At 69.5% G+C, this 54123-nt stretch carries 60 protein-coding genes and 1 tRNA gene (2 of these 61 only partly in view); 39 read left to right on the forward strand and 22 right to left on the reverse strand.

Going from position 1 to position 54123, the window contains the following annotated elements; all coding sequences use genetic code 11:
• The 4 genes in view from tdh to FEF15_RS05915 are tightly spaced (at most 36 nt apart) and all read left to right on the forward strand, a layout consistent with a single transcriptional unit that may run on beyond the window.
• Positions 1 to 394: the final stretch of an L-threonine 3-dehydrogenase gene (gene tdh, locus FEF15_RS05900; protein WP_163558230.1), read on the forward strand. Its footprint begins 632 nt before the window's first position; the window shows 394 of its 1026 coding nt (coding positions 633-1026); its start codon lies off the left edge, out of view; the stop codon is at positions 392 to 394.
• Between the two features lie 4 nt (positions 395 to 398).
• Entirely contained in the window at positions 399 to 1589 is a 1191-nt protein-coding gene (gene kbl, locus FEF15_RS05905; protein ID WP_163558231.1) for a glycine C-acetyltransferase, read from the forward strand.
• Between the two features lie 36 nt (positions 1590 to 1625).
• Entirely contained in the window at positions 1626 to 2126 is a 501-nt protein-coding gene (locus tag FEF15_RS05910) for an NfeD family protein (RefSeq protein WP_163558232.1), read from the forward strand.
• A 2-nt stretch (positions 2127 to 2128) separates the two neighbouring features.
• Entirely contained in the window at positions 2129 to 3184 is a 1056-nt protein-coding gene (locus tag FEF15_RS05915) for an SPFH domain-containing protein (protein ID WP_163558233.1), read from the forward strand.
• Between the two features lie 55 nt (positions 3185 to 3239).
• Here the strand turns inward: FEF15_RS05915 and astB are convergent, their stop codons facing one another.
• From astB to fabV, 8 genes are all read right to left on the reverse strand, one after another.
• Positions 3240 to 4601, reverse strand: coding sequence for an N-succinylarginine dihydrolase (astB, locus tag FEF15_RS05920; RefSeq protein ID WP_163558356.1), 1362 nt, complete (start codon positions 4599 to 4601; stop codon positions 3240 to 3242).
• Positions 4602 to 4609: 8 nt separating this feature from the next.
• Positions 4610 to 6079, reverse strand: coding sequence for a succinylglutamate-semialdehyde dehydrogenase (gene astD / locus FEF15_RS05925; protein ID WP_163558234.1), 1470 nt, complete (start codon positions 6077 to 6079; stop codon positions 4610 to 4612).
• The gene (gene astA / locus FEF15_RS05930) at positions 6076 to 7125 is read right to left on the reverse strand and encodes an arginine N-succinyltransferase (protein ID WP_163558235.1); all 1050 of its coding nucleotides are present in this window, start codon (positions 7123 to 7125) and stop codon (positions 6076 to 6078) included. Before astA ends, astD begins: the two co-directional genes overlap by 4 nt.
• Positions 7125 to 8198, reverse strand: coding sequence for an arginine N-succinyltransferase (locus FEF15_RS05935; RefSeq protein WP_163558236.1), 1074 nt, complete (start codon positions 8196 to 8198; stop codon positions 7125 to 7127). The genes astA and FEF15_RS05935 overlap by 1 nt, the downstream gene beginning before the upstream one ends.
• A 52-nt stretch (positions 8199 to 8250) precedes the next feature.
• Positions 8251 to 9465, reverse strand: coding sequence for an aspartate aminotransferase family protein (locus FEF15_RS05940; RefSeq protein WP_163558237.1), 1215 nt, complete (start codon positions 9463 to 9465; stop codon positions 8251 to 8253).
• A gap of 116 nt (positions 9466 to 9581) precedes the next feature.
• The gene (locus FEF15_RS05945; RefSeq protein ID WP_163558238.1) at positions 9582 to 10556 is read right to left on the reverse strand and encodes a GlxA family transcriptional regulator; all 975 of its coding nucleotides are present in this window, start codon (positions 10554 to 10556) and stop codon (positions 9582 to 9584) included.
• A 122-nt stretch (positions 10557 to 10678) separates the two neighbouring features.
• On the reverse strand, positions 10679 to 10879 hold the full coding sequence (locus FEF15_RS05950) for a hypothetical protein (RefSeq protein ID WP_163558239.1): 201 nt from the start codon (positions 10877 to 10879) through the stop codon (positions 10679 to 10681).
• 57 nt (positions 10880 to 10936) lie between these two features.
• Positions 10937 to 12133, reverse strand: coding sequence for an enoyl-ACP reductase FabV (gene fabV, locus FEF15_RS05955; RefSeq protein ID WP_163558240.1), 1197 nt, complete (start codon positions 12131 to 12133; stop codon positions 10937 to 10939).
• Positions 12134 to 12330: 197 nt separating this feature from the next.
• On the opposite strand from fabV, the gene FEF15_RS05960 reads away from it, so the two are divergent.
• On the forward strand, positions 12331 to 12720 hold the full coding sequence (locus FEF15_RS05960; RefSeq protein ID WP_163558241.1) for a hypothetical protein: 390 nt from the start codon (positions 12331 to 12333) through the stop codon (positions 12718 to 12720).
• Positions 12721 to 12723: 3 nt separating this feature from the next.
• On the opposite strand, the gene FEF15_RS05965 is transcribed toward FEF15_RS05960, so the two are convergent.
• Positions 12724 to 13209 carry a glutathione peroxidase gene (locus FEF15_RS05965; protein ID WP_163558242.1) on the reverse strand — a complete coding sequence of 162 codons (486 nt, stop codon included), beginning with the start codon at positions 13207 to 13209 and terminating at the stop codon, positions 12724 to 12726.
• 134 nt (positions 13210 to 13343) lie between these two features.
• Here FEF15_RS05965 and FEF15_RS05970 point away from each other — a divergent pair, with 134 nt between their 5' ends.
• Positions 13344 to 14996: an acyl-CoA dehydrogenase family protein gene (locus FEF15_RS05970; RefSeq protein WP_163558243.1), complete on the forward strand. Its 1653-nt coding sequence runs from the start codon at positions 13344 to 13346 to the stop codon at positions 14994 to 14996.
• Here the strand turns inward: FEF15_RS05970 and FEF15_RS05975 are convergent.
• From FEF15_RS05975 to rnk, 3 genes are all read right to left on the reverse strand, one after another.
• Entirely contained in the window at positions 14936 to 16165 is a 1230-nt protein-coding gene (locus FEF15_RS05975; RefSeq protein ID WP_163558244.1) for an EAL domain-containing response regulator, read from the reverse strand. The two genes, FEF15_RS05970 and FEF15_RS05975, sit on opposite strands and share 61 nt — an antisense overlap.
• 93 nt (positions 16166 to 16258) lie before the next feature.
• Positions 16259 to 16876: a LysE family transporter gene (locus FEF15_RS05980; RefSeq protein ID WP_163558245.1), complete on the reverse strand. Its 618-nt coding sequence runs from the start codon at positions 16874 to 16876 to the stop codon at positions 16259 to 16261.
• A gap of 35 nt (positions 16877 to 16911) precedes the next feature.
• On the reverse strand, positions 16912 to 17322 hold the full coding sequence (gene rnk, locus FEF15_RS05985; protein WP_163558246.1) for a nucleoside diphosphate kinase regulator: 411 nt from the start codon (positions 17320 to 17322) through the stop codon (positions 16912 to 16914).
• Between the two features lie 386 nt (positions 17323 to 17708).
• On the opposite strand from rnk, the gene gdhA reads away from it, so the two are divergent.
• From gdhA to FEF15_RS19380, 6 genes are all read left to right on the forward strand, one after another.
• Positions 17709 to 19061 carry an NADP-specific glutamate dehydrogenase gene (gene gdhA, locus FEF15_RS05990; RefSeq protein ID WP_163558247.1) on the forward strand — a complete coding sequence of 451 codons (1353 nt, stop codon included), beginning with the start codon at positions 17709 to 17711 and terminating at the stop codon, positions 19059 to 19061.
• Positions 19062 to 19285: 224 nt separating this feature from the next.
• Complete coding sequence (locus tag FEF15_RS05995; RefSeq protein WP_163558248.1) at positions 19286 to 19501, forward strand: hypothetical protein; 216 nt, start codon at positions 19286 to 19288, stop codon at positions 19499 to 19501.
• Between the two features lie 54 nt (positions 19502 to 19555).
• Positions 19556 to 19717, forward strand: coding sequence for a hypothetical protein (locus FEF15_RS06000; RefSeq protein ID WP_163558249.1), 162 nt, complete (start codon positions 19556 to 19558; stop codon positions 19715 to 19717).
• The gene (locus tag FEF15_RS06005) at positions 19707 to 20333 is read left to right on the forward strand and encodes an exopolysaccharide biosynthesis protein (protein ID WP_163558250.1); all 627 of its coding nucleotides are present in this window, start codon (positions 19707 to 19709) and stop codon (positions 20331 to 20333) included. The genes FEF15_RS06000 and FEF15_RS06005 overlap by 11 nt, the downstream gene beginning before the upstream one ends.
• A 36-nt stretch (positions 20334 to 20369) precedes the next feature.
• On the forward strand, positions 20370 to 20978 hold the full coding sequence (locus FEF15_RS06010; protein WP_240454083.1) for a DUF1206 domain-containing protein: 609 nt from the start codon (positions 20370 to 20372) through the stop codon (positions 20976 to 20978).
• Positions 20979 to 20983: 5 nt separating this feature from the next.
• Positions 20984 to 21181: a DUF1206 domain-containing protein gene (locus FEF15_RS19380; RefSeq protein ID WP_240454084.1), complete on the forward strand. Its 198-nt coding sequence runs from the start codon at positions 20984 to 20986 to the stop codon at positions 21179 to 21181.
• A 21-nt stretch (positions 21182 to 21202) separates the two neighbouring features.
• Here FEF15_RS19380 and FEF15_RS06015 read toward each other — a convergent pair whose 3' ends face one another.
• The 3 genes from FEF15_RS06015 to FEF15_RS06025 all read right to left on the reverse strand — a co-directional run bounded on the left by FEF15_RS06015 (position 21203) and on the right by FEF15_RS06025 (position 22062).
• Positions 21203 to 21508: an addiction module antidote protein gene (locus tag FEF15_RS06015; protein WP_163558251.1), complete on the reverse strand. Its 306-nt coding sequence runs from the start codon at positions 21506 to 21508 to the stop codon at positions 21203 to 21205.
• Entirely contained in the window at positions 21505 to 21780 is a 276-nt protein-coding gene (locus FEF15_RS06020; protein ID WP_276208201.1) for a type II toxin-antitoxin system RelE/ParE family toxin, read from the reverse strand. The genes FEF15_RS06015 and FEF15_RS06020 overlap by 4 nt, the downstream gene beginning before the upstream one ends.
• A gap of 195 nt (positions 21781 to 21975) precedes the next feature.
• Positions 21976 to 22062 (reverse strand) — tRNA-Leu (locus tag FEF15_RS06025).
• Between the two features lie 142 nt (positions 22063 to 22204).
• On the opposite strand from FEF15_RS06025, the gene queA reads away from it, so the two are divergent.
• From queA to secF, 5 genes are all read left to right on the forward strand, one after another.
• Positions 22205 to 23251, forward strand: coding sequence for a tRNA preQ1(34) S-adenosylmethionine ribosyltransferase-isomerase QueA (gene queA, locus FEF15_RS06030; protein WP_163558252.1), 1047 nt, complete (start codon positions 22205 to 22207; stop codon positions 23249 to 23251).
• A gap of 32 nt (positions 23252 to 23283) precedes the next feature.
• Positions 23284 to 24402: a tRNA guanosine(34) transglycosylase Tgt gene (gene tgt / locus FEF15_RS06035; RefSeq protein WP_205598486.1), complete on the forward strand. Its 1119-nt coding sequence runs from the start codon at positions 23284 to 23286 to the stop codon at positions 24400 to 24402.
• Positions 24403 to 24492: 90 nt separating this feature from the next.
• Positions 24493 to 24819 (forward strand): preprotein translocase subunit YajC, encoded by a 327-nt coding sequence (gene yajC, locus FEF15_RS06040; RefSeq protein WP_163558254.1) that lies wholly within the window; start codon positions 24493 to 24495, stop codon positions 24817 to 24819.
• 152 nt (positions 24820 to 24971) lie between these two features.
• Positions 24972 to 26822, forward strand: a complete 1851-nt coding sequence (gene secD / locus FEF15_RS06045) for a protein translocase subunit SecD (protein ID WP_163558255.1) — start codon at positions 24972 to 24974, stop codon at positions 26820 to 26822.
• Between the two features lie 9 nt (positions 26823 to 26831).
• On the forward strand, positions 26832 to 27758 hold the full coding sequence (gene secF / locus FEF15_RS06050; RefSeq protein WP_163558256.1) for a protein translocase subunit SecF: 927 nt from the start codon (positions 26832 to 26834) through the stop codon (positions 27756 to 27758).
• A 98-nt stretch (positions 27759 to 27856) separates the two neighbouring features.
• Here secF and FEF15_RS06055 read toward each other — a convergent pair whose 3' ends face one another.
• Entirely contained in the window at positions 27857 to 28651 is a 795-nt protein-coding gene (locus FEF15_RS06055; protein ID WP_163558257.1) for an inositol monophosphatase family protein, read from the reverse strand.
• A 182-nt stretch (positions 28652 to 28833) separates the two neighbouring features.
• On the opposite strand from FEF15_RS06055, the gene trmJ reads away from it, so the two are divergent.
• The 15 genes from trmJ to FEF15_RS06130 all read left to right on the forward strand — a co-directional run bounded on the left by trmJ (position 28834) and on the right by FEF15_RS06130 (position 43016).
• Positions 28834 to 29598, forward strand: coding sequence for a tRNA (cytosine(32)/uridine(32)-2'-O)-methyltransferase TrmJ (trmJ, locus tag FEF15_RS06060; RefSeq protein ID WP_163558258.1), 765 nt, complete (start codon positions 28834 to 28836; stop codon positions 29596 to 29598).
• 40 nt (positions 29599 to 29638) lie between these two features.
• Positions 29639 to 30583, forward strand: coding sequence for a serine O-acetyltransferase (cysE, locus tag FEF15_RS06065; protein WP_276208196.1), 945 nt, complete (start codon positions 29639 to 29641; stop codon positions 30581 to 30583).
• 86 nt (positions 30584 to 30669) lie between these two features.
• A complete protein-coding gene (iscR, locus tag FEF15_RS06070; RefSeq protein WP_163558259.1) occupies positions 30670 to 31140 on the forward strand; it encodes a Fe-S cluster assembly transcriptional regulator IscR in 471 nt (156 codons plus the stop codon).
• A 45-nt stretch (positions 31141 to 31185) separates the two neighbouring features.
• Entirely contained in the window at positions 31186 to 32334 is a 1149-nt protein-coding gene (locus tag FEF15_RS06075; RefSeq protein ID WP_163558260.1) for an aminotransferase class V-fold PLP-dependent enzyme, read from the forward strand.
• A gap of 31 nt (positions 32335 to 32365) precedes the next feature.
• On the forward strand, positions 32366 to 32692 hold the full coding sequence (locus tag FEF15_RS06080) for an iron-sulfur cluster assembly accessory protein (protein WP_163558261.1): 327 nt from the start codon (positions 32366 to 32368) through the stop codon (positions 32690 to 32692).
• 208 nt (positions 32693 to 32900) lie between these two features.
• The gene (gene ndk / locus FEF15_RS06085; protein ID WP_163558262.1) at positions 32901 to 33329 is read left to right on the forward strand and encodes a nucleoside-diphosphate kinase; all 429 of its coding nucleotides are present in this window, start codon (positions 32901 to 32903) and stop codon (positions 33327 to 33329) included.
• Positions 33330 to 33401: 72 nt separating this feature from the next.
• Positions 33402 to 34529, forward strand: a complete 1128-nt coding sequence (gene rlmN, locus FEF15_RS06090; protein WP_163558263.1) for a 23S rRNA (adenine(2503)-C(2))-methyltransferase RlmN — start codon at positions 33402 to 33404, stop codon at positions 34527 to 34529.
• Positions 34530 to 34660: 131 nt separating this feature from the next.
• On the forward strand, positions 34661 to 35374 hold the full coding sequence (pilW, locus tag FEF15_RS06095) for a type IV pilus biogenesis/stability protein PilW (RefSeq protein WP_163558264.1): 714 nt from the start codon (positions 34661 to 34663) through the stop codon (positions 35372 to 35374).
• Positions 35375 to 35403: 29 nt separating this feature from the next.
• Positions 35404 to 36483 carry a RodZ domain-containing protein gene (locus FEF15_RS06100; protein WP_163558265.1) on the forward strand — a complete coding sequence of 360 codons (1080 nt, stop codon included), beginning with the start codon at positions 35404 to 35406 and terminating at the stop codon, positions 36481 to 36483.
• Positions 36484 to 36493: 10 nt separating this feature from the next.
• A complete protein-coding gene (gene ispG, locus FEF15_RS06105; protein WP_163558266.1) occupies positions 36494 to 37609 on the forward strand; it encodes a flavodoxin-dependent (E)-4-hydroxy-3-methylbut-2-enyl-diphosphate synthase in 1116 nt (371 codons plus the stop codon).
• 25 nt (positions 37610 to 37634) lie between these two features.
• Entirely contained in the window at positions 37635 to 38957 is a 1323-nt protein-coding gene (gene hisS, locus FEF15_RS06110) for a histidine--tRNA ligase (protein WP_276208197.1), read from the forward strand.
• A 67-nt stretch (positions 38958 to 39024) separates the two neighbouring features.
• Positions 39025 to 39684, forward strand: a complete 660-nt coding sequence (locus tag FEF15_RS06115) for a tetratricopeptide repeat protein (RefSeq protein ID WP_163558267.1) — start codon at positions 39025 to 39027, stop codon at positions 39682 to 39684.
• Positions 39681 to 40838 carry an outer membrane protein assembly factor BamB gene (bamB, locus tag FEF15_RS06120; RefSeq protein ID WP_163558268.1) on the forward strand — a complete coding sequence of 386 codons (1158 nt, stop codon included), beginning with the start codon at positions 39681 to 39683 and terminating at the stop codon, positions 40836 to 40838. Before FEF15_RS06115 ends, bamB begins: the two co-directional genes overlap by 4 nt.
• Positions 40835 to 42238: a ribosome biogenesis GTPase Der gene (gene der / locus FEF15_RS06125; RefSeq protein WP_163558269.1), complete on the forward strand. Its 1404-nt coding sequence runs from the start codon at positions 40835 to 40837 to the stop codon at positions 42236 to 42238. Before bamB ends, der begins: the two co-directional genes overlap by 4 nt.
• 160 nt (positions 42239 to 42398) lie before the next feature.
• Positions 42399 to 43016 (forward strand): hypothetical protein, encoded by a 618-nt coding sequence (locus FEF15_RS06130; RefSeq protein ID WP_163558270.1) that lies wholly within the window; start codon positions 42399 to 42401, stop codon positions 43014 to 43016.
• Here FEF15_RS06130 and FEF15_RS06135 read toward each other — a convergent pair whose 3' ends face one another.
• The gene (locus tag FEF15_RS06135) at positions 43017 to 43886 is read right to left on the reverse strand and encodes an ATP-binding protein (RefSeq protein ID WP_163558271.1); all 870 of its coding nucleotides are present in this window, start codon (positions 43884 to 43886) and stop codon (positions 43017 to 43019) included.
• Between the two features lie 128 nt (positions 43887 to 44014).
• On the opposite strand from FEF15_RS06135, the gene FEF15_RS06140 reads away from it, so the two are divergent.
• Both FEF15_RS06140 and FEF15_RS06145 read left to right on the forward strand, forming a co-directional pair.
• On the forward strand, positions 44015 to 44815 hold the full coding sequence (locus tag FEF15_RS06140; RefSeq protein WP_163558272.1) for a M48 family metallopeptidase: 801 nt from the start codon (positions 44015 to 44017) through the stop codon (positions 44813 to 44815).
• A gap of 30 nt (positions 44816 to 44845) precedes the next feature.
• Positions 44846 to 45106, forward strand: a complete 261-nt coding sequence (locus tag FEF15_RS06145) for a hypothetical protein (RefSeq protein ID WP_163558273.1) — start codon at positions 44846 to 44848, stop codon at positions 45104 to 45106.
• Here FEF15_RS06145 and aroE read toward each other — a convergent pair.
• From aroE to FEF15_RS06170, 5 genes are all read right to left on the reverse strand, one after another.
• Positions 45093 to 45914 carry a shikimate dehydrogenase gene (gene aroE / locus FEF15_RS06150; RefSeq protein ID WP_163558274.1) on the reverse strand — a complete coding sequence of 274 codons (822 nt, stop codon included), beginning with the start codon at positions 45912 to 45914 and terminating at the stop codon, positions 45093 to 45095. The two genes, FEF15_RS06145 and aroE, sit on opposite strands and share 14 nt — an antisense overlap.
• A 2-nt stretch (positions 45915 to 45916) precedes the next feature.
• Positions 45917 to 46840, reverse strand: coding sequence for an oxygen-dependent coproporphyrinogen oxidase (gene hemF, locus FEF15_RS06155; protein WP_163558275.1), 924 nt, complete (start codon positions 46838 to 46840; stop codon positions 45917 to 45919).
• Between the two features lie 22 nt (positions 46841 to 46862).
• A complete protein-coding gene (locus FEF15_RS06160) occupies positions 46863 to 47420 on the reverse strand; it encodes a Sua5/YciO/YrdC/YwlC family protein (RefSeq protein WP_163558276.1) in 558 nt (185 codons plus the stop codon).
• A gap of 64 nt (positions 47421 to 47484) precedes the next feature.
• Positions 47485 to 48597 (reverse strand): DNA-processing protein DprA, encoded by a 1113-nt coding sequence (gene dprA / locus FEF15_RS06165; protein ID WP_163558358.1) that lies wholly within the window; start codon positions 48595 to 48597, stop codon positions 47485 to 47487.
• 77 nt (positions 48598 to 48674) lie between these two features.
• Positions 48675 to 49760 (reverse strand): LysM domain-containing protein, encoded by a 1086-nt coding sequence (locus tag FEF15_RS06170; protein WP_240454087.1) that lies wholly within the window; start codon positions 49758 to 49760, stop codon positions 48675 to 48677.
• Positions 49761 to 49951: 191 nt separating this feature from the next.
• On the opposite strand from FEF15_RS06170, the gene def reads away from it, so the two are divergent.
• The 5 genes from def to trkA all read left to right on the forward strand — a co-directional run.
• Positions 49952 to 50464 carry a peptide deformylase gene (def, locus tag FEF15_RS06175; RefSeq protein ID WP_163558277.1) on the forward strand — a complete coding sequence of 171 codons (513 nt, stop codon included), beginning with the start codon at positions 49952 to 49954 and terminating at the stop codon, positions 50462 to 50464.
• Positions 50465 to 50567: 103 nt separating this feature from the next.
• Positions 50568 to 51557 carry a methionyl-tRNA formyltransferase gene (fmt, locus tag FEF15_RS06180; protein WP_163558278.1) on the forward strand — a complete coding sequence of 330 codons (990 nt, stop codon included), beginning with the start codon at positions 50568 to 50570 and terminating at the stop codon, positions 51555 to 51557.
• A complete protein-coding gene (rsmB, locus tag FEF15_RS06185; protein WP_163558279.1) occupies positions 51554 to 52915 on the forward strand; it encodes a 16S rRNA (cytosine(967)-C(5))-methyltransferase RsmB in 1362 nt (453 codons plus the stop codon). The genes fmt and rsmB overlap by 4 nt, the downstream gene beginning before the upstream one ends.
• A gap of 32 nt (positions 52916 to 52947) precedes the next feature.
• On the forward strand, positions 52948 to 53154 hold the full coding sequence (locus tag FEF15_RS06190; protein WP_163558280.1) for a dodecin: 207 nt from the start codon (positions 52948 to 52950) through the stop codon (positions 53152 to 53154).
• 124 nt (positions 53155 to 53278) lie between these two features.
• Positions 53279 to 54123: the 5' portion of a Trk system potassium transporter TrkA gene (gene trkA / locus FEF15_RS06195; protein WP_163558281.1), read on the forward strand. Its footprint extends 529 nt past the window's final position; the window shows 845 of its 1374 coding nt (coding positions 1-845); the start codon lies at positions 53279 to 53281; its stop codon lies beyond the right edge, outside the window.

Below are 54123 nucleotides of genomic sequence, written 5' to 3' on the forward strand. Positions count from 1 at the left end.
CACGGTGGACGTGCGCCACGAGAACCTGGCCGAGGTACAGCGCGAACTGGGCCTGGCCGAAGGCTTCGACGTGGGCCTGGAGATGTCCGGCAGCCCCGCTGCCTTCCGCGACATGCTCGCCAACCTGTGCCACGGCGGCAAGGTGGCCATGCTCGGCATCCCCACCGAGGCGATGCCCATCGACTGGCACACGGTGATCTTCAACATGCTGACGATCAAGGGCATCTACGGTCGCGAGATGTACGAGACCTGGTACAAGATGTCGGTGATGGTCGACTCCGGCCTCGACATCGCACCGGTGATCACCCACCGGCTACCCTACACCGAGTTCCAGCGGGGCTTCGACGCCATGCTGGCGGGCGAGGCCTGCAAGGTGGTCCTGAACTGGGAGTGACGACATGTACGGAGCCTTTCGACAGCACCTGCGCCACGAGCTCGACGCCATCGAGTCGGCCGGGCTGACCAAGCACGAACGCATCCTCACCACGGCGCAGGGCGCCCACGTCGGCCTGCCCGAGGGGCGCGAGGTGCTCAACCTCTGCGCCAACAACTACCTGGGGCTGGCGCAGCACCCCGATGTCGCCGCCGCGGCCCGCGAAGGCCTCGACCACTGGGGCTACGGCATGGCCTCGGTGCGCTTCATCTGCGGCACCCAGTCCCAGCACAAGCGCCTCGAGCAGGCCCTCAGCGACTTCCTGGGCACCGAGGACACCATCCTCTACCCCTCCTGCTTCGACGCCAACGGCGGGCTCTTCGAGACCCTGCTCGGCCCCGAGGACGCGGTGATCTCCGATGCGCTCAACCACGCCAGCATCATCGACGGCATCCGGCTCAGCAAGGCCAAGCGCTACCGCTATCGCAACCGCGACCTGGCCGACCTGGAGGCGCAGCTCAAGGCCGCCGACCGCGACGGCGCGCGCTTCAAGCTGATCACCAGCGACGGCGTCTTCTCCATGGACGGCTACATCGCCCCGCTCGACGCCATCTGCGACCTGGCCGAGCGCTACGGGGCACTGGTGCATTTCGACGATTGCCACGCCACCGGCTTTCTCGGCGCGGGCGGGCGCGGTACCCACGAGCACCGGGGCTGCATGGACCGGGTGGACATCACCACCGGCACCCTGGGCAAGGCACTGGGCGGGGCCAGCGGCGGCTACACCAGCGGCAAGCGCGAGATCATCGAGTTGTTGCGCCAGCGCTCGCGGCCGTACCTGTTCTCCAACACCGTGGCCCCGCCGGTGGTCGCCGGAGCGCTCAAGGCGGTGAAGCTTGCCGCCGAGTCGCACGAGCTACGCGACCGGCTTCACGACAACACTGTTTTCTTCCGCGAGGGGCTCGAGCGCCTGGGCTTCGAACTGCTGCCCGGCGAACACCCCATCGTGCCGGTGATGCTGCACGACGCCGCCCTGGCCAGCCGCTTCGCCGACGCCATGCTCGAGGAGGGCGTCTACGTGATCGCCTTCTCCTACCCGGTGGTGCCCAAGGGCCAGGCGCGCATCCGTACCCAGATGTCCGCCGCCTTCACTCGCGACGACCTGGAAGCGGCGCTGGCCGCCTTCGCGCGGGTCAAGGAAAAGCTGGGGGTGTGATAGGCTCGAGACCGACCTGATGAATGGAGCCTCTCCATGGAATGGACCCCTGCCCTGATCTGGCTGGCCCTCGCCCTGCTGCTGGGCCTCGCCGAGCTCACCTCCGGCGCCCTGGTGCTGCTAGCGCTGGCCATCGCCGCCACGCTCACCGCCGCCGTGGCGACCCTGGAGCTGTCGCTGGCCGGGCAGCTGCTGGCCATGGGAGCCTTCTCCGGCGTGCTGGTACCGCTCGCCGTGTGGAAGATCCGCCCCTGGTTCTCGCCACGCGGCGTGGCCTACGGCACCACCGGCAGCGGGGTTGAGAAGGGTCGGCGCTACACCACGCTGACGCGCGACTTCGACGGCGCCACGGGTATCAAGATCAACGGTGATTTCTACCGCCTGCGCGTGGCCGCCGACTCTGATGAAAAAAGCGGCGAGACCGTGCTGCCGGCAGGTACCCCAGTCATCTTCGAACGCTTCGACGGCACCACCGCCGTCGTCCGGCTTTCCCAGCCCGCGTCTCACCAGGACGCACCCCACGACAAGGAACAGTGACCATGAATGCGGACCTTCCCGTCAGCCCCGGGCTGATTCTCGCCCTGATCGTCGTCGTCATCGGCATCCTGATCATCGCCAAGGGCCTGGTGATCGTACGCCAGTCGGAGGTGATGGTGGTCGAACGCCTGGGGTCGTTCAATCGGCTGCTCGAGAGCGGCATCAACATCGTCATCCCCTTCATCGAGCAGCCCCGCGCCATCACCATGATCCGTTACCGCAAGATGGGCGATGACTATCACGCAATCACCAGCGACGAGATCCGCATCGACCGACGCGAGACGGTGATGGACTTCCCCGGCCAGCCGGTGGTGACCACGGACAACGTCACCGTGACCATCAACGGCGCCCTTTACTACCAGATCATCGATCCCAAGCGCGCCGTCTACGAAGTGGAGAACATGAGCCAGGCGGTGGAGGTGCTGGCCAAGACCACCCTGCGCTCGGTGGTCGGCAAGATGGAGCTCGACAAGCTGTTCGAGTCGCGCGCCGACGTCAACAACGAGATCCAGGCGGCCATGGAGGAGCCGGCCTCCAAGTGGGGGGTGAAGATCTCGCGGGTCGAGGTCCAGGACATCGCCATGCCCGGTGAGGTGGAGGAGGCGATGCGGCTGCAGATGGCCGCCGAGCGCAAGCGCCGCGCCACCGTCACCGAAGCCGAGGGCGAGAAGGCCGCCGCCATCGCCAAGGCCCAGGGCCAGCGCGAGTCGGCGATCCTCAACGCCCAGGGCGACAAGGAGTCCGCCATCCTGCGTGCCCAGGGCGAGCAGGAGTCGATCAAGCTGGTGCTCAACGCCATCGGCGACAGCGAAGAGAACAAGCGCACCGTGGTGGGCTACCTGCTGGGCCAGAGCTACATCAAGGCGCTGCCGACCCTGGCCCAGGAGGGCGAGCGCATCTTCGTGCCCTACGAGTCCTCGGCGCTGCTCGGCTCCATGGGCATGTTCCGCGAGCTGGCCGGCTCGCCGGAGGACCTGGTGGCGCAGCACCTGCGGCCGGATACCAACCGCAGCGGCCTGCGCGGTGGCGTGGTGGGCAGTGCGGCCAACGGCGGCTGACCAGGCCGCAAGCCGTCAGGCCGACTCCGCCCGCATTTCCCCGTTCTGGGGCCCCTCAGGCGCCGGCCATCTGAAACGGATAGACCGAGCCGATCTCGAGCAGCCGGCTGAGTTCGTCCAGGGCCGCCAGGCTCTCCGCGGCGAGCTGCGGGTCGGCGAGATCCTCCGGCGCCAGGCGGTCGCGGTAGTGGCGCTCCACCCAGGCGACGAGCTCGGCGTAGAGGGCGTCGTCGAGCAGCGCGTGGCCGGCGAGCGCGGCGCGCTCCCCACTTGAGAGCACCACGCGCAGGCGCAGGCAGGCGGGTCCGCCGCCGTTGCGCATGCTCTGCTTGACGTCCTGGACCACCACGTCGCCGATGGGGTTGTGACCCGCCAGCAGGTGATCCTGGAGGGTGCGCCACACGCTCTCGTTCTCCTGACACTCCCCCGGCACTACCAGGGTCATGCTGCCATCGGGGTTGGAGAGCAGCTGCGAGTTGAAGAGATAGGAGCTTACGGCATCGGCGAGGCTCACCGCCTCGGCGGGCACGCGCACCGGGATCAGCGGCGCGGTGAGCTTGTTGCGCAACTCGTCGAGGGTGCCCGGCTCGTCGAGGAAGGCCAGCTCGTGGTAGAGCAGCACCGGGCCATTGCCCACGGCGATGACGTCATTGTGGAAGACCCCGGCGTCGATGGCGTCCGGGTGCTGCTGGGCGAACACCGTCTGCAGCTCGCCAAGGCCGTGCTGGCGCGCCACCGCCTGGCTCGCCTCCAGGGTCTGGCGCGCCGGGTAGCGCTTCGGCGCCACGCTCGCCTCGCTCTCCCAGCCGAAGGCCTGGCGGCCGTAGACGTAGAGGTGTACCCCCGGTTCGCCATGGTCGGCGCACAGGCGGGTGTGGTTGGCCGCCCCCTCATCGGAGAAGGCCGGCGTAGCGGGCAGCGCCGGATGGTGTGCGAAGTGTGCCGGATCGCGAAAGATCGCCGCCAGCACCCGCGCCGTGGTGGCCGGCTCCAGGAAGCGGTGAAAGCTCGACTGCAGGTTGGCCGGCGTGACATGCAGGCGACGATCCGAGGCGTCACGGCTCGGCGTCAGCGTGGCGGCATTGGCCGTCCACATGCTCGAGGCGGAGCACACCGCGCGCAGGATCTGGGGCGCCTCGCCGGCGGCGCGCGCCAGCACCCGCTCGTCGCTGCCGGCAAAGCCCAGTGCGCGCAAGGCGCCGAGGTCCGGACGCTGCTGGGGCGGCAACACGCCCTGAGGGTAGCCCGCCTCCATCAGCGCCTTCATCTTGGCCAGCCCCTGCAAAGCTGCTTCCCTTGGGTTGGCGACCAGACCGCCATGGCTCATGGAAGCCACGTTGCCCAGCGCCAGGCCGGCGTAGTTGTGGGTCGGCCCCACCAGGCCGTCGAAGTTGACCTCGCGATAGTCGGTCTTCATGGGCTCGCTCACAGCCTGACTCCCGGCGGTAATTGATCGGGCAGATGGAGCACCTCGCTCTCCATGGAGGCGACCGGATAGGCGCAGTAGTCTGCCGCGTAATAGGCGCTGGGCCGGTGGTTGCCGCTTTCGCCCACCCCGCCGAAGGGGGCGTCGCCGGAGGCGCCGGTGGTCTGGCGGTTCCAGTTGACGATCCCGGCACGGATGCGCAGCAGGAAGTCGTCCCAGTCGGCCCGCTCCCCGCCGATCAGCCCGGCGGAGAGCCCGTAGCGGGTGTCGTTGGCCAGGCGCAGCGCCTCGTCCCAGTCGCGGTAGCGGTGCACCTTGAGCAGCGGGCCGAAGTGCTCCTCGTCGGGCACCGCCAGGCCGGTGACGTCGATCAGCGCCGGCAAGAGCAGGCTGGTGCCTTCCGCCAGGCGCTCCATGCGGGTGAGCACCGTGCCGCCCAGCGCCTCGAGGTCGTCCTGGGCGGCAAGCAGGCCATCGGCGGCCGTGGCGCTGACCAGCCCCGCGTAGAAGGGGGCGGGCTCCGCGAACTGGCCGGCCACGCGCAGCCCGGCGATGGCGTCGCTCAGGGCGTCGAGCAGGTGGTCACCCACCTGGCCCTCGGGCACGATCAGCCGACGGGCACAGGTGCAGCGCTGCCCGCCGGAGAGGAAGGCCGACTGCAGGATGGTCAGTACGGCCGCCGCCTGGTCGGGCACGTCCTTGACCACCAGGGGGTTGTTGCCGCCCATCTCCAGCGCCAGGATCTTGTCGAGCTGGCCAGCGAACTGGCGATGCAGCAGCCCGCCCACCTTGGCGCTGCCGGTGAACAGCAACCCATCGATGCCCGGGTCGGCAGAGAGCGCCTGGCCCACCGGCGCGGCCCCCTGCACCAGGTTGATCACCCCGTTCGGCAGCCCCGCCGCCTGCCAGCACTGCAGGGTCAGGTCGGCGGTCAGCGGCGTCTGCTCGCTGGGCTTGAACACCGCCGTGTTACCGGCGAGCAGCGCCGGGACGATATGCCCGTTGGGCAGGTGGCCGGGGAAGTTGTAGGGGCCGAACACCGCCATCACCCCGTGGGGGCAGTGGCGCAGGACCGCCGTCGCCTCGCCCAGGTCGCGCTGGCGCTCGCCGGTGCGCTCCTGGTAGGCGCGAATCGAGATCGCCACCTTGCCGATCATCGCCCCCACCTCGGTGCGCGCTTCCCACAGCGGCTTGCCGGTCTCCTGGGCAATGGCCGTGGCCAGCGTCTCCCGGCGGCTCTCCAGCACCTCGCGGAAGCGCTCCACCAGGGCCTGGCGCTCGGCGAAGGGCGTCCGCGCCCAGGCCGGGAAGGCGCCGCGGGCCGCCGCCACCGCCGCGTTCACCTGGGCCTCGCCGGCAGCCCCTCCCTGCCACAGCGTCTCGCCGGAGACGGGGTCGCGCTTGTCGAGAGCCGCTCCGTCGCCCGGCTGCCAGGTGCCGTCGATGAACAACTGCTGCATGGCCTTCATGCTGCCTCCTTGGTGTCCAGAATGCGCAGGGCGTCGCCCGGGGCGACCTCGAGGCGTGCCGCCTCCGTCTCGCTCAGGGTGAGTACATCGTCGGCGTCGGGGCCGCGACTTACCCAGGCGGCGCGAAAACGGGCCATGTCGGTGGTGGCCGCCAGCCAGCGCGGGCGCTCGGAGGCCGTCGAGGCGGTATTCGAGGTGACCTCCACGCGCACCCGCCGCGAGGCGCGCACCGCGCGCACGTCGTCGATGTAGGCTTCCACGGTGGGGCCGCCGTCGAAGATGTCGATGTAGCCCTCCCAACGCAGCCCCTCCTGCTTGAGCATGGCCAGTGCCGGGCGGGTCTGCTCGTGCACCTGGCCGATGCAGGCGCGCGCCGCCTCGGAGAGAAAGGGCGTGTAGATGGGAAACTTGGGCATCAGCTCGCCGATGAAGCTCTTCTGTCCCAGGCCGGTGAGCCGGTCGGCCTCATCGAAGTCGAGCGGAAAGAAGTGGCTGCCCAGGCACTCCCAGAAGGGACTCTTGCCGCGTTCGTCGAACAGTCCGCGCATCTCGGCGAGCACCTTGTCGGGGAAGCGGTCGCGGAACTCGGCCATGAACAGCCAGCGCACCTGGGAGAGCAGCGCGCCGTTGCGCTCGTGGCGGCGCTCGCCGCCGCGGTACTGGGGGCGCAGGAACAGCGAGGCCACCTCGGCGTCGCCGGTGTGATCGGAGCTCAGGAAGAGGGTGTCGATGGTGCGATGCAGGTCGAGCTGCACCGAGGAGTGGGCGAGCGTGCCCAGGCGGTAGTGGTAGAAGGGCACCTCGCGCCCCACCTGGCCCTCGATGGCGCAGCAGCCGGCCAGGGCACCGGTGTCTTCGTCCTCGAGCACGAAGAAGTAGTTGCGCCGGTCGACCGGGCGGTGCTCGGCGAAGGCGTCTTCCGTGGCGGCGATCTTGTCGGCGAGGAAGTCGCGGTTGTCGGGCAGCGAGGTGAAGCCCACGCCGGTCTCGCGGGCCAGCGCCTGCAGTTCGGCCAGGTCGCCCTGGGCAATGGGTCGAATGCGCATCACAGCTCCCCTTCATCGTAGCCCGGGTCGGGCTCATCGGTGCCCGGCAGCGCCAGCGGCGCGGCGAGCACCGCGCGACCCTCCTCCACGCCGAGCACGTCGGCGTGTTCCGGCGACAGCATCAGCTGCCCGGTGGGCGAACGGGCGTAGCGGGCCACCACGCAGCGGAAGTCGCTCAGCTGCTGGTTGGCGACCATGGCCGGCTCGGCATCGGGCAGGGTGTGGGCGGGGCGGATGCGCACCGGGTGCCAGGCCGCGCGCTGGAAGCTCGCCAGGCGCTCGAGCTCGCCCTTGATGATCGGGCCGGCATCGAAGAGGTCGACGTGCCGCGAGCGCAGAAAGCCCTCGGCGAGCATCTCGGCCAGGGCGCCTTCATGATCGGGATGCTCCCGGCCGATGGCGGCGCGGGCCTGGGGCGTGAGCAGCGCCAGGTAGAGGGGGAACTGCGGCATCACCTCGGCAATGAAACTCTTCGAACGCACCCCGGCCAGGTAGTTGATCTCGTGGTAGTCGCGGGCGAAGAAGTGGCGCCCCACGCTGTCCCAGAAGGGCGAGGCGCCCGCCTCGTCCAGGTAGCCGGGGAAGGCCATGGCGAGCAGCTCGGCGAAGCGCTCCGGGTACTGGGCGATGAACATCAGTCGCGCCCGGCGCAGCAGGCTCTCGGCGCTGGAGCCCTTGTAGCGGGCGTCCAGCGACAGCGCGCACAGCAGGCTCGCCTCCGACACCTCGTGGGAGAGCGCCAGGGTCTGCACCTCGCGGCGCACGTTGAGCTGCTGCGAGGCGTGGATCAGTGTCTCCTGACGATAGGTGTAGTAGGCCTCCTGGGCGCCGGCCTGGGCGCGCACGGTGGCGGTGCCCACCGCCTCGCCGCGCTCGCGGTCCTCGAGCACGAAGGTGTAGTGCTCGTCGCCAGGGAAATCGACCTCGCCGGCAAACGCCTGGCGCGAGCGGGCGATGCGCTCCTCGAGGCGGTCGCGGTGCGCCGGCAGGTTGGTGAGCCGCGGCGTGGCATTGCCGGCCAGGCGCTCCAGGGCCGGCAGGTCGGCCGGCCGGACAGGACGAACCACCATCATGGCAGGGTCTCCGAGGGGTGGCGGCGGGGCATCCGTCATGGCGCGGCGGCCCTCACTGCGCATCGACCAGCCGCGCCACGGCGCGCTCAAGGCGCGCCATGCCCGCGTCGATGTCCGCCTCGGGGATCACCAGCGAGGGCGCCAGGCGCAGTACGTTGGGCCCGGCGATCAGCGCCATCACACCCTCCTCGATGGCCAGCGGCAGGATGTCCTTGGCACGCCCCTCGTACTCGGGGGCCATCTCGGCACCGATCAGCAGCCCCATGCCGCGGATCTCGCGGAATACGCCGAACCGGGCATTGATGCGCTCCAGGTGCTCACGGAAGCGAGCATGGCGCCGCTTGACCCCGTCCAGCACCTCGGGCGTGTCGATATGCTCGATGGCGGCCAGCGCCACGGCCGAGGCCAGGGCGTTGCCGCCGTAAGTGGAGCCGTGGGTACCGAAGCCGAAGGCCGGGGCGACGCGGTCGGTGGTGAGCATGGCGCCCACCGGAAAGCCGCCGCCCAGCGCCTTGGCGCTGGTGAGGATGTCCGGGGTGACGCCGTACTGCTCGTGGGCGAAAAGCGTGCCGGTACGCCCCACGCCGGTCTGCACCTCGTCGAAGATCAGCAGGGCGTCGTGGGCATCGCACAGCGCGCGCAGCCCCTGGAGGAACGCCTGGGTGGCCGGCACGATGCCGCCCTCCCCCTGCATGGGCTCGACCACCACCGCGCAGGTGTCGTCATCGATCAGGTCGCGCACGCTGTCGAGGTCGTTGAACTCGCCATGGACGATGCCGCCGGGCACCGGCCCGAAGCCCTGGGCGTACTTGGGCTGGCCGCCGACGCTCACGGTGAACAGGGTACGGCCGTGGAAGGACTGCGAGAAGGAGACGATGCGATGCTTGTGCTCGCTGACGGTGTCGTGGGCCCAGCGCCGCGCCAGCTTCAGGGCCGCCTCGTTGGCCTCGCCGCCGGAGGAGCACAGGTAGACCTTGTCGGCGAAGCTGCGCTCGACCAGCGCACGCGCCAGCTTGAGTGCCGGCTCGTTGGTGTAGATGTTGGAGAGGTGCCACAGCCGGTTCGCCTGGGCGGTGAGCGCCTCGACCAGCACCGGGTGGCAGTGCCCCAGGGCGTTGACCGCGATGCCGCCGGCGAAATCGATGTACTCGCGCCCCTCCTGGTCCCACAGGCGGCTGCCCTCGCCGCGCACCGGTATGACCTGCTGCGGGGCATAGTTGGGCACCATGTAGCGATCGAAATCGGCGCGGGTCGGGGTCTGGCTCATGTCGGTCTCCACTCCATCGGCAAAGGGTCAAGGTAGAGACTCGAGTATAGGGACCCGCCAGGCACATGGCTTTCAGCAATGGGACGGCGACTTGTAGAAAAGGCTGGCGGAACGGCTTACAGGCGCTCTTCCCGCGGCGTGGCCCCGAAGTGGTTGCGGTAGGCGGTGGAGAAGTGCGCCGGCGACGAGAAGCCGGTCTTCATGGCGATCTCGCCGACGGGCAGGTCGCTGTCGCGCAGCAGGCGGCGCGCCGCCTGCAGACGCAGGTCGAGGTAGTAGCGCCCCGGCACCGCCTGCAGGTGCTTCTTGAACAGCCGCTCGAGCTGGCGGCGCGAGATGCCCAGGTGGGCGGCCAGCTCGTGGGTGGTCAACGGCTCCTCGATGTTGGCCTCCATCAGCTGCACGGCGTCGCGCAGGGCAGCCGGGGCATTGTCCCGCTGCGAGCGCAGGGGGAGCGGCGCCGGGTCGTCGGCCATGCGGATGCGCTCGAGCACGAAGTGCTCGGAGACGCGCTCGGCCAGCGCGCTGCCGTGATGGGCGGCGATCAGCGTCATCATCATGTCCATGGCCGCCGTGCCACCCCCGCAGGTGAGCCGACTGCGATCGATCTCGAACAGCTGGCGCGACAGGCGCACCCGGGGATGGTCGCGGGCGACCTCGGCGAAGCACTGCCAGGGCAGGGTGGCGCGATAGCCGTCCAGCACGCCGGCCCGCGCCAGCAGCTCCGCCCCGCCGCCCACGCCCACCAGCGTCACCCCGCGGCTGGCCAGACGCTCCGCGCAAGCCGTCACCACCGGCTCGTGGCCGACCGGCAGCGGCGTGGGGGCGCAGAGCACCAGCAGATCGAGGGTGTCGGGCAGGTCGGCGAGCGGGGCGTCGGGTGCCAGACAGAGCGCAGCCTGGCTGGCCACCGCCTCGCCGGAAGGCGTGAAGACATCGACCCGATAGAGGCGGCGCCCGGCCAGCTGGTTGGCCACCATCAGCGGTTCGATGGCGCACGCCTGGGCCAGCAGCGAGAAACCCGGCAGGGTGACCACGCCGACCCAGCGGGTCGGTGCGGTGAAACGGGAGGCGTGGGGAGACTCGGGCATTCAGCACGGCGCCTGGCACAACGGGCCTGTGATCTTACTCGATCGAGCCCGTCGCGCCGAGTGGGCGCCGCGCCTGCCCGTGGTTCAGGGCGCGGCGACGCGACCGTCGCCCCGCCGTCCGGTCAGGGCCAGACGAGGGTGAAGAGCAGGATGGCGCCGGCCAGCAGGGCCGCACCGAGCAGAATCCAGTGCAGCCCGTGCGGCGACTGGCGAGCCTCCGGCTGCTCTTCGTCCGGCTCGGGGTGCTCGAAATCTTCCGGCTGACGCACCGACTTGAGGTGCTCCCGTTCCTCTTCCTGGGTCTTGCTTTCGCGGGTGTCCATCGCCTACCTCCATTGCCTGCGATGCCCCGGCGACGGACAGGGTCACCTCACCGGGGGCTATACCGTGACGACATCGAAAGTCACGTCCGGGTTCACATCGGCACCATAGTCCACGTCGTCCCGCCCGAACCCGAAGAGTTTCAGGAAGTCGTGCTTGTACCCAGCATAGTCGGTGATCTCGAAGAGGTTCTCGGTGGTCACCTTGGGCCACAGCGCCTTGCATGCGTCCTGGACTTCGTCGCGCAGCTCCCAGTCGTCGAGGCGCAGGCGGCCGACCTCGTCGGTGGCGCAGCCCGTGCCGTAGAGGCATTCCCCGAACAGGCGGTTGAGCTGGTCGATGGGCTCCTCGTGCAGCCCCTTCTCCTTCATCACCTGGTAGACCATGGAAATATAGAGCGGCATCACCGGGATGGCCGCGCTGGCCTGGGTCACTACCGACTTGAGCACCGCCACGTTGGCGCCACCGCCGCTCGCCTTGAGCGCCTTGTCGATCTCGCCGGCGGCGCGATCCAGGTCCTCCTTGGCGCGGCCCAGCGCGCCGTGCCAGTAGATGGGCCAGGTGATTTCGGTGCCGATGTAGCTGAAGGCGACGCTGCGCGCGCCGGGGGCGAGCACGCCCGCCTTGTCCAGGGCGTCGAGCCACAGTTCCCAGTCCTCGCCGCCCATCACCGCCACGGTATCCTCGATCTCCTGCTCGGTGGCCGGTTCCACCTCGGCCTCGATGATGGTGTCCTTGTTGGTGTCGATGGCGGTGGCGCGATAGGGCTCGCCGATCGGCTTGAGCGCCGAGCGCTTGAGCTCGCCGGAGTCGGGGAGTTTGCGAACCGGCGAAGCGAGCGAGTAGACCACCAGATCCACCTGGCCCAGGTCCTGCTTGATCAGCTCGATGGCCTTGTCGCGCACCTCATGGGAGAAGGCATCGCCGTTGATCGACTTGCTGTAGCGCCCCTCGGCCTTGGCGTACTTGTCGAAGGCGGCGGCGTTGTACCAGCCGGCGGTGCCGGGCTTCTTCTCGCTGCTGGGCTTCTCGAAGAACACGCCCAGGGTGTCGGCGCCGTAGCCGAAGGCCGCCGTGATACGCGCCGCCAGGCCGTAGCCGCTGGACGCACCGACCACCAGCACCTTCTTGGGTCCCTGCGCCGGGTCGAGGCGGCGCGCCCGGGTCGCCTCGATCTGTTCGAGAACGTTCTTCTCGCAGCCCACGGGGTGGGTGGTGGTACAGATGAAACCGCGAACCTTGGGTTTGATGATCACGTCATACCTCTACTGTCCATGGCCGGGAGTCTCCTGCCTCGCCGGCCGAATGAGCCGTCGCCGCCTGGCCGCGCCAGGGGCGTCGTGCGAACCGTGGCAACATTCTAGCGGTCGCGTCCGTCCCTGTCCGCCCTTGAGCGCGGGGCGGCACTGGGGCAGGATGCCCTTCCCGGGGCACAACCTGGCAGGAGGATAGGATGGATGCACAGACGCTGGTCGACCAGCGCGGCGACCTATGGCTGGCGCTGGCCCCGCTGTGGCTGGACCGCGAGCCGAGCGAGCGCGACTACACGCGCATGGTGGCGGTCATCGAAGAGCACGGTCTCACGCTCGAGGAGCTCGAGTGGGTGTTCCGTCTGGAGCTGGCGCCGGTGCTGTCGCGCCACCAGATGTCGGTGGCCGGTACCTGGCATCACTTCAACGACTACCAGCTCATGCAGCAACTGGTGTCGCACAACCTGCGCCTCAAGGGCTGGCGACGCAAGGGCTGGGCGCTCTTCTCAGGGCTCACCACCATGATGACCCGGCACCGCTGGAACGAGCTCATCGAGCGGGTGGCGGTGGCCCGGGGGCATCTGCCCCACTGAGGTTCAGAACTCGTCCAGGGCCTGCTCGAGCTCCCGCTCGATCGCCGCGCCGGACTCGTTGGGGCCGAAGCGCCGGATCACCCGCCCGTCGCGCCCCACCAGGAACTTGGTGAAGTTCCACTTGATCAGGGAGGTGCCGAGCACCCCCGGCGCCTGCTGCCTGAGCTCCACGAACAGGGGATGGGCACCGGGCCCGTTGACCTTGACCTTCTGCATCAGCGGGAAGGTGACGCCGTATTCGCGGCCGCTCAGGTCGCAGAAGTCGCGGGCCGATTCCGGCGACTGACGGGCAAACTGGTTGCAGGGGAAGCCGAGCACGGTGAAGCCGCGCTCGCGATGGCGCCGATAGAGGCGCTCCAGCTCGCGCAGCTGGGGCGTGAAGCCGCAGCGGCTGGCCACGTTGACGATCAGCAGCACCTGCCCCTGCAGGGCGCGAAGGTTGAAGGGTTCGCCGCTGTGGGTGCGACATTCGTGCTCGTGAATGGCCATGGGTCCCCTGCCTTGCTGTCATCCGTCACGATGCCATGCTCGCCGCACGGAAACCACCCTGGCGAGCGGGGCGCGTTGACCACGGCGACGTCGCTGTCCATGCTGCGAGTCAGCCCCCGCCGCCGGAGTTCCCCATGACCGACCGGGCCCCCCGCACGCAGCTGGCCACCCACCGGGTGACCAATCAGCCACCCCCTTCCCACGACCGCGACTTTCTGGCCGACGACCCGCCCCTGCGCGAGGCGCTGGGCCGCGCGGCGCCGGCCTGGGTGAGTGCACGCCTCGCGCCCCTGGGGCGCGCGGTGGGCAGCGACCACGTCCAGGGCCTGGGCGAGGCGGCCAACCGCCACCCGCCGCAGCTGCGCCTCTTCGACCGCCACGGCCGGCGCCTCGACGAGGTGGCCTACCATCCCGCCTACCACGAACTGATGGCGCTGGCCTGTGAAGGCGGCTGGCACGCCGTGGCCTGGCAGGAGGAAGGCAACGGCGGCCATCAGGCCCACGTGGCGGCGCTCTACCTGCTCACCCAGGCGGAACCGGGCTTCTGCTGCCCGGTGACCATGACCCACGCCGCCATGCCGGCGCTGCGCCACGCCCCGGCGCTCGAGGCCGCCTGGGCGCCCGGCCTGCTGGCCCACGCCTACGATGCCCGCTCGCTGCCGGCCCCGGAGAAGCAGGGGCTGACCCTGGGCATGGCCATGACCGAAAAGCAGGGCGGCAGCGATGTGCGCGCCAACACCACACGCGCTCTCCCCGTCGCCGACGGCTGGCGGCTCACCGGCCACAAGTGGTTCTGCAGCGCCCCCATGTCCGACGCCTTCCTGACCCTGGCCCACAGCGACGACGGCCTCGACTGCTTTCTGGTGCCGCGCTTCGTGCCGGACGGCGAGCGCAACGCCATCGAGCTGCAGCGACTCAAGGAGAAGTGCGGTAACCGCGCCAACGCCTCGGCGGAGATCGAGTACCGCGGCGCCTGGGCGGCGCGCCTCGGCGAGCCCGGGCGCGGCGTGGCCACCATCCTCGAGATGGTCCAGCAGACCCGCCTGGATGCCGCCACGGCGCCGGTGGGCCTGATGCGCCAGGCCTTGCGCGAGGCCTGGCAGTATGTCCGCGCCCGCCACGCCTTCGGCCGTGCGCTGGCCGAGCAGCCACTGATGCGAGCGGTCATCGCCGACCTGGCCCTGGAAGTGGAGGCGGGGGTGGCGCTGATGCTTCGCGCCGCCCGCGCCTTCGACGGCGCGGCGCGCGGCGAGGCCCATGAGGCGGCCCTGGCGCGCCTGCTCCCGGCGCTCGCCAAGTACTGGCACAACAAGCGCGGCCCCGCCTTCCTGGCCGAGGCCATGGAGTGCCTGGGTGGCATCGGCTACGTGGAGGAGGCGCCGCTGGCGCGGCTCTACCGCGAGGCGCCGGTCAACTCGATCTGGGAGGGCTCGGGCAACGTGATCTGCCTCGATGTGCTGCGCGTGCTCGCCCGCCACCCCGAGGCCTTCGCCGCGGTGCAGGCCGAGCTCGGCGCCGTGCGCGGCCGCCACGACGACTTCGACCACGCCCTGGCCGAACTGGAACGCGAGCTGGCCGCCCCCGCCGAAGCGCTGGAGGCCCGCGGGCGCTGGCTGGCCCAGCGCTTGGCGCAGTGCCTGCAGGCCGCCCTGCTGCTGGGCCAGGCCCCGGCCGAGGTCGCCGAGACCTTCTGCCGCACGCGCCTCGGCGCCGAGGCCGGCATGGCCTACGGGGTGATGCCCACCGGAGCGCCGCTGGCGGCCATTCTCTCGCGGATCGAGGCCTGAGCTCGGGCGAGCGTCGGGATCGCCTCGGCCGCCACCGGGCGCGACAGACCGAAGCCCTGCACGTGGGTGCAGCCAAACCGCTCCAGCAGCGCCACGCTGGCCCCCTCCTCGAGTCCCTCGGCTACCACGCGCAGCCCCAGGCGGCGCCCCAGCAGCGCCACCGCCTCGACGATGGCCGCGTCCTGGGGGTCCGCATGCAGATAGCGCACGAAGCTGCGATCCACCTTGAGCTCGCTGATCGGCAGCATCTGCAACCGCGACAGCGACGAGAAGCCCACGCCGAAGTCGTCCACCGAGATTTCCAGGCCGTTGAGGTGCAAGCGGGCGGCGATCTCCGAGCCGAGCAGCTCGTCGTCCATGGCCGCCGTCTCGGTGATCTCGAACACCAGCAGCGGCGGCTCGCCCGGGCCGCGATGGCGGGTCAGCGCCAGCAGGTCCGGCGCCATCAGGTCGTCGGCGGTGACGTTCACCGACACCGACAGTGCCAGCCCCTGACGCCGCCAGCGCTGGGCATCGGCCAGCGCCTGCTCCAGTACGTAGGCAGTGAGGCGCCGGCTCTGCCCGGCGGTCAGCAGGGGCAGGAAGTTGGCCGGGCCGATCAGCCCGATCTCCGGATGCGCCCAGCGCACCAGGGCTTCGACGCCGCTCAGCCGCCCGCTGGCCAGCTCGAACTGGGGCTGGTAGTGCACCGCCAGCTCGCGGCGTGCCAGAGCCCCTTCCAGCTCGCTGGCGGTAAAGAAAGGGTCGGCGCGCGGCACCCCGGGCGCCTGGCTGCCCAGGCGCAGGTCGCCCAGGCGCTCACGCAGCTCGGCCAGGCGCATGGGCGTGTCCAGCGAGCCGAGCATCTGCAGGCCGAGGGTCTGGCCCACGCGCTCGGCGATCCGCGCGATCTTGGGTTCGACCCCACCGAGCAGCAGCACCCAGCCGCGATACTCCTGCTCGGCAAGCAGGCGCAACAGGGCGATGCCATCGGGCTCGGCAAAGTCCAGCCCCACTACCACCAGCTGCGGCCGGCTGCTGGCCACCTCCTCCAGCATGCCGGTGGCGCTGCGGTGGTAACGGCTCTGCAGGCCCAGCACCTGCAGCTGCAGGGAGAGAATGGCCGCGACATCCGGGTCTTCGCCGAGCACCACGGCGAGCGCGCGGGCGTCGCTTGCAAGGTCGTCCATCGTCAAGGGTTCCGGTCGATCGTCGATACAGAGGCTAGCAGCCCCGCCCGCCGGGCACCGGGGCAATTCGGCGTTGCAGTCAACGCTGGCGAGTCATCCCAGCGGGCCGAGGGCGACCCGCAGAGCGAGCCCCAGCAGCATCACCCCGGTGAGGCGATGGATCCAGTGGGCGCGTGCCTGCAGCCAGGGCAGCACCCGTGAGTGGGACAGCGACACGGCGACCAGCAGGTACCAGCCCCCGTCGATCAGCATGGCGGTCGCCACGATGATCGCCTTGGCGGCCAGGCTCATCTCCGGGGTGACGAACTGGCTCAGCAGCGCGATGAAAAAAAGGATCAGCTTGGGGTTGCCGAGCGCCACCAGCAGCCCCTCGCGCAGGGCCTGACCGCGGGTGGTGACGACGGCCCCCGCTGCCAGGGGGCCGCCGCGACCGGCGCGCAGCGCCTTGACGCCCAGCCAGGCGAGGTAACCTGCTCCCGCCCAGGTAATGAGCTGGAAGAGCAGCGGAAAGCGCACGATCAGCGCCCCCAGCCCCCAGACGGTGAGCAGGGCATAGAGGCCCACGCCCACGGCGTGGGAAAGCGCCGCGGCCATGCCCGGCACCCGCCCGCCCCCCAGGGTATGGCGCAGCACCAGCGCCAGGCTCGGCCCCGGCGACATGGCGCCCATGGCACAGATGGCGGCAAGGGACATCCACAGCGACAACGGCATCTCAATTTCCTTCGGTGATGGTAGACGGCGCTTCCTCAGCGGTGAAACTGCCCCTCCCGTTCCGGCTGCCACAGGATGGCATCGATCCGCAGCTGCGTCTCGCCGCCGTCCGGCAGCGGCCAATCGATGGTATCGCCGACACGCAGGCCGATCAGCGCCGCACCCACGGGCGCCATCACCGAGATCCCGTCCTCGGTGGCCGCCAGCATGTGGGGGTAGACAAGGGTGCGAACCAGCTGGCGACCTCGGGTCAGGTCGGTGAACTGAATCTGGCTGTTCATGCTCACCGCATCCGCCGGGATCGCCTCGGGGTCGACCACCTCGCCCCGCGCCAGCTCCTCTTCCAGCAACTCGGCAACCGCGAGCTCTTTGCCGCTGGCCGCATCGATGAGGCGCTGCAGCCGTTCGGCATCGAGCCGATTAATGATGATGGGGGGACGGGCCATCCTGCTTTCTCCATGTTCCGATCAACGCTTTCTGGACGCAAAGCCATCCATACAACGAAAAACAGCCCTCCACCCGCGGAGGGGCGAAGGACTGGCGTTTTCCTGCATCATAGGCCGTCGGCATCGGCTTTTATAGCCCCCACGACTTCCGTTTGTTTAGCACCCATCCGCCAAAGCGTTTTAATATAGTTTAAAAGATAAAGTTAATATTTCATAATGGTGCATAGATTTTCGGGGATTTAAAGGGATTTCGCTTCATATCAATGTCTAATCTATGCATGGGCTATGCAATTGCTGCATTTTGGTGCATTGATATATAGTGGAAACCGATTTCAAGCACCCCGTGGCCACCGCTACATTTCTTGGCACCACCACAGGAAACGCCCATGCCGTACGTTCACGACACTCTCGCCCGCCTTCAGCAGAGCAGCCCCGCCCAGACCGAGTTCTACCAGGCCGCCGAGGAGGTGCTGGAATGCCTGCGCCCGCTGTTCGAGCGCCGCCCGCACTATCACGACCACAGCATCATCGAGCGCATCGTCGAGCCCGAACGCCAGATTCTGTTCCGCGTTGCCTGGACCGACGATGCCGGGAAGGTCCGCGTGAACAAGGGATTCCGCATTCAGTTCAACTCCGCGCTCGGTCCCTACAAGGGCGGACTGCGCTTCCACCCCAGCGTGACCGCGGGCACCATCAAGTTCCTCGGCTTCGAACAGATCTTTAAAAATGCCCTGACCGGCCTACCAATCGGTGGCGGCAAGGGCGGTTCGGACTTCGATCCCAAGGGCAAGTCCGACGGTGAGATCATGCGCTTCTGCCAGGCCTTCATGAGCGAACTGTATCGCCATATCGGCCCCACCACCGACGTGCCAGCCGGCGACATCGGCGTCGGCGCCCGCGAAATTGGCTACCTGTACGGTCAGTACAAGCGTCTCACCGGCCGCTACGAGGGCGTTCTCACCGGGAAGGGGCTCAATTGGGGCGGATCGATTGGCCGCAAGGAAGCCACCGGCTACGGCGCGGTCTACTTTGCCCAGAACATGCTGGAAGCACGCGGCGACAATCTCGACGGCAAGGCCTGTCTGGTGTCCGGCGCCGGCAACGTGGCGATCTACACCATCGAGAAGCTTCATGAGTTGGGCGCCAAGGCGGTAACCTGCTCGGATTCCAGCGGCACGATTCACGACCCCAACGGCATCGACCTGGCACTGCTCAAGGAGCTCAAGGAGGTCAAGCGGGTCTCACTGGAGGCCTATCTAGGCACACGCCCCGGGGCCCACTACATCCCCCGAGCAGCGTACCCAAGCGACGGCCATGCCGTATGGCGCATCAAGGCTGACGCAGCGTTCCCTTGCGCCACGCAGAACGAACTGACCAGTGCCGATGCCGCCGCCCTGCTCGACAACGGCGTCAAGTGCATCAGCGAAGGGGCCAACATGCCTTCCACCGCGGAGGCCGTTGACCGCTTCCTGGAAGCCAAGATCGCCTACGGCCCGGGCAAGGCGGCCAATGCCGGCGGCGTTGCGACCAGTCAGTTGGAGATGGCGCAGAACAGCAGCATGCAGCAGTGGTCGCTGGACAAGGTCGATGCCAAGCTCAAGGAGGTCATGGCCAATATCCATCAGCAGTGTGCCGATACTGCGGAGGAGTTCGGCGAGCCCACCAACCTGGTGCAGGGTGCCAATATCGCCGGCTTCCGCAAGGTCGCCGACGCCATGATCGACCAGGGCGCAATATAAGAGCGAGAACTCGTCCGGCCAGAACCTGCGCGCGACAAGTTGAAGAACAGTGTTTACAAACACCGTTCTTGTACTAGCCTGGGAAATAGGGGCAACTCACGCCGCAGAGTCACTGCCCGAAGAGGCAGTTGCCGTTCGGTAGATGGCAAGCGCTTCAGCCGCCGATAGGGAAGGCGCCCTGTGCTAGGGCGCCACAACAGCGACGCCGAGGAGGGACAGCCGTCATGAACATGACCCTTGCCGCCCCGCTCCCGCCCCACTGGCGGCATATCCATGCCGACTGGTGGCAGGACGACCAAGGCAACATCATACATCGTGTCGAGATCGACGACGACGCCCTCTACTACTGCCAGTTCGCCGGTTCGTTGCTGCCGTGGAATGCGGAGGCCACAAGCCTGGACGAAGCCATGGCGATCACATCGGGGGTGCCGACGCACTGAATCAGGGGCACGCTTGGCGCTACACTGACGGCGAACCCAGCCAGAGAGTGCCCCATGACCGTACGCACCTTCGCCTTTGCCCTCATGGCCCTTGGCCTGGCCCTGCTGCTGGTCGGCTGGCAAACCGTCAGCCCGGCCGGCTTCGTGGGTGTGGCCTTGATCGCCCTGGGCGCCATCCTGCTCTGGACCCGCCGGACGCCTCGCCATGGACGCTGAGCCCCCCGAAGCCCCACCCACCGACACCTCCCGGGAGCCGGTCGCCAACCTGGCGGCACTGGTGGAGCGGCTGAAACACGCCGGCCGGCACGCCGACAGCGTGAGCCTGGAGGCCATTCTCGACTGCGTCGGGCGACGCACCTTCGCGCCCTTTTTACTGGTCGCCGGCCTGATCACCCTGGCCCCGCTGATCGGCGACATTCCCGGCGTGCCGACCCTGATGGCCAGCCTGGTGGCACTCTCCGCCGGTCAGCTGCTGCTGGGCCGCGACCACGTCTGGCTGCCCGCCTGGCTGCTGGCACGCCGCGTCCCGCGCCAGCGCTACGTCCAGGCGTTGCACTGGCTGAAGCGCCCGGCCCGCTGGATCGACCGCCTGCTCAAGCCGCGCCTGCAGCGCCTGACGCGCCCGCCGGCCCATCTGGCGGTGGCCCTGACCTGCCTGCTGATCGCACTCGCCATGCCGCCCATGGAGCTGATCCCCTTCACCGCCAACGGCGCGGGCCTGGCACTGACGCTCTTCGGGCTGGCACTGTTCGCCGAGGACGGCCTGATGGCGCTGCTGGGCTACGCCTTGACCGGTGGCACCCTCGCCGTGGTGCTACTCAGCCTGGGCTGAGGGGTGGCCAGCTCGCCCTGCGCTACGGGAGCCGCCATGCCGCACCACGTCACCTCCCTCAAGCAGGCCCTTTCTTTGGCGGCGCGCGTCGGCTACGTCGCCAAGGGGATCGTCTACCTGCTGATCGGCGGCCTGGCCTTGCTGGCGGCGGCCGGGCTGGGTGGCGACAACATTGGCTCGAAGGAAGCCATCAACCAGCTCATCGCTCAGCCCTTCGGCGATCTCATGATCGGATTGCTGGGCGCCGGGCTGCTGGCCTATGCCCTGTGGCGTACGCTCCAGGCCCTGGTGGATACCGAGTCGGTGGGCCTGGGGCTCAAGGGCATCGGGACCCGCCTGGGGTTTCTGGCCAGTTCGGCCGTACACGCCAGCCTCGGGGTCTACTGCTTCGACCTGCTGCGCCACGCGGCGATGGCCTCGGGCGAGAGCGAGGCACAGGACCGCACGGCGGTGCTGATGAGTCATCCGGGCGGAGTCTGGCTGGTCTTCGCCGCCGGCCTGGTATTCCTGGGCCTCGACCTGCGCCAGCTCTGGCGCGCCCTGCGGCGCACCTACCTCAAGAACTGGTACCGCCGGGAGATGAGCGCCGCTCAGCGCCGCCTGTTCGAGGCCATCACCCGCTGGGGGCTCTCGGCCGGGGGGTAGTCTTTGTGATCGTCGGCCTGTTCCTGTGCATCGCCGTCTGGCGGACTGATCCTAGCCAGGCCCAGGGCCTGGGCGGCGCCCTCAGCGTCCTGGCCGGTCAGCCCTTCGGGCCCTGGCTGCTCGGCACCGTCGCCCTGGGCCTGGTCGGCTACGGGGCCTATTGCCTGATCAATGCGGGGTTCCGGGACACCAGCATCGATTGAGAAGGAGAGACATCCGCCCACTCAGGAGGCGTGATGCGTCAGGTCATGAAAGTGAATGCCAGTCGCCTTGATGACGGCGGTCATGGTCCGCAAAGTTGGATTTCCCTTGGGGGAAAGCGCCCGATAGAGGCTCTCGCGGGAGAGCTTGGCACGCTCGGCCACGGCAGCCATGCCGCCTTGCGCTTCCACCACATGACGCAGCGCCATTAGAAAGGCAGACTCTCCGCCTTCTGCGTCCAGCTCGTCGAAGGCGGTGCGCAGGTAGTCAACGGCCATCGCCGGGTCATCGCGCAGCATCTCGATCACGGCATCGTCGTGGCTTTTCATCTCCGGGCTCTCCTTCGGTGGTCCGCCAGAAACGCCTTGGCCTGCTCGATGTCGGCCTGCTGGCGCTTCTTGGTGCCCCCGATCAACAACATCACCAGGCGCCTGCCCACCTTGGCGTAATACACGCGGTAGCCAGGACCGTAGTCGATTCGCAGCTCCAGCACTCCATCACCAACGGCCTTGGCGTCCCCGGCATTTCCAACCGCCAGCCGGTTTAGGCGGGTCAGCACGCGCATGGCCGCCCGGCGATCCTTCGCCTTGGTGGCATCCAGCCAGGCTTAGAACGGGTCATGGCCATCAGCGGTGAGGTAGTGCGTCAGCTCCATCATTGGGTACATTGTAGCCTAAAAGCTACACAATGGCATTGGCCGGATCGGCAGGGCCGACGACAACATGATGGGACCGGGAACCACGGGGAAGGGAGGGAAGAAACGCAAACAGCCGCCCGTAAGCGACTGTTTTTGAAATGGTACCGGCGGTCGGACTCGAACCGACAAGGGCTTGCACCCGGCGGATTTTGAATCCGCTGCGTCTACCAATTCCGCCACGCCGGCAGCGCGAAGCATTATACGTGGGGTGCCCGGCAGGTCAATCGTGACGCCTGACTTCGCCGAGGTGACGCGGTATCCTAGGCGGCTTGTCCAGACGGTCCAACCGTCCTCGTCGAAACTGTCGCCATCCCGAGTCCCGAACCGCATGCAGCGTGCCGATTTCCACTACGAGCTTCCCGAGGAGCTGATCGCCCGTTATCCCTCCGAGCAGCGCAGCGATTGCCGCCTGCTGTGCGTCGACGGCGCCAGCGGCGCTCTCGACCACCGCCGCTTCCCCGACCTGCTCGACCTGCTCGCGCCCGGCGATCTGCTGGTGTTCAACGACACCCGGGTGATTCCCGCCCGCCTGCACGGCCACAAGAAGAGCGGCGGCCGGGTGGAGCTGCTGCTCGAGCGCCCCCTGGACGCCCACCGCGGCCTGGCCCACCTGCGCTCCAGCAAGTCGCCCAAGCCCGGCACCGAGCTCCTCTTCGAGGGGGATGTTCGCGCGGTGGTGGAAGGGCGTGAAGGGGCGCTGTTCCAAGTGCGCTTCCTGGGCGAGACGCCGCTCGTCCAGCTGCTCGAACGGCACGGCCACATGCCGCTGCCGCCCTATATCGACCGCGAGGACGAGCTCGCCGACCGCGAGCGCTATCAAACCGTCTACGCGCGGCGCGACGGCGCCGTGGCCGCCCCCACCGCCGGGCTGCACTTCGACGAGCCGCTGCTCGCCGCGCTGGCCGCCAAGGGCGTGGAGAGCGCCTTCGTCACCCTCCACGTGGGCGCCGGCACCTTCCAGCCGGTGCGCGTCGACGACATCCGCGAGCATACGATGCACAGCGAGTGGATCGAGGTCACCCCCGAGGTGTGCGAGCAGGTGCAGGCCGCCCGGGCACGCGGCAACCGCGTGGTGGCGGTGGGCACCACCAGCGTGCGCTGCCTGGAGAGCGCCTGTGCGGCGAGTCCCGACGGGGCGATCGCGCCCTTCACCGGCGAGACCGACATCTTCATCTACCCGGGGTATCAGTGGCGCTGCGTCGATGCCCTGATCACCAACTTCCACCTGCCGGAGTCGACCCTGCTGATGCTGGTGTCGTCCTTCGCCGGCTTCGATACCACCATGGCCGCCTACCGGGAGGCGGTCGAGGCACGCTATCGCTTCTTCAGTTACGGCGACGCCATGTTTCTGACGCGCCAGCCGATGTCCGCCTGATCCCAGAGAGCCCCATGCGCAACGACTGCTTCATGACCTTCGAGCACCTGGCCAGCGACGGCCGGGCCCGCCGCGGCCGCCTCACCTTCCCGCGCGGTACGGTGGAGACCCCCGCCTTCATGCCGGTGGGCACCTACGGCACCGTCAAGGGCATGACGCCCGCCATGGTCGAGACGATTGGCGCCGAGATCATCCTCGGCAACACCTTCCATCTGTGGCTGCGCCCGGGCACCGAGGTGATCGAGGCCCACGGCGACCTGCACGACTTCGCCCAGTGGGAGAAGCCCATCCTCACCGACTCCGGCGGGTTCCAGGTCTTCTCGCTGGGCGACATCCGCAAGATCACCGAAGAGGGCGTGCACTTTCGCTCGCCGGTGGACGGCGCCAAGGTCTTCATGGGCCCCGAGGAGTCCATGGCCGTGCAGCGGGCGCTAGGCTCCGACGTGGTGATGATCTTCGACGAGTGCACCCCCTACCCCGCCGACTTCGCCACGGCCGCGGCCTCCATGGAGCTGTCGTTGCGCTGGGCCAGGCGCTCGCGCGACGCCCACGGCGCCTCGCCCTCGGCGCTGTTCGGCATCATCCAGGGCGGCATGCACCCCGAGCTTCGCGAGCGCTCGCTGAAGGGTCTGCTCGACATCGGCTTCGACGGCCTGGCCATCGGCGGGCTCTCGGTGGGCGAGCCCAAGGAGGAGATGATCCGGGTGCTCGACTACCTCCCCACCTGGATGCCGCCGGAGTCCCCGCGCTACCTGATGGGGGTCGGCAAGCCCGAGGACCTGGTCGAGGGGGTGCGTCGCGGCATCGACATGTTCGACTGCGTGATGCCCACCCGCAATGCCCGCAACAGCCACCTCTTCACCGCGGAAGGCACGGTGAAGATCCGCAACGCCAAGCACCGCCATGACACCCGCCCGCTGGAAGCCGATTGCGACTGCTACACCTGCCAGCACTTCTCACGCGCCTACCTGCACCACCTGGATCGCTGCAACGAGATGCTCGGCGCCATGCTCAACACCATCCACAACCTGCGCCATTACCAGCGCCTGATGGCCGGTTTGCGCGGTGCCATCGAAGCGGGTACATTGGCGAACTTCGTGGAAGGCTTCTATGCGCAGCGCGGCCTGCCAGTTCCTCCCGCACCGAATTGATCCCCAGCCGGCGGCGACCCGCAAGGCCACGCGCGCCGGCTAATGCCATCTTTCACCCGTCTTGTCACACACCCAGGAGACCCCTTCACCATGCTGGACTTCTTCATCTCGCCGGCCTATGCCCAGGATGCCCCCGCCGGTGGCGGCATCGCCCAGATCGTCATGCTGGTCGGCTTCGTTCTGATTTTCTACTTCCTGCTCTGGCGCCCCCAGTCCAAGCGTGCCAAGCAGCACAAGGAGCTGGTCAGCGGCCTCTCCAAGGGTGACGAAGTGGTTATCGGCGGCGGCCTCGTGGGGCGCATCACCAAGGTCAGCGACGAGTTCATCAGCATGGAGATCGCCGACAACACCGAGGTCAACGTGCAGAAGAGCGCCGTGGCGGCCGTGCTGCCCAAGGGCACCATCAAGTCCATCTGATCCGACGACGCTTCGCCCGACACCCCGGCCTGTGCGGGGGCCTCGCGGCGAGAGTCGTGCCACGCCCGATGCCCCGCCGTGCCCGCCACCGGGGCATCGTGCCGTGCCGACGCCCCTTCGTCCCCCTTTCTGCAACCTAGGGCAGGGCTCCCATGCTCAACCGTTACCCTCTGTGGAAGTATCTGCTGATCCTCGTCGTGCTGCTCCTCGGCCTGGTCTACTCGCTGCCCAACCTCTTCCCCGAAGACCCCGCAGTGCAGATCAGCAGCGAGCGCGGCGACAGCACCGTCGCGGGCGAACGTCTGACGCGCCTCGAGCAAACCCTGCGCGATGCCGGCATCGCCATCAAGGCCGTGGAACGCGAGGAGAGCCGCGTCCTCATCCGCCTGGAAGACGACGACGACCAGTTGCGCGCCCGCGACCTGATCGCCGAGCGGCTGGGCGATGACTTCGTGGTCGCCCTCAACCTCGCCGAGTCGACCCCGGGGTGGCTGGAGGCGTTGTCCGCCTCGCCGATGACGCTGGGCCTCGACCTGCGCGGTGGCGTTCACTTCCTGCTGGAAGTGGACATGGACGCCGCCGTGGAGCAGCGCCTCGAGGTCAATGCCAGCGCCATCCGCGAGCAGCTGCGCGGCGAGCGCCTGCGCTATCGCGACACCCAGATCGAGGATCGCACCCTCACCCTCACCTTCGCCAGCGAAGAGGATCGTGACACCGCGCGCAGCCTGATCAGCCGCGACTTTCCCGACTTCGACTACGCCAGCGAAGAGGAGGGACGCGCCGCCCTGCTGGTCATGACGCTCACCGACCAGGCAGTCACCGAGATCCAGGACTACGCCATCGAGCAGAACCTGACCACCCTGCGCAACCGCGTCAACGAACTGGGCGTGGCCGAGCCCCTGGTGCAGCGCCAGGGCCCCGACCGCATCGTGGTCGAGCTGCCCGGCGTGCAGGACACCGTCGCCGCCAAGCGCGTGGTGGGCGCCACCGCCAACCTGGAATTCCGCCTCGAGGCACGGCCGGACACGCCGGACAGCGAGACCCAGACGTTCCCGTTCCGCAACGACCCGAACCGCACCGCCGACCTGATGCGCGACGTCATCATCACCGGAGACAGCGTGTCCAGCGCCAACCGCAGCTTCGACGAGAACGGCCGCCCCCAGGTCAACATCGACCTCGACGGCACCGGCGGCACCCTGATGAACCGCGCCACGCGCACCAACATCGGGCGCAACATGGCGGTGCTGTTCATCGAGCACAAGACCCGCGAGCGCACCGTGCTCGAGGACGGCGAGGAGGTCACCGTCCGCGAGCCCTACACCGAGCGCGGCATCATCAGCCTGGCCACCATCCAGAGCGCGCTGGGCAACAGCTTCCGCATCACCGGACTCGACTCGCCCACCGAGGCCGCGGAACTCGCCCTGCTGCTGCGCTCCGGCTCGCTCGCCGCGCCCATCTACTTCGCCCAGGAGCGCACCATCGGTCCGAGCCTTGGCGCCGAGAACATCGAGCGCGGCGTGATGTCCGTGCAGATCGGCCTGCTGCTGGTGGTGGCCTTCATGCTGGTGCGCTACAAGGTATTCGGCATCTTCGCCAACCTGGCGCTGGCCTTGAACCTGACCCTGCTGGTGGCCGCCATGTCGCTGCTCGGCGCCACCCTGACGCTGCCCGGCATCGCCGGCATCGTGCTCACCCTGGGCATGGCAGTGGACGCCAACGTGCTGATCTTCGAGCGCATCCGCGAGGAGCTGCGCACCGGGCTCTCGGTGCAGCAGGCCATCCACGCCGGCTACGAGCGCGCCTTCAGCTCGATCATCGACGCCAACATCACCACCCTGCTGGTGGCGGTGATCCTGTTCTCGATCGGCACCGGGCCGGTCAAGGGCTTCGCCGTGACCCTGTCGCTGGGGATCATCACCTCGCTGTTCACCGCCCTGATGGTGACCCGCGCCATGGTGAACCTCGCCTACGGCGGCAAGCCGGTCAAGAAGCTCTGGATTTAAGAGGTGACAATGAAGACCCTCATCAATCGACAGTTCGACTTCATGGGCAAGCGGCGGATCGCCTTCGCGATCTCCGCGGCGCTGCTCCTGATCTCGATCGCCTCGCTCCTCGTCCAGCAGCTCAACCTGGGCCTCGACTTCACCGGCGGCACCCTGGTGGAAGTGGCCTACAATACGGCGCCGTCGCTGGACGCGGTGCGCCAGACGCTGGAGGGTGCCGGTTTCCGCGACGTCTCGGTGCAGACCTTCGGCGCCTCCACCGAGGTGCTGATCCGCCTCCAGCAGGCCTTCGACCCCGACGTGGGCGAGCAGGTGGTGGAGCTGCTGCGCCGCCAGGGCGAGAGCGTGGAACTGGTGCGCGCCGAGTTCGTGGGCGCCCAAGTGGGCGACCAGCTGCGCGACCAGAGCGGCATGGGCCTGCTGGTGGCGTTGGGCATCGTGATGCTTTACGTCGCCTTCCGCTTCCAGTACAAGTTCGCCATCGGCGCCCTGCTCGCGCTGGTGCATGACGTGATCATCGTGGTCGGCGTCTTCTCGCTGTTCCAGTTCGACTTCGACCTCACGGTGCTCGCCGCACTGCTGGCGGTGATCGGCTACTCGCTCAACGACACCATCGTGGTCTACGACCGCATCCGCGAGAACATCCGCAAGTCGCGCATCGACGACATGCCGACCATCTTCAACGAAGCGATCAATGCCACCCTGTCGCGCACCCTGGCGACCTCCGGCACCACCCTGCTGGTGCTGCTGGCCCTGTTGCTGCTCGGCGGCGACATGATCCACTACTTCTCCGTGGCCCTGATCCTCGGCATCGTGGTGGGCACCTTCTCCTCCATCTACGTCGCTGCGGCGCTGCTGATCGCGGTCAAGCTGGGACGCGAGGACCTGATTCCGCCCAAGAAGGAGGCGGACGAGGAGGAAGAGCAGCTACCCTGACAACTGGAAGCTGGAAGCGACCCTGAACTGAAATCGCCCCCGCAGCATAGCGCTGCGGGGGCGGTTTTTCTTCCAGCTTCCAGCTTAAAGCTGATGGCTTAAAAGTGCGGCTTGAGCTGCTGCACCAGCGCCTTGTAGAGCCGCGGCCCAGCGGCCATGAGCCGGCCCTCGACCGCGGCGGCGGGCTGGCCGTCGGGGGTGCCCATCAGCGCACCGCTCTCCTTGAGCAACAGGCTGCCCACATGCAGGTCCTGCTCCTCCAGGCCCAGCACGAAGGCGGCATCCACGCGCCCCGCGGCGAGCTCGGCGAGGTCGAGCAGCCCGCTGCCCGAGGCGCGCAACAACTCCACCTGAGGGCCGAGCTGCTGCACCAGGGTCAGGTAGCCGGGCAGATGACGGGCGCGCAGCCAGGTCTCCGGCAGGCTCATGGCGATGCGCGTCCCGCCCACGGCGGTGGGCTGGGAAACGCGGATGCGCTTGCCGTTGAGCTGGGCGCCCCGGCCGCGGCTGGCCAGGTACTCGTCGTCGCTGAAGGGGCAGATCACCACCGCATGTTCCGGGCGGCCCTTGACCAGGCAGACGACGGAGAGCGCGAAGCCGGGGGCGGCCACGCGAAGGTTGGAGTAGCCGTGGAAGGGTTCGATGCACCACAGCACGTCGCGCCCTTCCCCTTCCCCCGCGCGGTGCGGGGTGTAGCGGCCGACCACCCCGTGCTGGGGGTAGCCGCGGGAGAGCTGGCGGGTGATCAGCGCCTCGGCGTTGCGCGCAGCCTCTTCGAGGGTGCGCTGGAGGTTGTGCTCTTCGTTGGCATTCTCGATTCGCTCGCGAATGCGCAGAAACTGTTCGGCGGCGCTGCGCGAGGCGCGCAGCGCAAATTGGACCATCGGATGCATGATCGGGCCTTGGAACTCGGTGATGTTAAAGAACGGGGGCGAAAGAACGGTCGGCTCGCGTGGAGCCGGTGGCCGCGAATCCTAGCAGACCCGGACCGATAGCGCCACGCACCCGGGCCGCGCGGTCGCTCCGCATGCTAGACTCTGGGCCCTTCGTGTCATCCGCCCCAGGGAAACCCACCATGCTCGAGCGCATCCGCATCGTCCTGATTGGCACCAGTCACCCCGGCAACATCGGGGCCACCGCCCGCGCCATGCACAACATGGGGCTGGCCGACCTGGCGCTGGTGGCGCCACGCTGCGAGCCGCTCACCGCCGACAGCATCTCGCGCGCCTCGGGCGCTGACCACCTGGTGCACACCGCCCGCGTGCACGAGAGCCTGGAGGCGGCGGTCGCCGACTGCACCCTGGCGGTGGGCGCCAGCGCCCGCTCGCGGACCCTGCCCTGGCCGATGATCACGCCCCGCGAGCTGGGGGAGCGCCTGCCCACCGAGCTGGCCGGCGAAGGCGCCCGGGTGGCGCTGGTGCTCGGCCGTGAGGACAGCGGCCTGACCAACGCCGAGCTGCAGCGCTGCCACGCCCATGTGCACATCCCCACCAACCCGGACTTCAGCTCGCTCAACCTGGCCGCGGCGGTGCAGGTACTGGCCTACGAGTGCCGCCTGGCCTGGCAGGCGCACCACGAAGCGCCGGGCGGGGCCGAGGCGGAGTCCGGTCCGCCGCTGGCCAGCCACGAGGAGCTCGAGCGCTATTTCGCCCATCTCGAGCGTACCCTGATCGCCATCGGCTTCCACGACCCGGCCACCCCGCGCCAGCTGATGGCGCGACTGCGCCGCTTCACCCTGCGCGCCCGCCCCGAGCGCCTGGAGCTCAACATCCTGCGCGGCATCCTCACCGCCACCGAGCAGCAGGCTGCCCGTGCCGGGCAGGACGACGGAACCGAGTGAGCCGCCGACCGCTTGAAGCCCGCCGCCGCCGCCCCCAATAATGAGGGATGACTTCCCGGTGGCCGCCGCCGATCGTCCGCCACCCTGGCTATCCAAGGACCCCCGCATGTTTCAACGCCTTCGCGAGGACATCAACAGCGTATTCGCCCGCGACCCGGCGGCACGCAACTTCCTGGAAGTGCTGACCAACTACCCGGGCCTGCACGCCCTGCTGATCCATCGCCTCAACCACTGGCTGTGGCGCAAGAATCTCAAGTGGCTGGCACGCACCCTCTCCACCTTCGCCCGCTGGCTGACCGGCATCGAGATCCACCCCGGGGCGACCATCGGCCGGCGCTTCTTCATCGACCACGGCATGGGCGTGGTGATCGGCGAGACTGCCGAGGTCGGCGATGACGTCACCCTCTATCAGAGCGTCACCCTGGGTGGCACCAGCTGGCACAAGGGCAAGCGCCACCCCACCCTCGAGGATGGCGTCATCGTGGGTGCCGGGGCCAAGATACTGGGCCCCTTCACGGTGGGTGCCGGGGCCAAGATCGGCTCCAACGCCGTGGTCACCAAGGAGGTGCCGGCCGGTGCCACGGTGGTGGGCATTCCCGGCAAGATCGTCAAGCGCGACGAGCCGGATACCGCCGAGGCGCTGGCCGTGGACCCCAAACGGCGCGAGGCCATGCGCCGCAAGTTCGGCTTCGACGCCTACGGCGTCAGCGAGGACATGCCCGACCCGGTGGCGCGTTCCATCCAGGCGATGCTCGACCACATGCACGCCGTGGACGAGCGCATCGAGCGCATGTGCCACACCCTGCGCAAGCTCGACGCCGGCTACCGCGACGGCCGCCTGCCCGAGCTGCGCGACGAGGACTTCGCCGAGATCCTGGCCGACGTGGAGAGCTGCTGCGGACCGACCCACCGCGAGCGCGACGACGACCCGGCCCGCGACACGCGCGACGAGACGCCGCACGGCGGTACCGGCGGGAATGGTTGACCCCCGCGCTGGGTCTTTCCATAATGGCGGCTCGACTCGGCGGCCCGCCGCCGAGGGTCGCCCGCGATGCGTTTGCCGAGCCCGCCATGCGCCTGACCACCAAGGGACGCTACGCCGTCACCGCCATGCTCGACCTGGCCCTGCATGCCGACCGGGGGCCGATCAGCCTGGCCGATATTTCCCGCCGCCAGGAGATTTCGCTGCCCTACCTGGAGCAACTCTTCGCACGCCTGCGGCGTGCCGCCTTGGTGAAGAGCGTGCGCGGCCCCGGCGGGGGCTACCTGCTGGCCGCCCCGGCCGAGGAGATTTCCGTATCGCGGGTCATCGATGCCGTCGACGAGTCGGTGGACGCTACACGCTGCCAGGGGCTCTCCGACTGCCAGCAGGGCAACACCTGCCTGACCCACCACCTGTGGTGCGACCTCTCCGACCAGATCCGCGGCTTCCTCGACGGCATCACCCTGGGGCAGCTGGTTACGCGCGGCGACGTGCAGCGCATTGCCGCCCGCCAGCGAGACCGCCAAGGCGATGATACCATCGCCTCGACCTCGCCCTGAGGTCGTCACGACCGCGACCCACAGCATGGAGACGTCCGCGAGCCCATGAGCGCCCTCGTCTATCTCGACTACGCCGCCACCACGCCGGTTGACCCGCGCGTCGCCGAGGCGATGAGCCGTCACCTCACCCTGGACGGTATCTTCGCCAATCCCGCCTCGCGCAGCCATATGCTCGGCTGGCAGGCGGAGCAGGCGGTGGAGAGCGCACGTCGCCAGGTGGCCGATGCCATCGGCGCCGACCCGCGCGAGATCGTCTGGACGAGCGGCGCCACCGAGGCCGACAACCTGGCGCTGATCGGCTTTTTGCGCGCCAATCGCGCCCGCGGCCGTCACCTGGTGACCTCCCGCGTCGAACACAAGGCGGTGGTGGATACCGCCACGGCGCTGGAGGCCGAGGGCTTCGAGGTCACCTGGCTCACCCCGGGGCGCGACGGCCGGGTCACCCCCGCACAGCTGCGTGAGGCGCTGCGCGAGGACACCGTACTGGTCTCGCTGATGGCGGTGAACAACGAGCTGGGGGCCGTCCACGACCTGGCTGCACTCGCCGAGGTCGCCCACGCCGGCGGTGCCGCCTTCCACGTCGACGCCGCCCAGGCCGTGGGGCGCATCCCGCTCGACGTCACCCGGCAGGGCATCGACTTGCTCTCGCTCTCCGGCCACAAGGTGTACGGCCCCAAGGGCATCGGCGCGCTCTACGTGCGGCGCAGTCCCGACATCCGGGTGGAGGCGCTGATCCACGGCGGCGGGCACGAGCGCGGCATGCGCTCCGGCACCCTGCCCACCCACCAGATCGTCGGCATGGGCGAGGCCTTCGCCCTGGCTGCCGCCGAGGGCGAGTCCGACCAGGGGCGCATCACTGCCCTGCGCGACCGCCTGCTCGAAGGCCTTGCCGACATCGACGGCGTCCACCGCAACACCGACATCGCGGTGGCCGTCCCCAACATCCTCAACCTGGCCTTCGAGGGCGTGGACGGGGAATCGCTGCTCATGGCGCTGCGCAATGTCGCCCTGTCCACCGGCTCGGCCTGCAACTCGGCGAGCGTCGAGCCGTCCTACGTATTGAAGGGCATCGGCGTGCCGCGCCGACTGGCGCTCGCCTCGTTGCGCTTCAGCTTCGGGCGTTTCACCACCGAGGCCGATATCGACCAGGCGCTGTCGGCGCTTCGCCACGCCCTCACCGGCCTGCGGCGCTAGCCGCTCCATCCACCCTTGCAGGAGAACCACCATGGCGCACCTTTCGATCACCGATGCCGCCGCCGAGCAGATCCGCCAGGTGCTCGAGGAGCGCGGCCACGGCCTGGGCCTGCGGGTCTCGGTCAAGCCCAGCGGCTGCTCCGGCTACAGCTACGTGCTCGACTTCGCCGACGAGGCGGCCAATGACGACGTGGCCTTCGAGGAGCGCGGCGTGACCGTCTATGTAGCCCCCGACGCCCTGGAAATGCTCGACGGCAGCGAGGTCGACTACGTCAACGAAGGGTTGAACCGCTTCTTCCGCTTCAACAACCCCAACGTCAAGGACCAGTGCGGCTGCGGCGAGAGCTTCAGTGTCTGACCCCCGTCACCGCGTCACTGTCCGATTGTTCAACGCCCGCCGGGGGCGTTATACTCTGCGCCCACTGCATTTGCGCTGAACCGTCTGCGCTGGTCTGGCGACCGACGCCAACGCATCTTCTTTCGAAGCGCCGCGCCTGCCGACTCCGCGCGAGTCCCGGCAAGGCGTGGCGCTATCCTCATCTGCACCGCCCACGGAGACTACGCCCATGGCAACCGAACGCACCCTGTCCATCATCAAGCCCGACGCCGTCGCCAAGAACGTGATCGGCGAGATCGAGAGCCGCTTCGAGAAGGGCGGCCTGGCCATCGTTGCCGCCAAGATGCTGCACCTGAGCCGCGAGCAGGCCGAAGGCTTCTACGCCGAGCACAAGGAGCGCCCCTTCTTCAACGACCTCGTCGGCTTCATGACCTCCGGACCGGTGGTGGTGCAGGTGCTGGAAGGCGACAACGCCATTGCCCAGAACCGCGAGCTGATGGGCGCCACCAACCCCAAGGAAGCCGCGCCGGGCACCATCCGCGCCGACTTCGCCGAGACCATCGATGCCAACGCCGTGCACGGCTCCGACTCGCCCGAGTCCGCGGCCCGCGAGATCGCCTACTTCTTCCAGGAGAGCGAGATCTGCCCCCGCGGCTGATTCCCGTTGGCAGCGACTCTGCCTTGCGGGGGCGTCGGCCCCCGCATCCAGCCCAACCCCAAGCGTGACGCCATGACCGCCGATACCGCCCCCCAGAAGACCAACCTGCTCGGCCTGTCTCGCGAGGCGATGGAAGCCTTCTTCCTCGACCTCGGCGAGAAGAAATTCCGCGCCGCCCAGGTGATGAAGTGGATTCACCACGAGGGATGTGACGACTTCGCGGCCATGACCAACCTCTCCAAGGCGCTGCGCGAGCGCCTCGCCGAGGTGGCCGAGATCCGCGGCCCCGGGGTCGTCTACGAGGGCACCTCCAGCGACGGCACCCGCAAGTGGGTGCTGGAGGTCGAGGACGGCAGCTACGTCGAGACGGTGCTGATCCCCGCAGACAACGGCAAGCGGCGCACCCTGTGCGTGTCGTCGCAGGTGGGCTGCTCGCTCGACTGCAGCTTCTGCTCCACCGGCAAGCAGGGCTTCCAGCGCAACCTCACCGCCGCCGAGATCATCGGCCAGGTATGGGTGGCCCAGCGCAGCGTCGGACCGCGCAAGGACACCGCCAACCGCCCGGTGACCAACGTGGTGATGATGGGCATGGGCGAGCCGCTGATGAACTACGACAACGTCGTGCCGGCCATGAAGCTGATGCTCGACGACAACGGTTACGGGCTCTCCAAGCGCCGCGTCACCCTCTCCACCTCCGGGGTGGTGCCGATGCTCGACAAGCTCGGCGACGAGCTCGACGTGAGTCTGGCCATCTCGCTGCACGCCGCCAACGATGAACTTCGCAACGAGCTGGTGCCGCTCAACCGCAAGTACAATATCCGTACCCTGCTCGACGCCTGCCAGCGCTACCTGGCCAAGTGCGACGACACCCGCATGATCACCGTCGAGTACACCCTGATCAAGGACGTCAACGACCAGCAGGCACACGCCCGCGAGCTCGCCGACCTGCTGAACGAGCTGCCCTGCAAGATCAACCTCATTCCGTTCAACCCGTTCCCCCACTCGGGGTACGAGAAGCCGTCGCGCAACCAGGCCATGCGCTTCCAGCAGTGGCTCTATGAGCTCGGGTACACGGCGCCGATCCGCACCACCCGCGGCGACGACATCGACGCCGCCTGCGGCCAGCTGGTGGGCCGGGTCAAGGATCGCACCCGCCGTCACGAGCGCTACATCCGCTCGATCCAGATCGACGCCGACTGACCCGTGCCCGCCTTGACTTCAACTCGGCACGGCGCTTTGATGGACAGGTTTTTCGCCAGGGTCGGCCGGCATTGCAACCTCAGCGCCGCCGCCCGCTGACCCCCTTGAGATGCACCCTTGAAGAGGATGCCATGACGCGTCGCCCCTCCCCGCCACCTCGCCGCCAGACCCTGCACCTCGCGGCACTCCTGGTCGGGTCGCTGTGGCTGGGCGGCTGTGCGGGCCTGGACGAGCGCAGCGCGGGGGGTGACGCCGAGGCGGCCGAGGCCTACACCCGACTGGGGGTGGCCTACCTCGAGCGCAACAACCTTCCGCGGGCCATGTCGGCCCTGGATCGTGCCCTGGAGCATGCGCCCTCCTCTCCCGAGGCACTCCAGGCCATGGCCGTGGTCTACCAGCGCCAGGGCGAGGCCGAGCTGGCCGAGGAGGCCTTCCAGCGCGCCCTGAACGCCGACCCCGACCTGACCCGGGCGCGCAACAACTACGCCGCCTTCCTGTACGGCCAGGGGCGTACCGCCGAGGCGTGCGAGCAGCTCGAGCGCGCCGTCCAGGACTCCCAGTACGCCCGCCGTGCCCAGCTGTTCGCCAACCTGGGCCGCTGCCACCGCGAGCAGGGCGATGTCCGCGCCGCCCGCGCGAACTTCGAGCGGGCCCAGAGCCTCGACCCGCGCTACGCCGAGAGCTACCTGCGCCTGGCCGAGCTGGAGCTGGCCCAGGGCAATCCCGTGCAGGCGCAGCGCCAGCTGGAGCGCTACGTGCAGCTGGTCGGCGAGACCGCCGAGGCCCGGGCCCTGGCGCGAGACATTGCTGCCGACGCGGCGCCCCGAGACCCAGGCGCCCTCTGAACAACGTTTATCACGAAGGATGCTCAGCCATGAGCGACACCCACTACAACGATGCCGCCGATCTCGCATCCCAGGCCTCTCCTGGCGAGCAGCTCAAGCGCGAGCGCGAGTCGCAGGGCCTGAGCCGCGACGACGTCGCCACCGCGCTCAACCTGCGTCCCGCCGTGGTCGTGGGCCTGGAGGAGGACCGCTACGACGAGGTGCCCATCGCCGCCTACCGTCGCGGCTACCTGCGCGCCTACGCCCGCCTGCTGGGCATCGAGGAGCGCCCAATCCTCGACGCCTATACCCAGCGCTTCGGCCACGAAGAGCCGGCCCAGCACACCACGCCGGTGCAGGTCACCAAGCCGCCGTCGCGGCTCGGCGCCTGGCTGTTCAAGCTCGTCACCCTGCTGGTGATCGCCGGCCTCATCGGTCTCACCCTGATGTGGTGGCAGAGCCGCGGCGGCAGCGAGCCGCCGGATGTCGGCGACAATAGCCCCGTCTCGGTAGACGGCCTCGACGGCACGCCCTCGGTGGTCGAGTCGTCCGTCGACGAAGGCCTGCCGCCGCTCCCCGAGGAGGGCGTCGAAACCCTGGGCGGCGAAGCCGCCGCCGAGCCGGATGCGCCCGCGGCGCCGCCGGCCAGCGACGAGGCGGCTGACTCGGCCACCAACGAGGCGCAGCCGGCCAGCGCCCCGTCGGACGAGGCGACACCGGACACCCAGGCCGTCGACACCGCCCCCGCCGAGGAGGCCGCGCCGAGCGACGCCGCCGGCCTGGCCGCGACCGAGCCCGCCGCGGAGACCGAGACGCCCGAGCCGGCCCCCGCCGAAGCGACGGAGGCCGACGAGCCCGCCCCCGAGGCGACCGCCGCCGAAGCCGACCCGCGCGTGCTCTCCTTCACCTTCAACCAACAGTCCTGGACCGAGGTGTTCGATGCCAGCGAGGAGCGCATCTTCGTCGGCCTGCAGGAACCCGGCACCAGCGCGCGCGTCGAAGGCGAACCACCCTTTCGCCTGACCGTGGGCAACGCCACCGGCGTCGAGCTGGTCTGGCGCGGCGAGGCCGTGGACCTCGGCGCCCGCGCCGGCGCCAACAACGTCGCCCGCTTCACCCTGGGAGAATGATTCCGTCGCCATGCACGCACAATCCCCCATCGTTCGCCGCCAGTCGCGCCAGATCCATGTCGGTTCCGTACCGGTAGGGGGCAACGCGCCCATCTCCGTGCAGAGCATGACCAACACCGACACCCTGGACGTGGCCGCGACCGTGGCGCAGATCCGTCAGCTTCAGGCCGCCGGGGCCGACATCGTGCGCGTCTCGGTACCCGACATGGACGCCGCCGAGGCCTTCGGGCGCATCAAACGGGAAGTGACGGTACCCCTGGTCGCCGACATCCACTTCGACTACAAGATCGCCCTGCGCGTCGCCGAGCTCGGCGTCGACTGCCTGCGCATCAACCCCGGCAACATCGGCAAGGAAGAGCGCGTGCGCGCCGTGGTCAGCGCCGCCCGCGACAACGGCATCCCCATCCGCATCGGCGTCAACGCCGGCTCGCTGGAGAAGGACCTGCAGAAGAAGTACGGCGAGCCCACCCCCGCGGCCCTGGTCGAGTCCGCCATGCGCCACATCGACCACCTCGACCGCCTCGACTTCCCCGACTTCAAGGTCAGCGTCAAGGCGTCGGACGTCTTCATGGCGGTGGCGGCCTATCGCGACCTGGCCACGCGCATCGAGCAGCCCCTGCACCTCGGCATCACCGAGGCGGGCGGGCTGCGCTCGGGGACAGTCAAGTCGTCGATTGGCCTGGGCATGCTGCTGATGGACGGCATCGGCGACACCATCCGCGTGTCGCTGGCCGCCGACCCGGTCGAGGAGGTCAAGGTCGGCTTCGACATGCTCAAGAGCCTGCGCCTGCGCAGCAAGGGCATCAACTTCATCGCCTGCCCCAGCTGCTCGCGCCAGAACTTCGACGTCATCGGCACCATGAACGCCCTCGAGGAGCGTCTCGAGGACATCATGACGCCGCTCGACGTCTCGGTGATTGGCTGCGTGGTCAATGGCCCCGGCGAGGCGAAGGAGAGCGACATCGGCCTGACCGGCGGCAGCCCTGCCAACCTCGTCTACCTCGACGGCAAGCCCGCCTCCAAGCTGCGCAACGACCACTTGGTCGACGACCTCGAGCGGCTGATCCGCGACAAGGTGCGCGAGAAGGAGCAGGCCGACCAGGACGTGATCGCCCGCGGCAAGTAGCCCGGACGACGACAAGGAGCCAGCATTGAGCCAGTCCCAAGCAACCAACCGATCGCCAGCCAAGAAGCTCCAGGCCATCCGTGGCATGAACGACCTGCTACCGGGCCAGTCGGCCCACTGGCAGTACGTCGAGGGCCTCGTCGCCTCGCTGATGCAGCGTTACGGCTATGCCGAGATTCGCACGCCCATTCTCGAGCAGACGGCGCTGTTCGCCCGCTCCATCGGCGAGGTCACCGACATCGTCGAGAAGGAGATGTACACCTTCGCCGACCGCAACGGCGACAGCCTCACCCTGCGCCCCGAGGGCACGGCGAGCTGCGTGCGCGCCGCCATGGAGCACGGTCTGCTGCACAACCAGACCCAGCGCCTGTGGTATCAGGGGCCGATGTTTCGCCACGAGCGCCCCCAGAAAGGGCGCTACCGGCAGTTCCACCAGTTCGGCGTGGAGGCCTTCGGCCTGGAGGGCCCGGACATCGACGCCGAGGTGATCCTGCTCTCGGCGCGCCTGTGGCAGGAGCTGGGCCTGGCCAAGCACGTCACCCTGGAACTCAACTCCCTGGGGTCCAGCGAGGCCCGGGCTGCCTACCGCGAGCGGCTGGTGGCCTACTTCGAGGCGCACTACGACGTGCTCGACGAGGACTCGCGGCGGCGCCTGGCCAGCAACCCGCTGCGCATCCTCGACTCCAAGAACCCCGACATGGCCGCCATGCTGGCCGATGCCCCGCGGCTCATGGACCACCTCGACGCCGAATCCCGCGCCCACTTCGAGGGGCTCACCGCCCGCCTCGCGGCCGCCGGCATCGACTACGTGATCAATCCGCGCCTGGTGCGCGGGCTCGACTACTACGGACGCACCGTCTTCGAGTGGACCACCACGGCGCTGGGCAGCCAGGGCACGGTGTGCGCCGGCGGGCGCTACGATGGCCTGGTGGAGCAACTGGGCGGCAAGCCGACCCCGGCGGTGGGCTTCGCCCTGGGCGTGGAGCGCCTGATCCTGCTGCTCGAGACCCTCGAGCTGATCCCCCCCCGCGCCAGCGACGCCCTCGACGTCTACCTGGTCCCCCTCGACGAAAGCGCCGAGGCGCCGGCGATGCTGCTCGCCGAAGAGCTGCGTGGCGCGCTGCCCGCCCTGCGCCTGCAGCTGCACTGCGGCGGCGGCAGCTTCAAGAGCCGCATGAAGAAAGCCGACAGAAGCGGGGCTCGCCTGGCGCTGCTGCTCGGCGAGGACGAATTGCGCGAGCAGCGGGTGGCCGTCAAGTTCCTGCGCGAGGCGCGCGACCAGCAGAACCTGCCGCGCGAGACGCTGGCCACCTGCCTGCCCGAGTGGCTGGCCGACGCGCCCGCCTGACCGGCCGCGCGCCGCGAGATGCCGTAGCCCACGGCGCACCCCATAGCCGCAGTCAAAGGAGACCCCCGTGGCGGAGCTGAGAACCGAAGAAGAACAGCTGGAAGCGCTCAAGCGCTGGTGGAAGGAGAACGGCCTGGCGCTGGTCGCCGGGGTGGCCCTCGCCATCGCCGGCGTGGTGGGCTGGAATGCCTGGCAGAGCTATCAGGAGAACCAAGCCGCCGCCGCCTCGATGCGCTACCAGCAGCTGGTCAACCTCGCCGGGGTCGACGACCTCGAGCTCGCCAACCTCGAGGAGGCCCGTGCCCTCGCCCAGGAGATCGTCGCCGAGCACGACGACCGCCTCTATGCTGACCTGGCGCGGCTGATCGAGGCGCGCCTGGCCGTGCAGCAGGACGACCTCGACGGCGCCCGTGCCGCCCTGCAGGCGGTGATCGACGCCGACCGTCACCCCTTCTTGCCGGGGCTGGCGCGGCTGCGCCTGGCGCGTCTCGAGCTCGCCGCCGGTGACGCCGACGCGGCCCTGGCCACCCTGGAATCCGGCATTCCCGAGGCGCTCGCCGCCCAGCGCGCCAACGTGCGCGGCGACGCCTATGCGGCACTGGAGCGCCGCGACGAGGCCCGCAACGCCTGGCGCGAGGCCATGGCACTGGCAGAGGAACGCGACCAGCCGCTGTTCGGCGTGGAGCTCAAGCTCGATAACCTCGGCATGGAAGAGGCCACCCTATGATTCGCACCAAGACACCCCTCGTTCTCGTCGCCACCCTGGCCGCCGCCCTGCTCGCCGGCTGTGCCAGCCAGCCGGAATCCGGCCTCACCGCCAAGGAGCTGCGCGATTTCGACGCCAGCACCGCGCTGCACACTGACTGGAGCCAAGGCGTGGGCGACGGCCTGGGCCGCGCCCGCTACCCCATTGCCCCGGCACTGGACGGCGATACCCTCTTCGCTGCCGATGCCCGCGGCCGGGTGATGGCCTTCGACGCCAACAGCGGCAGCCGCCGCTGGCAGACCGAACTCGAGGTCGGCGTCTCCAGCGGCCTCACCGCCGTGGCGGAGCGTGTCTATCTGGGCACGCGCAACGGCGAGGTGCTCTCCCTCGACCAGACAAACGGCGAGGTCGAGTGGCGGGCGCGGGTGGCCAGCGAAGTGCTCGCGGCCCCGCAGCCCACCAACCAGCTGCTCGTGGTCCAGAGCGTCGACGGCACCGTCACCGCCCTGGACCGCGCGAGCGGCGACGAGCGCTGGGTGCACAGCGCCACCGAGCCCGCCCTGACGCTGCGCGGCACCGGCACCCCCACGGTGATCGACCCGGTCACCTTCGTGGGTCTGGCCAGCGGACGCCTGGCCACGCTGGACAACCGCAGCGGCCAGCCGGTCTGGGAGCGACGCATCGCCGTGCCCCAGGGGCGTAGCGAGATCGAGCGGCTGGTCGACCTGGACGGCCAGCCGGTGCTCACCCCCGATGGCCGCCTCTTCGTCACCAGCTACAACGGTCGCCTGGTCGCCCTGGAAGCGACCAGCGGCGAGCTGCAGTGGGAGCGTGAGCTCTCCAGCTACCTGACGCCGGTGCTGGTGGGCGACCGCCTCTTCGTGGTCGACGAGGCCAGCCACGTCATCGCTCTGGATGCCGACAGCGGCGCCGAGCTGTGGCGCAACAACGCTCTGGAAGGGCGCTGGCTGTCCGCCCCGGCCTTCGCCGACGGCAACCTGGTGGTCGGCGATTTCGAGGGCTACCTGCACCTGATCGACACCCAGAGCGGCAACTTCACCGCCCGCACGCGGATCGACCGCTCCGGCATCAGCGTGCGCCCGCTCACCGACTACCGCCGCATCTACGTGCTGGCCGACGACGGCCATCTCGAGGCCCTGGAAATCCGCGAATGACACCCGTGATCGCCCTGGTCGGCCGCCCCAATGTGGGCAAGTCGACCCTGTTCAACCGCCTGACGCGCACCCGGGACGCCCTGGTGGCCGACTTTCCGGGGCTCACCCGCGACCGCAAGTACGGCAACGGGCTGCTGGGCGGCAAGGCCTACACGGTGATCGACACCGGCGGCATCAGCGGCGACGAGGAGGGCATCGACGCCGCCATGGCCGAGCAATCGCTGGCGGCGATCGACGAGGCCGACATCGTGCTCTTCATGGTCGACGCCCGCGCCGGCCTGCACGTGGCCGACGAGGCCATCGCCAACCACCTGCGCGTCAACCAGAAGAAGACCTGGCTCGTCGTCAACAAGACCGACGGTCTCGAGGAGCACGGCGCCATGGCCGAGTTCTGGGAGCTCGGCCTGGGCGAGCCGCATCCCATTGCCGCGGCCCACGGGCGCAACGTCACGGCGGTGATCGAAACGGTGCTGGCGCCCTTCCCGGAGCGCGACGAGAGCATTCCCGCCGATACCGGCAGCAAAGGCATCCGCATCGGGGTGATCGGCCGGCCCAACGTGGGCAAGTCGACCCTGGTCAACCGCCTGCTCGGCGAGGAGCGGGTGGTGGTATTCGACGAGGCCGGCACCACCCGCGACGCCATCGAGATCCCCTTCGAGCGGCGCGGCAAGCCCTACGTGCTGGTCGATACCGCCGGGGTGCGGCGGCGCAAGAACGTCCGCGAGGTGGCCGAGAAGTTCTCCATCATCAAGACCCTCGAGGCGATCAAAGAGTGTCACGTCGCCGTCATGGTGCTCGACGCGCGCAGCGGGCTGGTCGAGCAGGACCTGCACCTGCTCGACTACGTGCTCACCACCGGGCGCGCCCTGGTGCTCGCCGTCAACAAGTGGGACGGCCTGGAGCAGGAAGCCAAGGAGAAGATGCGCGCCGAGATCAAGCGCCGCTTGGGCTTCGCCGACTACGCCGACCTGCACTTCATCTCGGCGCTGCACGGCACCGGCGTGGGCGACCTCTACCCGTCCATCGAGCGTGCCTTCGCCTCGGCCAACGCCCACTGGTCGACCAACCGCCTCACCACCCTGCTGCAGGACGCCGTCGGCCAGCACCCGCCGCCGCTGATCCACGGCCGGCGCATCAAGCTGCGCATGGCCCACCAGGGCGGCAGCAACCCGCCGATCATCGTCGTCCACGGCAACCAGACCGACGCCCTGCCCGAGGCCTACAAGCGCTACCTGACCAACACCTTCCGCAAGGTGCTCAAGGTCAAGGGGACGCCGATCCGTTTCGAGTTCCGCTCGGGCAAGAACCCCTACGACCCGCTGGCCGGCGCCAGCGACCGCGAAATGGCCAAGCAGCGCGAGCTGGGCCGCACCCGCGAAGCGCGCAGCAAACGACGCTGACGTCGCCCGGCGGCGACACCCCGCGTCGCCGCCCGTCCACTCTCGACGCCTGGGCGATTCTCCTCGATAGTACGCACGGCCGGTGCTCTGGCGCCGGCCGTGCCGTACCGGCCACGCCGGAAAAACCCGCCGCAACCCCCTACGCCTGTCGAGAGTCGCCATGTCCCGCTTGTCCCTGCACCACGCACGTCGCCTGCTTCCCTGGTCGCTGGCCCTGCTGCTCACCGGTTGTCTGGCCCTGCCCCAGACCGGCCTGTTCGCCTTCCGCCTCGCCGTCACCTCGCTGGGCGTCGAGGAGGTACGCATCGGCCCCTATGCGGTGGATGCCCGCCTCGACACCAGCGACCTCATGTCGCTGGCGCTCTCGAGCCTCGGCGCCGGCAGCCTGCCGGTGCAGGCCACCCTGGCGCTGGGCCTGGGCCTGCCCACCGGCATGCCGGCGGTGGAGATGGCCGGCTTTCGCTGGACCCTCGACGTGCCCGGCGCCGAGCCGGTCAGCGGCGACTACGAGGAGGAGGTCACCCTGACCTCGGCGGACGACGCCACGTTGCGCCTGCCGGTGGCCTTCGATGTGCTGGGTGCCGACCGCGACCGCCTGGCCCCGATGGTGGAGCTGGCCACCCAGCTGGCCCGACGCGGCGAGCTGCCGGCCGGCAGCGAGCTGGCCATCACCCCCGGAGACCTGCGCGGGCTGGGCGTGACCCTGCCCGCCGGGCTGTTCACCCCCACCATCCGCCTCAATGTGGGCGAGGATGGCACGCTGCGCCCGCAGCGCTGATCAGCGCGTCTCGGCCAGCCGGCGCCGCCCCACCCACTGGCAGGCGAACTGCCAGGCGCCGCGGCCGCTGCGCCCGCCGCGCAGGGTAGCGAAGCGGATCGCCTCGGCGCGCGCCTCGGCGTTCCAGTCGTGGGCGTGGCCGAGCTGGGTCACCCAGTGGCAGCACGCCTCCAGGTAGGTGTCCTGGTTGAAGGGGTAGAAGCCCAGCCACAGCCCGAAGCGGTCGGAGAGCGAGATCTTCTCCTCCACGGCGTCGCCGTGGTGCAGCTCGTCGCCGACCAACTGCGAGGCCTGGTTGTCGTCCAGCGATTCGGGCAGCAGATGGCGGCGGTTCGAGGTTGCGTAGAGCAGGACGTTCTCCGGCGGGCCGGTCAGGGCCCCGTCGAGCACGCTCTTGAGCGCCTTGTAGGCGTCGTCGTGGCCCTCGAAGGAGAGATCGTCGCAGTAGACCACGAAACGCCGCTCGTAGCGGCGCAGCTGCGAGACCAGCAGCGGCAGGCTGCCGAGGTCGTGGCGGTCGACCTGCACCAGGCGCAGCCCCTCCGGGGCCAGGCTGTTGAGCAGGGCGCGGATCAGCGACGACTTGCCGCTGCCCCGCGAACCCCACAGCAGGGCGTGGTTGGCCGGCAGGCCTGCCAGGAAGGCACGCGTATTGTCGATCAGCGCCAGCTTCTGGCGCTCAATGCCCAACAGGTCGTCCAGCGCCAGGGCGTCGCGCGGCGGCACCGGCAGCAGGTGGCCGCCCAGGGTGTGGCGCTGCCACAGCGCGGCCACGTCGCGCGACCAGTCGACCTCCTGGGGTGCCGGCGGCAGCCAGTGCTCCACGCGATCCAGCAGGCGGGTCAGACGGCGGGTGAGTTCGGCATCCATGGCTTTCTCCTTGTCCGTATCGGCGGTTGACCTGGCAGGCGTTCCGGGTATCTTGTGGCGAACCTCGATGCCCGTCCAGAGTCTCTGTTCCAGGTCATAGTGAACTGGAATCGATAGGAGCCCCTGCCATGCGCTGGATTCACTGCCTTGCCATTGGCGCCCTGAGCGTCGCCCTTGCCGCCTGCACCACCTCGCCCACCGGGCGCTCGCAGCTCACCCTGATGTCCGAGCAGCAGCTCGACCAGATGGGGGAGCAGGCCTTCGCGCAATACCAGCAGGAACTGCCCGCGGTCGGGGGCGCCCCCCAGCGCTATGCCGAATGCATCGCCGGCGCCATCGTCGCCGTGCTGCCCGAACGCGAGCGCCAACAGAACTGGCAGATCCGCGTCTTCGAGTCCGACCAGGCCAACGCCTTCGCCCTGCCCGGCGGCTACATGGGAGTCAACACCGGGCTGCTTGAGATCGCCGAGACTCAGGACCAGGTGGCTGCGGTGATCGGCCACGAGATCGCCCACGTACTGGCTCGCCACGCCAACGAGCGCGCCTCCACCCAGATGGCCACCCAGGTCGGTCTCTCGGCGCTGGGCTCGGCGGCCGGCCTCGAGGGACCTGGCGGCGAGCAGATGATGGCGGCGCTGGGCCTGGGTGCCCAGTACGGCATCCTGCTGCCCTTCTCGCGGCGCCACGAGAGCGAGGCCGACGTGGTCGGCCTCAACCTGATGGCGGATGCCGGCTTCGATCCGCGGGCGAGCCTCGCGCTATGGCAGAACATGGCCGCCCAGGGCGGCGGCCAGCCGCCGGCCTGGCTGTCGACCCACCCCAGCCACGGCCAGCGCATGGGCGGTCTGGAAGCGCAGATGGGCGAAGCCCTGTCGCGCTACGAGCAGGCGCGCAGCGCGGGGAGGACGCCCAACTGCCCACGCCCTTAGGGAATCACTGATTTATTTTTTGGAAAGCGAATGCTGAAACTCGGACTGCTGCTGTTGATCGTGCCGCCGCTGGCGCTGATGGGCCTCTACTTCCACGAGCTGTCGGCGGTGCGCGAATGCACCCTGGTCGAGGGCGGCCACTGGGACTACCTGGAAGGGGTGTGCCGCGACACGCGCCAGCCCTTCGTGCCCTGGGTGGAGCGCGCCCCCTGGCTGGTCAACGGCGGCATGCTGCTGTCGGTGGTCGGCCTGGTGATGGTGATGGCGCGTTTCTACGTCAGGAAGCGCTGAGCGAGCGCCTCAGCATGTCCCGCACCGGCGCGGTGTCGGGGCGCTTGGCGCGCCACTGGAAGAACGATTCCGCGGCCTGCTCCACCAACATGCCCAGGCCATCGAGGGGGCGGGCGCCGCGCTCGGCGGCCCACTGCAAAAAGACCGTGGGCTCGGCGCCGTACATCATGTCGTAGGCGGTGGCGCCCGGCGCGAAGAGCTCATCGGGCAGCGGCGGCAGGTCACCGGCGAGGCTCGCGCTGGTGCCGTTGATCACCACATCATAGGGCCCCGCCACGGCCTCGAAACCGCCACCGCGGACCTCGCCCAGGTCACGGAAGTCCTCGGCCAGCGCTGCGGCCTTCTCGGCAGTACGGTTGCCTACGAAGAGACTGGCCGGTGTCTCGGCGAGCAGCGGCTCGAGCACGCCGCGCACCGCCCCGCCGGCGCCCAGCACCAGGATGCGCGCCCCGCGCAGCGCGACTCCGTGACTGGCCAGGTCGCGCACCAGGCCCACGCCGTCGGTGGTGTCGCCATACGTCTCGCCGTTGCCTCCGAGGATCAGGGTGTTCACCGCCCCGGCGCGCCTGGCCCGCGCGCTCAGGGTGTCGCACAGGCGGTAGGCCTCCTCCTTGAAGGGCACGGTGACGTTGGCCCCGCGGCCGCCCTCGGCCGTGAAGCGATGCCAGGCGCCGGCGAAGTCGTCCAGCGGCGCCTCGATGGCGGTGTAGGCGATGGCCTCTCCGGTCTGCTCGGCGAAGGCGGCGTGGATGGCCGGCGACTTGGAATGGGCCACCGGGTGGCCGAATACGCAGTAACGATCGGTCATGTTCAGGCCTCCTCTTCCCCGAGCCAGTCGCGGGGGCGCAGATAGTCTCGATACAGGGCTTCTTCCGGGCTGCCCGGCTCGGGTTGCCAGTCGTAGCGCCAGCTCACCAGCGGCGGCAACGACATCAGGATCGACTCGCTGCGCCCGCCGCTCTGCAGGCCGAACAGGGTGCCACGGTCCCACACCAGGTTGAACTCCACGTAGCGCCCGCGACGATAGAGCTGGAAGTCGCGCTCGCGCGCGCTCCAGGGCATGGCACGGCGGCGCCGCAGGATGGGCAGGTAGGCGTCGAGGAAGGCGTCGCCCACGGCGCGCTGGAAGGCGAAGCAGCGCTCGAAGCCGCCCTCGTTGAGGTCGTCGAAGAAGAGCCCGCCCACGCCGCGCGGCTCGTCGCGGTGCTTGAGATAGAAGTAGTCGTCGCACCACGCCTTGAAGCGCGGGTAGACGTCGTCGCCGAAGGGCGCGCAGGCGTCGCGGGCGACGCGGTGCCAGTGCAGCACGTCCTCGAACACCGGGTAGTAGGGGGTGAGGTCGAAGCCGCCGCCGAACCACCAGACCGGGGGCTCGCCGGCCTTCTCGGCGATCAGGAAGCGCACGTTGCCGTGGCTGGTGGGCACGTGGGGGTTCTCGGGGTGCAGCACCCAGGAGACCCCCACGGCGTGGAAGCTGCGCCCGGCGAGCTGAGGCCGCGCGGCGGTAGCCGAGGGCGGCAGGCGCTCGCCGAACACATGGGAGAAGTTCACCCCGGCCTTTTCGAACAGTGCGCCGTTCTCGATCACCCGCGAGCGCCCGCCACCGCCCTCCGGGCGCTGCCAGGCGTCCTCGCGGAAGCCGTCGCCGCCGTCCTCGGCGGCCAGGGCCGTGCAGAGACGCTCCTGCAGGTCGAGCAGGTAGCGCTTGACGTCTTCCAGGTTGGCGTGGGGCATGTCGCCTCCCGAATGCCGAGGGTCAGCCGCGCAGCACCCGGCCGCTGACCAGATCACGGATGGTGCTGGGGCGCTCGTTGCCGCCGAGCTCACCCTCGACCACGGCATCGATGTCGTCGCCGAATATCTCGCGGATCTCGGCGGCACTCATCGCCGGCGGCTCCCCGGCGCGGTTGGCCGAGGTGGAGACCAGAGGCCCGCCGAAGGCCTCGCACAGGGCGATCACCCCGGGGTGGTCGCTGACGCGCAGGGCCACGCTGTCGTGGGCGCCACGCACCAGCGGATGGGTGCGGCCGTTGTCGGGCACCAGCCAGGTGTTGGGGCCGGGCCAACTGGCCACCAGCGGGGCATGCAGCGCCGGCGGCAGGCGCTCGAGCCAGGGCGCGAACTGAGCGATGCTCGCCGCCACCAGGATCAGGCCCTTGGCCGGGTCGCGCTCCTTGAGGCGCAGCAGGTGCGCCACCGCCGCGTCGTTGTCAGGATCACAGCCCAGCCCCCAGACGGCCTCGGTGGGATAGGCGATCACGCCGCCGGCGTGCAGCGCGGAGACGGCGGCGGCAAGGGAGGAAGCCTCAATCATGCGGGGTCACACCTCGAATCGCTGGCCAAACGCCGTACCGCCCTGGCACGGCGAGGACATGCTATCACGACTGCGCCACGCCCGGCAGACGCACCCAGCCGCCGGGCGACTGGGCGACACGACCGGCGAGCTCGAGTGCCAGCAGCCGCCGCTGGCACTCGGGTACGCCGAGCCCGGTGAGCGCCACCAGGGCGTCGAGCGGCGCCGGAGCGTCGCTCAGCCAGCGCAGCAGTGGGTCGCCCGTCTCCTCGGTGGTGGCGCTGGCCGCCGGGGCCGGCACGTGCGCCGCCGCCCAGTGGGAGAGTTCCTCGAGGATGTCGTCGACCCCGCGCACCAGCACCGCGCCCTGGCGTATCAGCTGCAGGCAGCCCCGCGCCTGGGGGTTGTGGATGGAGCCCGGCAAAGCGAAGACCTCGCGGTTCTGCTCGGTGGCCAGCCGCGCGCTCACCAGCGAGCCGCTCTTCTCGGCGGCCTCCACCACCAGCACGCCCAGCGAGAGCCCGGTGACGATGCGGTTGCGGCGCGGGAAGAAGCCGGCCCGGGCGCGGGTGCCGGGCGGATGCTCGGCGAGCAGCAGGCCGCCCTCGGCGAGCAGGCGGTGGTAGAGGGTGGCGTGACGCGGCGGATAGATGACGTCGACGCCGCAGCCCAGCACGGCCACGGTACGCCCGCCCGCATCGAGGACGGCGCGCTGGGCGGCGCCGTCGATGCCCAGCGCCATTCCGCTGACCACCGCCCAGTCGCGGCCGGCGAGCTCGCGGGCGAAGGCGGCGGCGTTGGCGAGCCCCTCGCGGGTCGGGCGTCGCGAGCCGATGATGGCGAGCGCCGGCGGCGCCAGTGCGGCAAGGTCGCCCTCGGCCCACAGCAGCGGCGGCGGGTCGGCGATCTGCGCCAACAGGACCGGCCAGGCGGCATGCCCCGGATGGAGCAGATGACGCGGCGGGCCAGCCTCGCACCACGCCAGGCTGGCCTCGACACATGGGGTCAGGGGGCTGCGCGCCGGGTGATCGAGCCACAGGCGCAGCGCCGTGGCCGCTTCACGGGGCAGACGTGCCAGCCAGCCGTCGGGCCAAGCCGGCGCCGCCTCGCTCAGCTCGGCGAGGCGGACGCTGCCCAGGCCGGGCAGGTGAACGAGCGCCAACCAGTCGCGCAGCGCGGGAAGCGCCGCCTCGCTCAGCTCGGCGAGGCGGACGCTGCCCAGGCCGGGCAGGTGAACGAGCGCCAACCAGTCGCGCAGCGCGGGAAGCGCCGCGCTCACCGCGCCACCTGCGCCAGCAGGGTCTCCGGGTTGTGCACCCGGTCACCCACCTCCAGGCTGTTGGTGGCACGCATCACCAGGGCGTAGCTCAGCTTGTCGTAGGCGCGGAAGACCATCACCAGGCCCGCCCGGGTGCCGGGTAGGCGCAGCAGCTCGCCGGTACGCGGATCCGTGACCTGCTCGCCGAGCTGCTCCACGGCCAGCACGTGTCCGGGCGCCAGGCCGTCGCGCCGGCCGCGATCCAGGGCGACCACCTGCAGGCGGCCGGCGAAGCGCACCCCGCCCGGCACGGCGAGAATTCGACCGTCGACCTCGATATCGGGCGGGCGCGGCAGGAACTCGCGCTCCAGCTCGCGCGCCTCCAGCGGCAGCACGATGTCGTCGTCGCGAATCTCGCGGCTGGCGGCGGTTACCTCGAGCACGGCGATCTCATCCTCCTGCCGCTCGAGGCGCACCTGACCGATGCTCTCCAGCTCGAGGCCCAGGAATTCGCCACGGGCACTGACGTAGCGCTCGCCGCGGCGGTAGACGCCGTAGCGCGCCCCGCCGGCCAGTTCGCCGCGGGCGTAGAGGCGATCGCCGGCGCCGCTGATGATGCGCCGGTCGTCGCCGGCCACCACGTAGGCCAGCTCTTCCAGGCTCTCCGGGTCGTCGACCACCCGATGGTCTCGCAGGAAGTGCTGCACGGCCTCCAGCGGAATCGGCGTGATCGCCTCCCGGGGCGGGATGCGCCGCACTTCCGGCGACAGGCGCACCACGTTCTGGCCGCGCTCCAACCCCAGGCAGGGGCGGCCGTTGCAGTCGTAGAGGTAGATGACGTCGCCGGGATAGATGAGGTGAGGGTTGGCGATCTGCGGGTTGACCCGCCACACCTCGGGCCACTGCCAGGGGTGGCGCAGAAAACGCCCGGCAATGTCCCAGAGGGTGTCGCCTCGCACCACGGTGTAACGCTCGGGCGCCGTGTCGCTCAGTCCGCTCGCCCAGCTCGGCGCCTGGGCCCAGGCCGTCGTCACCCCCAGCATCAGGGCCATCGCCAGCCCTGCCATGACCGCCCGCAGGCCGCTGCTTGCACTCCCCGTCATCCCTGCCGTCCCCCTGCTCACCGGGACGAGCGCCACGGCCCAGCTGGCCGGGAACCTCGTCCGCTCGTTCCGGTCGGTATGTTATAGTCCACTACTATGGCCTGGTTGCGAAGCCGGCGGTTTTCCCGCCGAACTCGACGTCCTAGAATAAGGCCATCCCCTGAATCAAGCATAACGGTGATACCAACGCCATGGCCAAATTACCCATCCTCGAGTTTCCCGACGAGCGGCTGCGCACCATGGCCGCACCGGTCGAGGCGGTCGATGACGCAGTACGCCAGCTGGTCGACGACATGCTCGAGACCATGTACGACGCCAACGGCATCGGCCTGGCCGCCACCCAGGTGGACGTCCACCGGCGGGTGATCGTCATGGACGTCAGCGATGCCCGGAATCATCCACTGGTGCTGATCAATCCCGAGTACACCCCGCTCGGCGACGAGCGCGAGCCGATGTCCGAGGGCTGCCTGTCGATCCCCGAGTACTACGCCGAGGTGCCGCGCGCGCTCCGGGTCCACCTCAAGGCGCTGGACCGCGAGGGCAATCCCTACGAGCTGGAGGCCGACGGCCTGCTGGCCCACTGCATCCAGCATGAGTGCGACCACCTGGAGGGCGTGCTCTTCGTCGACTACCTCTCGCCGCTCAAGCGCGAGCGTGTGCGCAAGAAGATGGAGAAGCGCCACAAGCAGATGCAGCCCGCCTGAGGCGCGGCTCACCCTGTGACAGGCCGGGATGCGTCCCGGCCTTCTTCGTTCGGGGCTCGCTCCGGTATCATGGGGTCTTCGCCCACAGGCAAGGCCCGAGACCATGTCCCGACCCCTGCGCGTCATCTTTGCCGGCACGCCCGACTTCGCCGCGGCGAGCCTGGCCGCTCTGCTCGACAGTCACCATCGCGTCGTCGCCGTCTACACCCAGCCCGACCGCCCCGCCGGCCGTGGCCGCCAGCTGACCGCAAGCCCGGTCAAGCGGCTCGCCGCTCGCCATGCCCTGCCGGTCCGGCAGCCGACGACGCTGAAATCGCCCGAGGTGCAGGCCGAACTGGCTGCGCTCGAGGCCGACGTCATGGTGGTGGTGGCCTACGGACTGATCCTGCCCAAGGCGGTGCTCGACACGCCGCGGCTGGGCTGCCTCAACGTCCACGCCTCGCTGCTGCCGCGCTGGCGCGGCGCCGCGCCGATCCAGCGCGCCATCGAGGCGGGCGACACCGAGAGCGGGGTGACCATCATGCAGATGGACGAAGGCCTGGACACCGGCGACATGCTGCTCACGCGCCGCACGCCGATCACCGCCACCACCACCGGCGGCGACCTCCACGACACCCTGGCCCGACTCGGCGCCGAGGCGCTGGTCGAGGCCCTCGACGCCCTGGCGGCCGGCGAGCTGGCCGCCACCCCCCAGCCCGAGGCCGGCGTCACCTACGCCGCCAAGCTCTCCAAGGCCGAGGCAGAGCTGGACTTCTGCGAGCCCGCCGAGCCGCTGGCCGCGAGAATCCGTGCCTTCAACCCCTGGCCGGTGGCCTGGTGCGCGCTGGACGACGCCCGCCTGCGCCTGCTGATGGCCGCGGCCAGCGCCCGCCGTGACGATGAGGCGCCGCAGACCCCCGGCACCCTGCTCGCCTCGGATGGCGAGGCCCTGCGCATCGCCTGCGGCCCCGCCGGCGACGAGGTGCTGCGCGTCACCCGGGCGCAGCTGCCCGGCGGCAAGCCCCTGCCCGCCCGTGACCTGCTCAACGCCCGTCATGACCGCCTGGCCCCGGGCCGGCGCCTGGGCGCGGCGCGCGAGGAGCGCCAGCCATGACCCGCTCCACGCCACACTCACGCAACGGCTCGCGCCAGGGCAACCTGGCCGACGGCGGCCAGGCGGTGCGCGCCAGCGCCGCCCGGGCCCTGGCGCCGGTGATCGCCGGCAAGGGCTCGCTCAACGAGCTCGACGACCACCAGGTGGTGGCCCGCGACCGCGCCCTGTTCAAGGCGCTGTGCTACGGCACCTGCCGCACCCTGCCGCGTCTCGAAGCGCTGGCGGACCGCCTGCTCAAGAGCCCCTTCAAGACGCGCGACGCCGATGTCCAGGCGCTGCTGCTGCTGGGCATCCACCAGTTGCTCTACCTGCGCATTCCCGCCCATGCCGCGGTGGGCGAGACCGCCGGCGCCGCTCGCCTGCTCGGCAAGGAGTGGGCGACCCGGGTGATCAACGGCTGTTTGCGCCGCCTGCAGCGCGAATCCGCCGCGCTGCAGGCCGAAGTGGACCGCGACCCTGCCGTGGCGCTGCTCCATCCGCGCTGGCTGCTCAAGGCGCTGCGTCAGGCCTGGCCCGACGACTGGCGCACCATTGCCGAGGCCAACAACGTGCCGGGGCCGATGACGTTGCGCGTCAACCGCCGCCGTGGAGACCGCGAGGCCTACCTGGCCCGCCTTGCCGATGCCGGCATCGAGGCGCGCCTGTGCACGCATTCCCCGGACGGCCTGGTGCTGGCCACGCCCTGCGACGTTCAGGCGCTGCCTGGCTTCGCCACGGGAGACGTCAGCGTACAGGACGAGGCCGCCCAGCTCGCGGCCGAGCTGCTCGGCCCCAGCCTGGCGCCGCGCCCCGGGGGCCGGGTACTGGATGCCTGCTGCGCCCCCGGCGGCAAGACCGCCCACCTGCTGGAGCTGTTCGACATCGAGCTCATCGCGCTCGACAGCGACGCCGTGCGCCTGGCCCGGGTCGAGGATACCCTGGCACGCCTCGGTCTCTCGGCCACCCTGATGCATGCCGATGCCACCGCTCGCGACTGGTGGGACACTACCCCCTTCGACGCCATCCTGCTCGACGCGCCCTGTTCCGGCACCGGGGTGATCCGCCGCCACCCCGACATCAAGCGCCTGCGCCGCCCCTCGGACATCGGCAAGCTGGCCGAACTGCAGCGCCGCCTACTCGACAACCTCTGGGGTCTGCTGCGCCCCGGCGGCGCGCTGGTCTATGCGACCTGCTCGGTGCTCCCGGAGGAAAACAGCGACCAGGTCCGCAGCTTCCTGGCGCGCACGCCGGATGCCCGGGACACCATGCCCACCGACCTGAGCTGGGGGCAGCAGGCGGGCGTGGGGCGTCAGCTGCTGCCGAGCCCCGATCATCACGATGGCTTCTTTTATGCCAGACTGAGAAAGGCAACCGACTGAACCCACTGGACCGGAAGCCACGGGAGGCACGCATGAGCCAGCATACCTACAAGCACATCGAACTCACCGGCTCCTCGGAGCTGGGCATCGAGGACGCCATCAACAGCGCCATCGTCAAGGCCTCGGAAACGCTGCACGGCATGCGCTGGTTCGAGGTCACCGACACCCGCGGCCACATCGAGCACGGCCGTGTCGCCCACTGGCAAGTCACCCTGCGGATCGGCTTCACCCTCGACTGAAGCCCGCGGGCCGGGTGGGCCTGTTCCCCACCGGGCGGCTGGTTTATGCTAGTCGCTAATGTGTTGCGGCGCACAAGGTGCGCCGCTGTCGATTCCGGCGCCCGGACAGCGGACAGCAAGCCCCATGAAAATCATCATTCTCGGTGCCGGCCAGGTCGGCGGCACCCTGGCCGAACACCTGGCCCGCGAGGAGAACGACATCACCGTGGTGGACACCAACGGTGACAAGCTGCGCGAGCTGCACACCCGGCTCGACATCCGCACCGTGGTGGGGCCGGGCTCCTACCCCGTAGTGCTGCGTCAAGCAGGCTGCGAGGATGCCGACATGCTGATCGCGGTGACCAGCCGCGACGAGGTCAACATGATCGCCTGCCAGGTGGCCCACACCCTCTTCCGCACCCCCACCAAGATCGCCCGGGTGCGCGCCACCGCCTACCTCACCCGCAAGGGACTGTTCGCCCACGAGGCGATTCCCATCGACGTGCTGATCAGCCCCGAGCAGGTGGTCACCGACCACATCCGCCGGCTGATCGAGCACCCCGGCGCCCTGCAGGTGCTGGAGTTCGCTGGGGGCCTGGTGCAGCTCGTCGCGGTCAAGGCCTTCTACGGCGGCCCCCTGGTGGGTCAGGAGCTGGGGTTTTTGCGCCGCCACATGCCCAGCGTCGACACCCGGGTGGCGGCCATCTACCGCCGAAACCGTCCGATCATCCCGCGCGGCGACACCACCATCGAGGCCGACGACGAGGTGTTCTTCATCGCCGCGCGGCGCGATATCCGCGCGGTGATGAGCGAGCTGCGCCGGGTCGACCGCGACTTCCGCCGGGTGATGATCGCCGGCGGCGGCAACATCGGCGAGCGCCTCGCCGAGCACCTCGAGCACAGCCACCAGGTGAAGATCATCGAGCACGGCATCGAGCGTTGCACGGTGCTCTCCGAGCGCCTCGACCGCACCGTGGTGCTGCACGGCAG

The organism is Halomonas sp. NO4, assembly GCF_010994375.1.
Classification (GTDB): Bacteria; Pseudomonadota; Gammaproteobacteria; order Pseudomonadales; family Halomonadaceae; genus Halomonas.

Coding starts and splice junctions, on each gene's coding strand:
- kbl (WP_163558231.1), top strand. CDS start 399: ATGTACGGAGCCTTTCGACAGCACCTGCGCCACGAGCTCGACGCCATC.
- FEF15_RS05910 (WP_163558232.1), top strand. CDS start 1,626: ATGGAATGGACCCCTGCCCTGATCTGGCTGGCCCTCGCCCTGCTGCTG.
- FEF15_RS05915 (WP_163558233.1), top strand. CDS start 2,129: ATGAATGCGGACCTTCCCGTCAGCCCCGGGCTGATTCTCGCCCTGATC.
- astB (WP_163558356.1), bottom strand. CDS start 4,601: ATGAAGACCGACTATCGCGAGGTCAACTTCGACGGCCTGGTGGGGCCG.
- astD (WP_163558234.1), bottom strand. CDS start 6,079: ATGAAGGCCATGCAGCAGTTGTTCATCGACGGCACCTGGCAGCCGGGC.
- astA (WP_163558235.1), bottom strand. CDS start 7,125: ATGCGCATTCGACCCATTGCCCAGGGCGACCTGGCCGAACTGCAGGCG.
- FEF15_RS05935 (WP_163558236.1), bottom strand. CDS start 8,198: ATGATGGTGGTTCGTCCTGTCCGGCCGGCCGACCTGCCGGCCCTGGAG.
- FEF15_RS05940 (WP_163558237.1), bottom strand. CDS start 9,465: ATGAGCCAGACCCCGACCCGCGCCGATTTCGATCGCTACATGGTGCCC.
- FEF15_RS05945 (WP_163558238.1), bottom strand. CDS start 10,556: ATGCCCGAGTCTCCCCACGCCTCCCGTTTCACCGCACCGACCCGCTGG.
- FEF15_RS05950 (WP_163558239.1), bottom strand. CDS start 10,879: ATGGACACCCGCGAAAGCAAGACCCAGGAAGAGGAACGGGAGCACCTC.
- FEF15_RS05960 (WP_163558241.1), top strand. CDS start 12,331: ATGGATGCACAGACGCTGGTCGACCAGCGCGGCGACCTATGGCTGGCG.
- FEF15_RS05965 (WP_163558242.1), bottom strand. CDS start 13,209: ATGGCCATTCACGAGCACGAATGTCGCACCCACAGCGGCGAACCCTTC.
- FEF15_RS05970 (WP_163558243.1), top strand. CDS start 13,344: ATGACCGACCGGGCCCCCCGCACGCAGCTGGCCACCCACCGGGTGACC.
- FEF15_RS05975 (WP_163558244.1), bottom strand. CDS start 16,165: ATGGACGACCTTGCAAGCGACGCCCGCGCGCTCGCCGTGGTGCTCGGC.
- FEF15_RS05980 (WP_163558245.1), bottom strand. CDS start 16,876: ATGCCGTTGTCGCTGTGGATGTCCCTTGCCGCCATCTGTGCCATGGGC.
- rnk (WP_163558246.1), bottom strand. CDS start 17,322: ATGGCCCGTCCCCCCATCATCATTAATCGGCTCGATGCCGAACGGCTG.
- gdhA (WP_163558247.1), top strand. CDS start 17,709: ATGCCGTACGTTCACGACACTCTCGCCCGCCTTCAGCAGAGCAGCCCC.
- FEF15_RS05995 (WP_163558248.1), top strand. CDS start 19,286: ATGAACATGACCCTTGCCGCCCCGCTCCCGCCCCACTGGCGGCATATC.
- FEF15_RS06000 (WP_163558249.1), top strand. CDS start 19,556: ATGACCGTACGCACCTTCGCCTTTGCCCTCATGGCCCTTGGCCTGGCC.
- FEF15_RS06005 (WP_163558250.1), top strand. CDS start 19,707: ATGGACGCTGAGCCCCCCGAAGCCCCACCCACCGACACCTCCCGGGAG.
- FEF15_RS06010 (WP_240454083.1), top strand. CDS start 20,370: ATGCCGCACCACGTCACCTCCCTCAAGCAGGCCCTTTCTTTGGCGGCG.
- FEF15_RS06015 (WP_163558251.1), bottom strand. CDS start 21,508: ATGAAAAGCCACGACGATGCCGTGATCGAGATGCTGCGCGATGACCCG.
- queA (WP_163558252.1), top strand. CDS start 22,205: ATGCAGCGTGCCGATTTCCACTACGAGCTTCCCGAGGAGCTGATCGCC.
- tgt (WP_205598486.1), top strand. CDS start 23,284: ATGACCTTCGAGCACCTGGCCAGCGACGGCCGGGCCCGCCGCGGCCGC.
- yajC (WP_163558254.1), top strand. CDS start 24,493: ATGCTGGACTTCTTCATCTCGCCGGCCTATGCCCAGGATGCCCCCGCC.
- secD (WP_163558255.1), top strand. CDS start 24,972: ATGCTCAACCGTTACCCTCTGTGGAAGTATCTGCTGATCCTCGTCGTG.
- secF (WP_163558256.1), top strand. CDS start 26,832: ATGAAGACCCTCATCAATCGACAGTTCGACTTCATGGGCAAGCGGCGG.
- FEF15_RS06055 (WP_163558257.1), bottom strand. CDS start 28,651: ATGCATCCGATGGTCCAATTTGCGCTGCGCGCCTCGCGCAGCGCCGCC.
- trmJ (WP_163558258.1), top strand. CDS start 28,834: ATGCTCGAGCGCATCCGCATCGTCCTGATTGGCACCAGTCACCCCGGC.
- cysE (WP_276208196.1), top strand. CDS start 29,639: ATGAGGGATGACTTCCCGGTGGCCGCCGCCGATCGTCCGCCACCCTGG.
- iscR (WP_163558259.1), top strand. CDS start 30,670: ATGCGCCTGACCACCAAGGGACGCTACGCCGTCACCGCCATGCTCGAC.
- FEF15_RS06075 (WP_163558260.1), top strand. CDS start 31,186: ATGAGCGCCCTCGTCTATCTCGACTACGCCGCCACCACGCCGGTTGAC.
- FEF15_RS06080 (WP_163558261.1), top strand. CDS start 32,366: ATGGCGCACCTTTCGATCACCGATGCCGCCGCCGAGCAGATCCGCCAG.
- ndk (WP_163558262.1), top strand. CDS start 32,901: ATGGCAACCGAACGCACCCTGTCCATCATCAAGCCCGACGCCGTCGCC.
- rlmN (WP_163558263.1), top strand. CDS start 33,402: ATGACCGCCGATACCGCCCCCCAGAAGACCAACCTGCTCGGCCTGTCT.
- pilW (WP_163558264.1), top strand. CDS start 34,661: ATGACGCGTCGCCCCTCCCCGCCACCTCGCCGCCAGACCCTGCACCTC.
- FEF15_RS06100 (WP_163558265.1), top strand. CDS start 35,404: ATGAGCGACACCCACTACAACGATGCCGCCGATCTCGCATCCCAGGCC.
- ispG (WP_163558266.1), top strand. CDS start 36,494: ATGCACGCACAATCCCCCATCGTTCGCCGCCAGTCGCGCCAGATCCAT.
- bamB (WP_163558268.1), top strand. CDS start 39,681: ATGATTCGCACCAAGACACCCCTCGTTCTCGTCGCCACCCTGGCCGCC.
- der (WP_163558269.1), top strand. CDS start 40,835: ATGACACCCGTGATCGCCCTGGTCGGCCGCCCCAATGTGGGCAAGTCG.
- FEF15_RS06130 (WP_163558270.1), top strand. CDS start 42,399: ATGTCCCGCTTGTCCCTGCACCACGCACGTCGCCTGCTTCCCTGGTCG.
- FEF15_RS06135 (WP_163558271.1), bottom strand. CDS start 43,886: ATGGATGCCGAACTCACCCGCCGTCTGACCCGCCTGCTGGATCGCGTG.
- FEF15_RS06140 (WP_163558272.1), top strand. CDS start 44,015: ATGCGCTGGATTCACTGCCTTGCCATTGGCGCCCTGAGCGTCGCCCTT.
- FEF15_RS06145 (WP_163558273.1), top strand. CDS start 44,846: ATGCTGAAACTCGGACTGCTGCTGTTGATCGTGCCGCCGCTGGCGCTG.
- aroE (WP_163558274.1), bottom strand. CDS start 45,914: ATGACCGATCGTTACTGCGTATTCGGCCACCCGGTGGCCCATTCCAAG.
- hemF (WP_163558275.1), bottom strand. CDS start 46,840: ATGCCCCACGCCAACCTGGAAGACGTCAAGCGCTACCTGCTCGACCTG.
- FEF15_RS06160 (WP_163558276.1), bottom strand. CDS start 47,420: ATGATTGAGGCTTCCTCCCTTGCCGCCGCCGTCTCCGCGCTGCACGCC.
- FEF15_RS06170 (WP_240454087.1), bottom strand. CDS start 49,760: ATGACGGGGAGTGCAAGCAGCGGCCTGCGGGCGGTCATGGCAGGGCTG.
- def (WP_163558277.1), top strand. CDS start 49,952: ATGGCCAAATTACCCATCCTCGAGTTTCCCGACGAGCGGCTGCGCACC.
- fmt (WP_163558278.1), top strand. CDS start 50,568: ATGTCCCGACCCCTGCGCGTCATCTTTGCCGGCACGCCCGACTTCGCC.
- rsmB (WP_163558279.1), top strand. CDS start 51,554: ATGACCCGCTCCACGCCACACTCACGCAACGGCTCGCGCCAGGGCAAC.
- FEF15_RS06190 (WP_163558280.1), top strand. CDS start 52,948: ATGAGCCAGCATACCTACAAGCACATCGAACTCACCGGCTCCTCGGAG.